At 66.5% G+C, this 57671-nt stretch carries 47 protein-coding genes (2 of these 47 only partly in view); 24 read left to right on the forward strand and 23 right to left on the reverse strand.

Annotated elements, in window-relative coordinates:
- Positions 1 to 4634 carry the 5' end (the start) of a cadherin-like domain-containing protein gene (locus tag DOL89_RS21025; RefSeq protein WP_162937751.1) on the reverse strand. Its footprint begins 8869 nt before the window's first position, so 4634 of the gene's 13503 nt are visible here — the first part of the coding sequence; its start codon is at positions 4632 to 4634; the stop codon falls past the left edge of the window.
- 707 nt (positions 4635 to 5341) lie between these two features.
- Here DOL89_RS21025 and DOL89_RS25130 point away from each other — a divergent pair.
- The gene (locus tag DOL89_RS25130; protein ID WP_162937752.1) at positions 5342 to 5701 is read left to right on the forward strand and encodes a UrcA family protein; all 360 of its coding nucleotides are present in this window, start codon (positions 5342 to 5344) and stop codon (positions 5699 to 5701) included.
- A 365-nt stretch (positions 5702 to 6066) separates the two neighbouring features.
- The gene (locus DOL89_RS21035) at positions 6067 to 7020 is read left to right on the forward strand and encodes a homocysteine S-methyltransferase family protein (protein WP_119681280.1); all 954 of its coding nucleotides are present in this window, start codon (positions 6067 to 6069) and stop codon (positions 7018 to 7020) included.
- A 71-nt stretch (positions 7021 to 7091) separates the two neighbouring features.
- Here the strand turns inward: DOL89_RS21035 and DOL89_RS21040 are convergent, their stop codons facing one another.
- From DOL89_RS21040 to DOL89_RS21050, 3 genes are all read right to left on the reverse strand, one after another.
- On the reverse strand, positions 7092 to 9434 hold the full coding sequence (locus tag DOL89_RS21040) for a TonB-dependent receptor (protein ID WP_119681281.1): 2343 nt from the start codon (positions 9432 to 9434) through the stop codon (positions 7092 to 7094).
- Between the two features lie 224 nt (positions 9435 to 9658).
- Positions 9659 to 10792 (reverse strand): LacI family DNA-binding transcriptional regulator, encoded by a 1134-nt coding sequence (locus tag DOL89_RS21045; protein WP_119681282.1) that lies wholly within the window; start codon positions 10790 to 10792, stop codon positions 9659 to 9661.
- Between the two features lie 51 nt (positions 10793 to 10843).
- Complete coding sequence (locus DOL89_RS21050) at positions 10844 to 12178, reverse strand: GH1 family beta-glucosidase (protein ID WP_119681283.1); 1335 nt, start codon at positions 12176 to 12178, stop codon at positions 10844 to 10846.
- Positions 12179 to 12485: 307 nt separating this feature from the next.
- On the opposite strand from DOL89_RS21050, the gene DOL89_RS21055 reads away from it, so the two are divergent.
- The 6 genes from DOL89_RS21055 to DOL89_RS21080 all read left to right on the forward strand — a co-directional run bounded on the left by DOL89_RS21055 (position 12486) and on the right by DOL89_RS21080 (position 17404).
- A complete protein-coding gene (locus DOL89_RS21055; RefSeq protein ID WP_162937753.1) occupies positions 12486 to 13634 on the forward strand; it encodes an ABC transporter substrate-binding protein in 1149 nt (382 codons plus the stop codon).
- 56 nt (positions 13635 to 13690) lie between these two features.
- Positions 13691 to 14587 carry a carbohydrate ABC transporter permease gene (locus tag DOL89_RS21060; RefSeq protein WP_119681285.1) on the forward strand — a complete coding sequence of 299 codons (897 nt, stop codon included), beginning with the start codon at positions 13691 to 13693 and terminating at the stop codon, positions 14585 to 14587.
- Positions 14584 to 15432 (forward strand): carbohydrate ABC transporter permease, encoded by an 849-nt coding sequence (locus tag DOL89_RS21065; protein WP_119681286.1) that lies wholly within the window; start codon positions 14584 to 14586, stop codon positions 15430 to 15432. Before DOL89_RS21060 ends, DOL89_RS21065 begins: the two co-directional genes overlap by 4 nt.
- A gap of 6 nt (positions 15433 to 15438) precedes the next feature.
- On the forward strand, positions 15439 to 16524 hold the full coding sequence (locus tag DOL89_RS21070; RefSeq protein ID WP_119681287.1) for an ABC transporter ATP-binding protein: 1086 nt from the start codon (positions 15439 to 15441) through the stop codon (positions 16522 to 16524).
- A gap of 8 nt (positions 16525 to 16532) precedes the next feature.
- Positions 16533 to 17039, forward strand: a complete 507-nt coding sequence (locus DOL89_RS21075) for a gluconokinase (RefSeq protein WP_119681288.1) — start codon at positions 16533 to 16535, stop codon at positions 17037 to 17039.
- 80 nt (positions 17040 to 17119) lie between these two features.
- Positions 17120 to 17404, forward strand: a complete 285-nt coding sequence (locus DOL89_RS21080) for a hypothetical protein (RefSeq protein ID WP_162937601.1) — start codon at positions 17120 to 17122, stop codon at positions 17402 to 17404.
- Here the strand turns inward: DOL89_RS21080 and DOL89_RS21085 are convergent.
- The 6 genes from DOL89_RS21085 to betI form a co-directional block, all read right to left on the reverse strand.
- Positions 17401 to 19443 carry a sensor histidine kinase gene (locus DOL89_RS21085; RefSeq protein WP_119681290.1) on the reverse strand — a complete coding sequence of 681 codons (2043 nt, stop codon included), beginning with the start codon at positions 19441 to 19443 and terminating at the stop codon, positions 17401 to 17403. The genes DOL89_RS21080 and DOL89_RS21085 overlap by 4 nt on opposite strands.
- Positions 19444 to 19763: 320 nt before the next feature.
- Positions 19764 to 20027, reverse strand: coding sequence for a DUF1127 domain-containing protein (locus tag DOL89_RS21090; RefSeq protein ID WP_119681291.1), 264 nt, complete (start codon positions 20025 to 20027; stop codon positions 19764 to 19766).
- 303 nt (positions 20028 to 20330) lie between these two features.
- A complete protein-coding gene (locus tag DOL89_RS21095; RefSeq protein ID WP_119681396.1) occupies positions 20331 to 20660 on the reverse strand; it encodes a DMT family transporter in 330 nt (109 codons plus the stop codon).
- A 14-nt stretch (positions 20661 to 20674) separates the two neighbouring features.
- Positions 20675 to 22402 (reverse strand): choline dehydrogenase, encoded by a 1728-nt coding sequence (betA, locus tag DOL89_RS21100; RefSeq protein ID WP_119681292.1) that lies wholly within the window; start codon positions 22400 to 22402, stop codon positions 20675 to 20677.
- A gap of 54 nt (positions 22403 to 22456) precedes the next feature.
- Positions 22457 to 23914 carry a betaine-aldehyde dehydrogenase gene (gene betB, locus DOL89_RS21105; protein ID WP_404813508.1) on the reverse strand — a complete coding sequence of 486 codons (1458 nt, stop codon included), beginning with the start codon at positions 23912 to 23914 and terminating at the stop codon, positions 22457 to 22459.
- A 60-nt stretch (positions 23915 to 23974) separates the two neighbouring features.
- A complete protein-coding gene (gene betI / locus DOL89_RS25685) occupies positions 23975 to 24568 on the reverse strand; it encodes a choline-binding transcriptional repressor BetI (protein WP_225890005.1) in 594 nt (197 codons plus the stop codon).
- A gap of 237 nt (positions 24569 to 24805) precedes the next feature.
- On the opposite strand from betI, the gene DOL89_RS21110 reads away from it, so the two are divergent.
- From DOL89_RS21110 to choV, 3 genes are all read left to right on the forward strand, one after another.
- Complete coding sequence (locus DOL89_RS21110) at positions 24806 to 25765, forward strand: choline ABC transporter substrate-binding protein (protein WP_119681293.1); 960 nt, start codon at positions 24806 to 24808, stop codon at positions 25763 to 25765.
- A gap of 79 nt (positions 25766 to 25844) precedes the next feature.
- Positions 25845 to 26699 (forward strand): choline ABC transporter permease subunit, encoded by an 855-nt coding sequence (gene choW, locus DOL89_RS21115; RefSeq protein WP_119681294.1) that lies wholly within the window; start codon positions 25845 to 25847, stop codon positions 26697 to 26699.
- Complete coding sequence (choV, locus tag DOL89_RS21120; RefSeq protein ID WP_119681295.1) at positions 26696 to 27925, forward strand: choline ABC transporter ATP-binding protein; 1230 nt, start codon at positions 26696 to 26698, stop codon at positions 27923 to 27925. Before choW ends, choV begins: the two co-directional genes overlap by 4 nt.
- A 71-nt stretch (positions 27926 to 27996) precedes the next feature.
- On the opposite strand, the gene DOL89_RS21125 is transcribed toward choV, so the two are convergent.
- Positions 27997 to 28158, reverse strand: a complete 162-nt coding sequence (locus DOL89_RS21125; RefSeq protein WP_119681296.1) for a multicopper oxidase domain-containing protein — start codon at positions 28156 to 28158, stop codon at positions 27997 to 27999.
- A 221-nt stretch (positions 28159 to 28379) separates the two neighbouring features.
- Positions 28380 to 30566: a heavy metal translocating P-type ATPase gene (locus DOL89_RS21130; RefSeq protein WP_119681297.1), complete on the reverse strand. Its 2187-nt coding sequence runs from the start codon at positions 30564 to 30566 to the stop codon at positions 28380 to 28382.
- Positions 30567 to 30664: 98 nt separating this feature from the next.
- Between DOL89_RS21130 and DOL89_RS21135 the strand changes: the two genes are divergently transcribed.
- The 4 genes from DOL89_RS21135 (at position 30665) to DOL89_RS21150 (ending at position 33925) form a co-directional block, all read left to right on the forward strand.
- Positions 30665 to 31081 (forward strand): MerR family transcriptional regulator, encoded by a 417-nt coding sequence (locus DOL89_RS21135; RefSeq protein WP_119681298.1) that lies wholly within the window; start codon positions 30665 to 30667, stop codon positions 31079 to 31081.
- A 169-nt stretch (positions 31082 to 31250) separates the two neighbouring features.
- The gene (locus tag DOL89_RS21140) at positions 31251 to 32444 is read left to right on the forward strand and encodes a YbfB/YjiJ family MFS transporter (protein ID WP_162937754.1); all 1194 of its coding nucleotides are present in this window, start codon (positions 31251 to 31253) and stop codon (positions 32442 to 32444) included.
- A gap of 134 nt (positions 32445 to 32578) precedes the next feature.
- Positions 32579 to 33271 (forward strand): pyridoxamine 5'-phosphate oxidase family protein, encoded by a 693-nt coding sequence (locus DOL89_RS21145; RefSeq protein ID WP_119681300.1) that lies wholly within the window; start codon positions 32579 to 32581, stop codon positions 33269 to 33271.
- A 153-nt stretch (positions 33272 to 33424) separates the two neighbouring features.
- Complete coding sequence (locus DOL89_RS21150; protein WP_119681397.1) at positions 33425 to 33925, forward strand: HPP family protein; 501 nt, start codon at positions 33425 to 33427, stop codon at positions 33923 to 33925.
- A gap of 77 nt (positions 33926 to 34002) precedes the next feature.
- Here DOL89_RS21150 and DOL89_RS21155 read toward each other — a convergent pair whose 3' ends face one another.
- On the reverse strand, positions 34003 to 35181 hold the full coding sequence (locus tag DOL89_RS21155; protein WP_119681301.1) for an acetyl-CoA C-acyltransferase: 1179 nt from the start codon (positions 35179 to 35181) through the stop codon (positions 34003 to 34005).
- Positions 35182 to 35287: 106 nt separating this feature from the next.
- Positions 35288 to 37366, reverse strand: a complete 2079-nt coding sequence (locus tag DOL89_RS21160) for a 3-hydroxyacyl-CoA dehydrogenase NAD-binding domain-containing protein (RefSeq protein WP_119681302.1) — start codon at positions 37364 to 37366, stop codon at positions 35288 to 35290.
- Between the two features lie 124 nt (positions 37367 to 37490).
- Between DOL89_RS21160 and DOL89_RS21165 the strand changes: the two genes are divergently transcribed.
- From DOL89_RS21165 to DOL89_RS21190, 6 genes are all read left to right on the forward strand, one after another.
- Positions 37491 to 38348, forward strand: a complete 858-nt coding sequence (locus DOL89_RS21165; RefSeq protein WP_119681398.1) for an IclR family transcriptional regulator — start codon at positions 37491 to 37493, stop codon at positions 38346 to 38348.
- Between the two features lie 98 nt (positions 38349 to 38446).
- Positions 38447 to 39643, forward strand: a complete 1197-nt coding sequence (locus tag DOL89_RS21170) for an acyl-CoA dehydrogenase family protein (RefSeq protein ID WP_119681303.1) — start codon at positions 38447 to 38449, stop codon at positions 39641 to 39643.
- Between the two features lie 63 nt (positions 39644 to 39706).
- The gene (locus DOL89_RS21175; protein ID WP_119681304.1) at positions 39707 to 40849 is read left to right on the forward strand and encodes an acyl-CoA dehydrogenase family protein; all 1143 of its coding nucleotides are present in this window, start codon (positions 39707 to 39709) and stop codon (positions 40847 to 40849) included.
- A gap of 17 nt (positions 40850 to 40866) precedes the next feature.
- Entirely contained in the window at positions 40867 to 42003 is a 1137-nt protein-coding gene (locus tag DOL89_RS21180) for an iron-containing alcohol dehydrogenase (protein ID WP_119681305.1), read from the forward strand.
- A complete protein-coding gene (locus tag DOL89_RS21185; RefSeq protein WP_119681306.1) occupies positions 42003 to 42437 on the forward strand; it encodes an acyl-CoA thioesterase in 435 nt (144 codons plus the stop codon). The genes DOL89_RS21180 and DOL89_RS21185 overlap by 1 nt, the downstream gene beginning before the upstream one ends.
- Before the next feature lie 312 nt (positions 42438 to 42749).
- Positions 42750 to 45995 carry an autotransporter domain-containing protein gene (locus DOL89_RS21190; RefSeq protein ID WP_119681307.1) on the forward strand — a complete coding sequence of 1082 codons (3246 nt, stop codon included), beginning with the start codon at positions 42750 to 42752 and terminating at the stop codon, positions 45993 to 45995.
- 55 nt (positions 45996 to 46050) lie between these two features.
- Here the strand turns inward: DOL89_RS21190 and DOL89_RS21195 are convergent, their stop codons facing one another.
- Positions 46051 to 46821, reverse strand: a complete 771-nt coding sequence (locus DOL89_RS21195) for a class II aldolase/adducin family protein (protein WP_119681308.1) — start codon at positions 46819 to 46821, stop codon at positions 46051 to 46053.
- A 514-nt stretch (positions 46822 to 47335) separates the two neighbouring features.
- On the opposite strand from DOL89_RS21195, the gene DOL89_RS21200 reads away from it, so the two are divergent.
- A complete protein-coding gene (locus DOL89_RS21200) occupies positions 47336 to 48010 on the forward strand; it encodes a glutathione S-transferase family protein (protein ID WP_119681399.1) in 675 nt (224 codons plus the stop codon).
- Between the two features lie 50 nt (positions 48011 to 48060).
- Entirely contained in the window at positions 48061 to 48672 is a 612-nt protein-coding gene (locus tag DOL89_RS21205; protein WP_119681309.1) for a glutathione S-transferase family protein, read from the forward strand.
- Between the two features lie 21 nt (positions 48673 to 48693).
- On the opposite strand, the gene DOL89_RS21210 is transcribed toward DOL89_RS21205, so the two are convergent.
- The 8 genes from DOL89_RS21210 to DOL89_RS21245 all read right to left on the reverse strand — a co-directional run bounded on the left by DOL89_RS21210 (position 48694) and on the right by DOL89_RS21245 (position 56549).
- On the reverse strand, positions 48694 to 49530 hold the full coding sequence (locus tag DOL89_RS21210; RefSeq protein WP_119681310.1) for a substrate-binding periplasmic protein: 837 nt from the start codon (positions 49528 to 49530) through the stop codon (positions 48694 to 48696).
- Between the two features lie 114 nt (positions 49531 to 49644).
- Positions 49645 to 49854 carry a hypothetical protein gene (locus DOL89_RS21215; RefSeq protein ID WP_119681311.1) on the reverse strand — a complete coding sequence of 70 codons (210 nt, stop codon included), beginning with the start codon at positions 49852 to 49854 and terminating at the stop codon, positions 49645 to 49647.
- A gap of 90 nt (positions 49855 to 49944) precedes the next feature.
- Complete coding sequence (locus DOL89_RS21220) at positions 49945 to 52062, reverse strand: HlyD family efflux transporter periplasmic adaptor subunit (RefSeq protein WP_119681400.1); 2118 nt, start codon at positions 52060 to 52062, stop codon at positions 49945 to 49947.
- A gap of 32 nt (positions 52063 to 52094) precedes the next feature.
- Positions 52095 to 53441, reverse strand: a complete 1347-nt coding sequence (locus tag DOL89_RS21225) for an efflux RND transporter periplasmic adaptor subunit (protein ID WP_119681312.1) — start codon at positions 53439 to 53441, stop codon at positions 52095 to 52097.
- A complete protein-coding gene (locus DOL89_RS21230; RefSeq protein ID WP_119681313.1) occupies positions 53438 to 54307 on the reverse strand; it encodes an efflux RND transporter periplasmic adaptor subunit in 870 nt (289 codons plus the stop codon). Before DOL89_RS21230 ends, DOL89_RS21225 begins: the two co-directional genes overlap by 4 nt.
- A gap of 141 nt (positions 54308 to 54448) precedes the next feature.
- Positions 54449 to 54646: a hypothetical protein gene (locus DOL89_RS21235; protein ID WP_119681314.1), complete on the reverse strand. Its 198-nt coding sequence runs from the start codon at positions 54644 to 54646 to the stop codon at positions 54449 to 54451.
- Between the two features lie 119 nt (positions 54647 to 54765).
- Entirely contained in the window at positions 54766 to 55170 is a 405-nt protein-coding gene (locus tag DOL89_RS21240) for a hypothetical protein (protein ID WP_119681315.1), read from the reverse strand.
- A gap of 164 nt (positions 55171 to 55334) precedes the next feature.
- Positions 55335 to 56549, reverse strand: coding sequence for an outer membrane beta-barrel protein (locus DOL89_RS21245; protein WP_119681316.1), 1215 nt, complete (start codon positions 56547 to 56549; stop codon positions 55335 to 55337).
- Positions 56550 to 56913: 364 nt separating this feature from the next.
- On the opposite strand from DOL89_RS21245, the gene DOL89_RS21250 reads away from it, so the two are divergent.
- Positions 56914 to 57671: the 5' portion of an SMP-30/gluconolactonase/LRE family protein gene (locus tag DOL89_RS21250; RefSeq protein ID WP_225890006.1), read on the forward strand. The gene runs 118 nt beyond the window's last position; the window shows 758 of its 876 coding nt (coding positions 1–758); it begins with the start codon at positions 56914 to 56916; the stop codon falls past the right edge of the window.

The following is a 57671-nucleotide window of genomic DNA, read 5'->3' on the forward strand; positions in this document are numbered from 1 at the left end:
AGTAGCACAGCGCTGGCCGTCGGCGTGGTCACATTGGGCGCCTGCAGGGAGCCGGGCGGCGTGGAGCTGTCGGTGGTGCTGTCCTGTTCCAGCACATGGATCGTGCCGATGGTCGTCGTCAGCACCGGCACATCGTTCACCGGAGTGACGACGATGCTGAAGGTCTGGTCCTTCGTGACATTGCCGCTTCCGTCGGCAACGCGGAATACGAAACTCGCCGAAGTTACCTCCGACCCGTCATGGCCGACCGTCAGGCGGTTGGCGTCGATCTCGGCTTGGGTAAAGGTGGCGTTCGCTCCGAGCGCCACCCCGTCCCGGTAGAGGACGGCCCCGTTGGTCGGCGTGGACACCAGCGTATAGGTCACATCCGATGCCGCGGTGCCAACGTCGCTGGCGCGCAGGTAGGTGCTGGAGATTGTGTTGGCTGCGTCGGTCCGAAGCGATCCCTCGGCAATGATGAGCTGACGGTTCGTGTTGACCACGGGCTGCGCGCTGCCATGGCTGACGCCACCGTCGCCGCCCGTCTGCTCGGAGCTGACCAGGGTGATGGGAAGCTGCTGCGGAAGCGAGGTACTGGTGCCGTCAGTGACGGTGAAGCTGCCGCCATAAGTGCCGGCGTCATCATTGCCGCCGGTGTGGACGAACTGTACCTGGGATGCTGCGCCGGAGGGACCGTCCGCGGTCAGTTGCGCCAGCGTAAAGCTGGCCTGCGCAACCCAGGCGCTGCCGTTCCAGACCTGCAGTTCTGCATTGGGCACGGGTTCGGTAAGGGTGAAGACCACATTCCCGGCAGGCGTGTCCGGATCGCTGTAGTTCAGCAGCGCATTGGTCAGGAAATAGGTGCTGTTCACCGGCATGATCAGCCGGCCGACACCGGTGGTCACCGGCTCGCCATTGGGCTCCACAGTGATGTTGAAGGTACCGGTGCTGGCCCCGCCGTCGCCGTCCCGCAGCGTGTAATCGAAACTGTCGTCTGTGCCGTCGTCGCCCTCATGTCGGTATTGCAGCAGACCGATATCGATATCCGCCTGACTGAAGGTCGCGCCGATCCCGATCTGCACACCGTTCAGGAACAGCCCGCCATGTTGGGGCAGGCTTCGCAGCGTATAGACCGCCTTCGTCGGCTGGCTGTCCGGATCGGCAATGCCGAGATGGACATTCGCGGCGTCATTGAAGGTGCGCTGCCCCCCTTGGTCGACAATGAAGCCAGCCGCCGTTCCGGGTTGCAGCGGCAGGTCGTTCACCTGTGCGATGCTGATCGCGACGGTTCTGGTGTCCGTGCTGCCCCGTCCGTCGTCCACCGTCACGTTAAAGCTGGTGGCGGTTCCGGCTGGCGGTTCATCCGCGGTGCTGAACTGCACGAAGCGGAGCTGCAGGGCGGTGGCTTCCGCTCCGCTGAATGCGGTCGCATCCGCCAGCTTGGTCCAGGTATTTCCATCCAGGCTGTATTCCAGCCAGCCATAGCTTTCATCGGTGAGCACGTCGATGGTGACGGTCCGGATGCCGGCAGCGGCATCGGCGTCGCTGATGCCCAGCGCGATTGGCGTGAACTGCGCGCTGTTCGTGACGCCCGGAACGTATTCCGTGACCGACACGCCGGTTGTCGTCAGGGAGATGGGGGCGTTGACCTCCGTCAGATTGACGGCCAGCGTGCCAGCCGTCTCCCCGCCGGCGCCATCACGCACCGAAAGTCCGATCGCGAACGAGCTATCCGCCGTCAGGTCTGCGCCCGTATATTGGACGGAGACGCGGCCTGCTTGCACATCCGCCTGGGTGAAGCTCTGCCCCACGCTGAGGGTAACGGTCACCCCGGAGATTTTGGACAGGACCTGCATGCCGGCCGGAATGGATGTCAGCGTATAAACCAATGCGCCGGCGGGATTGTCCACATCGACGGCGGACAAGTGCCCGGCGGTGAGGGTGATGCCGCCGGCCGCTGCCGTCTCGGGAGCCGTCACCGTGCTGGCGGTCAGCGTCGGCGCGTCGTTGAGTGCGGTGATGGACAGAACGGCATTGCCGCTATCCGCCGACAATGCGGTTTCCCCGCCGCTGGGGATCAGGGCGGAGGCGGCGACTGCCGTGCCGGACACTGCCCCACTCGTTCCGGCCGAACCGTCCCAGGCCCGGAACGTCAGGATCGCTTCACCGGCCTGGTTGGCAGCGGGGACGAACCGAAGCTTGTCATTGGCCGCCAGCAGAAAGACCTGATCACCGACGATAGCGGGTAGGTCGGTCCATGTCGTGGAACCAGCAGCCTGATATTGCCATGCGCCAGCCATGCCGCCCGTGCCGCTGATGGCGACGCCCAGCATGTCGCCGGCATCGATATCGCGCACCTGATCATTGGTCAGGTCGATCCCGAGAAGGCTGCCGGCGGTAAAGCCGGTGTTGGCTGAATCCTCCGGGTCCTCGGTGATCGCGCCGAGCTGCTTGGTATAGCCGGGCGTCAGCAGTTCCGGTGAGTCGTTGGTGTTGGCGACGGCGATGCTGGCCGTGCGCTCATCGGTGCCGAAGGCGGTGCTTCCGCCGGTCGCGCTGGCATCCAGGGTATCTCCGTCCGCTTGCCCCGTCTGCGGCCCGTCCCAAGCGCGGAAGCTGAAGGTGGCGTCGCCGCTGAAGTCGGGGTCGGCCGGCACGAAACGGATGCGGTTATCGCTGTCGCCGAGCAGGGCCAGTGCTGTCGCAGCCGTCCGCGGGCCGATATTGCTCCAGGTCGCGCCGCCGTCCAGCGAATACTCCCAGGTGCCTTGGCTTCCATCCGTGCCGGTAATAATGATGCCCAGCGAACCGGCCGGCGTTCCGTCCGGATCACTGATCCCGGCACCCGCCAGCAGATTGCTGACCAGAGTCCCCGTGCTGTTCAGAACACCCTCGTTGATGCCAGCCAATGCCGCATTGCCGGTGCTGACCGGCGCATCGTTGACGGGGGTGACGGCGATGGTGCGGGCAGCGCTGACATCCGGCTGCTGAGCGCCGTTATCGCTGTAGGAGACCGTGAAGGTGACGGTCCGGCTGTCGCCGGGTGCGTTGCCTGTGTTCTGGAAGGTGACGCCGCGCAGTACGTCGCGCAGCTGATCGAAAGTGACATCCGAACCGATGGTGAAGCGCAGGCGGGTCGCACTGTCCTGCGTGACCGTAATTCCCGCAGGCAGCCCGCCGGGTGCGGTCAGCCTGTCACTGGCGACAGTGCCCGCCGTGATCTCCACCACTGCGCTTGTCGGCCTGTCGTCGCTGTCCGCCCCGCTGAAAGTCAGAGCGGGGTCGATGGCAATCGCTTCCTGTCCTTCCGTAAAGGAAAGCGGCGTGCCCGCGGTTGCCAAGGTCACAGGCGCCAGCAGATCCTGGAAGCCGGCGGCGGTGCGGTCGGTCAGCACGGCTGCCGCCTCCACCGCCCCGATGGTGTGCTCCAACGTCCAGTCGCCGCCCAGCGCCGCTGCACCCGTGCTATTGCTCGACGCGGCCAAGTCGGCGCCGGTCAGTGCCGCCAGCCGGGCAATGAATGACTGCCCGTCCGGTCCTGCGGCAACATCGCAGCCATAGAGCAGGATGTCCGCATCCGCTCCAAGGCTGCTCCCAATCGCCGCCAGCAGGTCGGACCGGGCTTCCAGCCCGGCCAGATCCGTAGCCTCGCCGCCCAGCAGCAGGCGACCGTCCGCGCCGTGGCTGAGGATATGAAGGGCGTCGATCCCGGTCCGGCCGGACAGCGTCTCGGCGATCTGCGCGATGCCATCCTGCTCCGGCGCCAGCAGAACGACTTCCACGCCGTCGCCAAGGCCGGCGACCAATTGCTCCCACCCGGCGATGCCGGTGCTGACGAAGACCACCTCCGTCCGGCCGGACTGCGCGCCTTCTGTTCTGTCGAGGATCAAGGCGGCCGCATCGGCCACGGGCACGCCCTGCACCGCCTTGTCGGACACGCTCGACAGCACGTCCTCACCCGGCCCGGACGCCAGAAGTTCCACCGACGCCACGGCCGGACGCCGCACCGGCTCCGCGGAGGCTGCCAATGGAACGAAGTCGGTTGCCGCCCGCTCCAGAATGGACGATGGTGCCCCACCCGCAACGGCGTCGCTTTGCGCCGCCGGCGGCTGGAGGACGATTCGGGCTCCGGTGAGGTTCCGCAGCTCATCGGCCATATATTGCGAAGCAGCTCCGTCCGCACCATGCACGATGATCGCCGGCGTTGCGGCAAAGGCGTCGCTCCAACCGGCGACCTGTTGGGCGGATGCCGTAATCTGGGCGGGACCGATCAGGCTGCCAGCCAGCTCCGGCCCCTCATCCTCCCCGTTCAGGATCAGATGCACCTGCTCCACGCCCTGCGCGCCAGCAAGCACCTCCGTGATCCGGGCCAGCGGGTCTCGCCCAGGCTCCAGCCCGATTACTGTTGCGCCCGCCGGCATTCCGGCGAGCATATCCAGGCGGCCGACATCATTGGCGGAGGCGAAAACGAGCACCGGTCCCGCGGACTGACCGATTGTTGGCGCATTGTCGTAGGTCGGCGTCGGGTCCGGCTGGGGCGCTGCGCTTTCAACTTCGGGGGGAGCCGCCTGGGCCGACGCAGCCTGATCCACCAGCCCGACGACGGACGCCACTGCCGCGGCATCGAACATGACCCGTGGTTCGAGCGGGATCATGGCGGAATGGAGCGACTCTATTCTTGGCTTGGAGGTCCCCGCATGCGCTCCGGCTTTCTTTCCCGACCGCCCACGACCCTTGAACGCCATGATGACCCCGAAATCGCTGGATTTGCTCAGATCGGAAGGCAGTTTCGGCTGTTGGATGCAATCTGGCCGTCAGGTGCCTCTTTCGATATGCTTAACTATATCATCGTGGGAGGTACCTAGCTAGCGTATAAAATTTTATGGAATTATTTCGGAGATCGTCGTTTGGTGTTTCTACCCGCCCGGTTTGAAGGCTCGGGCATTCGGGCGCGCCCCGCCCTTTGGCTTTTGTCCACGGAAAAAGCACATACTCGGCGTCCTAGTCGGAGGTATCTGCGCGCTGCCCTAGGGCCGGTATGTCAGCTGGAATGTATCCTCCTGCTGATCTGTCGCAGTGGCAGCCAGCGGCACTGCTGCGCAATCTAGTTGCGACTGTTAACCGTTTTTTGCAATCCAGTTACAATATGACGTTTGATGTCCGGCCATGTCGGGCGCTTAATCGATTTCGGGACGAGAGTGGAAACCCGCCTCTCCTGGCAGGTCTCTTTCACCTGCTTTGCTTCACCCTGGTGCGGAGTGGAGCTGCTTGGCTCCTCCGCGAGGACCAGACCATGACGATTCATGCAAACCAGTCCCGCCCGCCGCATGCGACCTGGCGAGCAATCGGTGCATGCGCGACAGTGGTTCTCCTGCTGGTACAAAGCAATGCCGCGATGTCCAAGCCGATGCGCGAGGTCATAATCATCGCGGATCAGGAATATGAGAATGCGGAAGGCTTCCGCCGGACTGTCCGTTTCAAGGACCTCGACCTTAACTCGCCTGACGGTATCCGCATGCTGAACAGGCGCGTTTGGGCAACCGCGCGCAGCGGCTGCAACCGTCTCTATCGGTCCGAAGGCACGATGAGTTCTTTCCATGAGCGTAATGCCTGTACCCGCATCGCCGTTGCGGACGCGAAGCCGCAGATCGAGCGGGTGACCCGGCTCGCCATGGCTGGGGACCCTGCTTCCACCCAGGTCGCTGTTGTCGGCAGCAGGTGATGCCCGGCTTTTCACGCCGTGAGCTGGATTGCACGGAATGCGGGCCGTGTCTCTAAATCAGGCGCAACGGGGGCTCCCTGACCGAGGCGAGCCCCCTAGACCGGTCGTTCCACTTTCGTAACAACTGAAACCCGGCGATTGCCGGACGTACATACGGCGAAAACATAAGGCGTGCATGGTCCTCTGAAGCGCGACGTGAGCCGTCGCCGGAGGAGACATACGCTGCCGCGGAAAGCCATGGGTTCGGCCCCGCTCCCGGCGCCAGTTCCCGACGTCCGCTCCTGTCCGCCAGTCCGGGGGCGCTGCAACCCCCGCCGGACACTTTGAGACGACCGGATAGAACCCAGTTCCCAGGAGGAACCCCCATGGCGAAGTACAGGAGCCGGCTTCCCCAGCTCGGCGACAAGCTTTTCCTTACGGATGCGGGCATCGAGACCACGCTGATCTTTCACGAGGGCTTTGATCTTCCCTACTTTGCAGCCTTCGACCTGCTCAACACCGGGCAGGGTCGCGAAGCGCTGCAGCGCTACTTCAGACAGCATGCTGGAATTGCGGTGCGGAACGGAGCCGGCTTTATCCTGGAAAGCGCGACTTGGCGGGCCAGCCCGGACTGGGGCCTCAAGCTTGGCTACACGCCGGAAAGGCTGGCGGAGATCAATCGGCAGGCGGTCAGGATGCTTATTGACCTCCGGCGCGAAATGGAAACGCCTGCCAGCCCCATGGTGGTCAGCGGCTGCGTCGGCCCGCGGGGCGACGGTTACGATCCCAAGGCCGTAATGACGGCGGAAGAGGCGGAGGCGTATCATGCCTTCCAGATCGGAATATTCGCTGACGCGAATGCCGATCAGGTCACGGCTATCACCATGACCAATGTCGGTGAGGCTGTTGGAGTGACGCGGGCGGCACAGGCGGCCGGCATGCCCGTCGCCATCTCCTTCACGCTGGAAACGGACGGCCGGCTACCGACCGGCCAGTCGCTGAAGGACGCGGTGGAGCAGGTCGATGCGGCGACCGGCGGCGCGCCGGTCTACTACATGATCAACTGCGCCCATCCCAGCCACTTCCAGGACGTGCTGGAGGCTGCTGCCTGGATGCGTCGGGTTCGCGGCCTTCGTGCCAATGCGTCCAAGCGAAGCCATGCCGAATTGGACTCGGCCCCTGACCTGGACGATGGCGACCCGGTGGAGCTGGGCGCCGATTATGCGCGCCTGCGTAGCGACTTTCCCTGGATCAATGTGCTGGGCGGCTGTTGCGGCACCGATCACCGCCACATCGAGCGGATCTGCGGCGCCTGCGTGGAAGAAGCCCGGGTGGCGTGACGGATTGGCAGGTGCCAGTACCCGCCCGCGGGCGGCTGGGTATTCCAGCCGCCCGCAAGGCCGGGTATCGGTCAGAAGCGGTAGGCCGCGCGCACGCCCCAGGTGCGCGGCGCGTCGTAGAAGGCCCGCGCCACGCCCGGGAAGCCCGGCACGGCCCCGGTCGATGCCGGCTGCTGTCCGCGGATATCGACGTTATTCTTCACGTCCTCATCCTCCACGTTGAGGACGAAGACTTCCACCGTCCAATCCTCGGGCGATTCATAGCGCAGCGAAAGGTCGGTGCGGGTGTAATCGTCCTGGCGGTCGCTCGGCCGGTTGAAGTCCGTCAGATACATGGCGGTCTGGTACTTGGACTGGATGCGCGGCACGATCTGGCCGCCATTGGGTAGCGTGAAATAATGCTCATAGACGGCGGTGATAGAGAATTCCGGCGCGAAGGGAAGTTTGTTGCCCTCGAGGTTCGTGACCCCGTTGGGATTTCCCGGCGTGAAGATATTGGTGTCGACAGTCAGGAACTCGTCATACTCGGCGTTCAGGTAGGCCGCGGCGATCTGCAGGCGGTCGGAGTCCGTGATCTGCCAGGAAGCCTCGCTTTCGATGCCGTAGATCGTGGCCTTGGTCGCGTTCTCGGTCACCAGCTGCTGGATGCCGTTGTCGCCGATCACCGTGCGGGCGCGCAGGATGTCGCTGTAATCGGAATAGAAGGCCACATTGTTCAGGGTCATGGCCCCGTCCAGAAGAGTAAACTTGGCGCCGACCTCATAGTTTGTCACGGTTTCCGGATCGGCGAAGGAGCCGCCATCCTGGATGACGCCGGATTTGAAGCCGGTGTTGGCCATGGCATAGAGCAGCACGTCGGGATTCAGATCGTGCTCGATACGGGCCATCCAGGTGAGCTTGGACCATTTCTTGTTGGCATCGTTCCGGGCCGTCACCACGCACAGGTTCGGAATTTCGCTGGTGGGAATGCCGATGACGTTGATGCCGCCCTGGGCCGGCGTAGAGTTGTTCTGGTTGCAGACATAGTTCCGGCCGCCGGTATCCTTCTTCCGGTCGCGGGTGTAGCGGAGACCGCCGGTCAGCCGCCATTCCTGCGTCACATGCCAAGTGTTCTGGGTGAAGAGGGCGTAGGAGGACAGGTCGCGGTCTGGCTGGATGAAGGTCTGGGCATCGCGCCGGTCGTTCGGGTCCAGCGCGCCGGGAACGGAGCCGGCATCGTCAAAGAAGTCGATATCGAACCGGATATCGTTCTCCTCCTCATAGTAGAAGGCCCCGATCAGCCAGTCGACCACCTCGGCATCGATGGACTTCAACTGAATTTCATGCTGGAAGCTGTCGAACACGCCGCGCTGGAAGCGGCGCTCCTCCCCGAAGGACGGAGTTACCGGCGGGTTCGGCAGGGCGCGCAGGCTGGGGTGCAGGGCATAGCCGACATCGTTGTCGTTGACGTTCTCCCGCGTCATGTGCGCGTAGCCGAACAGGTAGCTGAGGCCCACCCAGTCCGTCGGCTCGTAATCGGCCCGGAACCGGATGGAGTCATTGACCTGATCCAGGATGCCGGGGCTGTCGATGATGGCGGAGCGGAGATCATGGCCAGGGATGGGATCGACATTCACCGGCACGGTGCCGGCGCCCTGGTCGGAGAAGCGCTCACCCGCCAGATGCAGGGACAGATTTTCCATCGGCGTCCAGAGGACGCTGATGCGGGCGGAGTAGCGATCCGAGTTGTCGTACTTGTCCGCGCCCGGCGGCACCTGGGACCCCGGGGCGAAATCGATGAAGCCCTCCCGCTGCTCCATATAGCCGGCGGCGCGGATCGCCAGATTGTCCGTGATGGGCAGGTTCAGATGCCCCTTCATGCGGAAGAGATCGTAATTGCCGGCCGTGAGATCGATGGAGCCCGACTGATCGCTCGGATCGGGTTTGGCCGTGACGACATTGACCACACCGGCATTGGCGTTGCGCCCGAACAGGGTGCCCTGCGGGCCGCGCAGAACTTCCACCCGCTCCACATCGTACAGAAGGGCGGTGGCACCCTGCGGGCGGGGCGAGTAGACCCCGTCCACATGGAAGGCCACGGCGGGGTCGCCGACCTCCGACCGGTTGGTGGAGACTATGCCGCGGATCGCCACGTCCACCGCGGCCTGGTTGGAGCTCTGGCCGATCTGCAGGCCCGGCACCAGCGACACGATGCTGCGGAGATCGGTGACCTGCTGGCGGTCGAGGCCCTGCTGGCTGAAGGCGGTGACGGCGACCGGCGTGTCCTGGAGCGAGGCCGCGCGCTTCTCCGCCGTGACGATGATCTCCTCCATCATGGAGGGCGGACCCGGCGGGGCCGTCTGCGCCTGCGCGAGGCCGGCGAGGAGCGGCAGGGCGGTCGCGGCAAGCAGGCCGGTTCGGATATGCGTTCTCATTTGTTTCCTCCCTCTTTATTCGGTTCCTGCGGACATGCCGCGGGCCTTGCTGCGCGCCGGCGGGCCCGCAGATGTCGTAAAGCTGACCGCAGAGCGGCGTTCGGCGCCGGCTGGCGCCGACCCGTTGCCTTGCGTGCTATGCGCTTGGAGCCCTGGGACCGATATCCGGCCGCGGAGCCATTGGCGCCCCACCTCCAGGGCGCGGTTCGGTCAGGTGGTCACTGTCATCCGGTACCCTCCCCCTTGGTCCCGCCGTCGGCGCCGGGGGCAGCCGCAGAGGGAGCGGTGGCTGCGGCGAAGCTGGCCTTCGCCGCGGCCTGGGCCCTGAGGTCCAGGCGGAACTGTTGCAGATCCTCGATGCGCTGATAGGGCAGCACCGTCTGCAGCTCGGCTGCCGGGGTGCCCTTCAGTTGTGCAAGCAGGTGATGGGCCAGCACCTCGCCGTCCCGGCGCTGCGGCTGGTAGTAGTAGGTGACGCCGCGCTCCACCGGCATGCGGAAGGGCATGCCGCCGAAGCCGACGATGCGCAGCCCGTCGCGGCCGGGGTCGATGCCGCGTTCCAGCGCCGCCTCCATGGCGCCGAACATGGAAAGCTGGTTGGCGCAGACGATGGCCGTCACCGAACCGTCCCGCGCCAGCAGCTCGCCCACCGCACCCTGGCTGGCCCAGACCGACAGGTCGGAGCCGATCAGCAGCGACTTGTCCCAGGGAAGCCCGGCCTCCGCCAAGGCGCGCTGGTAGCCGCGCAGGCGCAGCCCGGTATAGGTCAGGCCGCCGGCAGGGTTGTAGAGCGCGATGCGCTTGTGCCCCTCCGCCGCCAGCCGGGTCACGGCGTCGAACACCCCGCCTTCGTCGTCATGGTCGACATAGGCGTGCGGCGTCTGCAGCTCGGTGCGGCCGAAGCTGACGAAGGGGAACTTGAACTCCAGGCAGAAGCGCACCCGGTCGTCCAGCGGCGTCGTGCGGGAGAAGACCAGCGCGTCGGCCAGGCGCTGCTGGAACACCCGGCGCACCGGGTCGAGCGGCGTCTGCCCCGCCGTCTGGGCCAGGACGATGAGGTTGTACATCTCCCCCTCCAGCCCGGCGGAGAGGCTTTCCACCTGGGCCAGGAAGCCGGCGTCGCCGTAATCGGCCACTTCGGGGGCGAAGAAGATCGAGCAGACCTTCATGGTGCGGCCGGTGCGCAGATAGACCCCGCCGGCATCGGGCAGATAGCCCAGCTCGGCCGCCGCCTCCTTCACCCGCTGCACCGTGTCCGGCTTGACCTCAGGCCCGTCCTTCAGCGCCCGGGACACTGTCGTCACCGACAGGCCGAGATGCTCCGCCAAGGTCTTGAGGTTGATCCGTTGCATGTGCATGGGAGGGGCCGCCTTCACATCTCCAGTCAGGACCCGGCAGTAAACCGGCAATCAGCCCGAGGGCAAGGCGTTGTTGGCGATGACCTGCTGCATGAAGCGGTAGGAGGCCTTGGGCGTGCGCTTCTGGGTCTGGAAATCCACATGGACCAACCCGAAGCGCTTGGCATAGCCGCGCGCCCACTCGAAATTGTCCAGCAGCGACCAGGGCATGAAGCTCCTCACATCGGCGCCGGCCGCGATGGCCCGTCCCATGCCGGTCAGGTAGTCGCGGTAATAGGCGATGCGGTCCTGGTCGTCCACGCGGCCGTCCGGGCCGGCGACATCGATGAAGGCGCCGCCATTCTCCGTCACATGGACCGGCGGGTTGCCGTATTCGTCCTTGAGGATCATCAGCACTTCGCGGAAGGCATCGCCGTCGATGGCCCAGCCCATTTCCGTCCGGCGCATGTATTTTGGCGGCTCGGCGAAGCGGAACGGCCAGGAGGCCGGTTCTTCGCTGGGCAGCAGATATGTCGGGAAATAATGGTTCACGCCCAGGAAATCGACCGGCCGGTTGATCTCCTCCATATCGCCGGGGCGGATATGTTCGGCCATGCGGTCGAGCACGGAATCCGGGTAGCGGCCTTTGTAGACCGGATCGAGGAAGACGCCGTTCCACTTGTCCTCGTAAAGCCGGATCAGGTGGGCGTCGCGCTCCTGGAACTGCGGCAGGGTCCGACCCTTGTGGACAGGCAGCACAAAGCCGATGCCCTTGCCGGGGCTGAGGTCGCGCAGCACGGCCACCGCCCTGCCATGGGAGAGGTTGATGTGGTGGGCGGCGCGGGCGGCCGCGCGGGGATCGGTCAGGCCGGGGGCGTGCCGCCCCTCCTCATGCCCGACCCAGGCGGACACGCTGGGCTCGTTGAAGGTCACCCAGTTCTCCACCCGGTCGGCAAGCCGGCCGGCCATCAGCGCCGCATAGTCGGCGAACCAGCCGGCACTGTCGCGGTTGGTCCAACCGCCACGATCCTGCAAGGCCTGCGGCAGATCCCAATGGTACAGGCAGGGCCAGGGCTTCAGCCCCCGCTCCAGCATCCCGTCCACGAGCCGGTCGTAGAAGTCCAGCCCCTTGGGATTGGTGGCGCCCACCCCCTCCGGCAGGACCCGGCCCCACATGATGGAGAAGCGGTAGATCCTGGCGCCCAGACCCGCGATCAGGTCCAGGTCCTCCGCCCAGCGGTGATAGTGGTCGCAGGCGACCCGGCCGGTGTCGCCATTGGCGACCTTTCCCGGCGCGGCGCAGTAGGTGTCCCAGATGCTAGCGCCGCGGCCATCATCGTCCGCCCCACCCTCGATCTGGAAGCTGGAGGTGGAAACCCCCCACTGGAAGCCATCCGGAAACCGCATCGCCCTTCTCACCCCCGCAAGGCACAGCCGATGCCCCCATCCGGAGCACCGATGCCAAAACCGTAACGTTACGATTTCTGCCTGTCGAGAGGTTTCTTTCGGAGATATCCGGCTGAATGCTGGTTGACAGCAATCGAGGAGGGCACATACTGGCTGCGAATCGTAACGTTTCGGATTGTGCACCGCAATGTACGCCCCGACCCTTCATCGGCGTCTCCGCGCAATTTCAGGGATGACAGCGCTGATTTGCTGCCTCCATGGGATTGCTGCAGCGCAACCGTCTGCGGAGCGGCCGCGGGTGGAGGTGATGCACTGGCTGACATCCGGCGGCGAATCCGCGGCCCTGGAAGTAGTCCGCGATGCCTTCACCGCCCGGGGCGGCGATTGGCGGGATGCGCCGGTCCCCGGCGGCTCGGCCGCCCGCTCCGCCGCCATCAACCGGATCCTGGGCGGCAAGCCGCCGGGCGTCTTCCTGTTCTCGCTGGGCTCCCAGCTTGACGAGTTGGCGGGGGAGGAGCTGGTGGCGCCGGTTCCAGGCGATGTGGCGGAATGGGAATCCGCCCTGCCCCCGATCATCGCCAAGGCGTCCCGCCACGACGGGCGGTTCGTGGCAGCACCCATGAACATCCACGGCGAGAACTGGATGTTCTACAACGCGGCCGTCCTGCGCAACGCCGGCGTGGAGGTGCCGCGCACCTGGCCGGAGTTCCTGGCCGCGGCGGAAAGGCTGAAAGCCATGGGAAAAATCCCCATCGCCCTGGGCGGCCAGCCCTGGCAGGAGCGGATCCTGTTCAACGCCGTGCTGCTCGGCATCGGCGGGCGCGACTTCTATACGCGCATCTACGGCCAGCTCGACCGTGAGGCGATGCGATCCGAAACGATGCTGGAAATCTTCCGCACCGTGGCGAAACTGCGCGACCATGTGGACGAGGGCAGCCCCGGCCGGCGCTGGAACCAGGCGACCTCGATGCTGATGCGCGGGGAGGCGGCGTTCCAGTTCATGGGCGACTGGGCCAAGGGCGACATCACCGCCGCCGGCTTCCAGCCGGGGGAGGAGATCGGCTGCGCCTTCGCCCCGGCGGAGGAGCTGGCCTATATCATGGTGGTGGATGCCTGGGCCTTCACGCGGAGCCGCGATCCCGCCGTCGATGCCGGACAGCGCCTGTTCGTGGAGGTCGCCATGGACAAGCAGGTGCAGGCGGAGCTGAACCGGCGCAAGGGCTCCATCCCCGTGCGCGCCGACATTCCGGTGGAGGGGTTCGATCCCTGCTCCCGCCATGCGATGGAGGTGATCCGCGACCCGGCCACCCATCTGGTCAGCACCGGCCTGTTCGGGCTTCCGGGCGGTGTCTCCGGGGCCATCGATGATGCCATCTCGCACTTCTGGAACGACCGCCGCCTGACGCCCGAGGAGGGCCAGGCCCTGTTCGAGAGCACCGTTCTGGCCTTCAACTGAACTCTTACCCACAACCAACAGGCCGGCGAACGGCCGACGCATGCAGGGAGGAAGATATGGGACACCCAAATGCGCCGCGATGGCGCCTGCCCCGCGGCGCGGCGCCGGCGCTGGCCCTGGTGCCCGCCACGGCCATCACCTTCGTCTGCTTCTACCTGTTCATCGGCTGGACCTTCGCCATCTCGCTCACCGGGTCGCGGCTGCTGCCGTCCTGGGACTTCGTGGGGCTGGAGCAGTACCGCCGCCTGTTCGCCAGCACCCGCTGGTGGGTGGCGATGGAGAACCTGGTGGTCTATGGCGGGCTGTTCGTCGGCGGCTGCATCCTGCTGGGCTATCTGCTGGCGATCCTGATCGACCGCGGCGTCCGGGCGGAAGGCGTGTTCCGCACCGTCTTCATGCTGCCGCTGTCCATGTCCTTCATCGTCACCGGCATCATCTGGCAATGGATGCTGAACCCCGGTCTCGGCATCCAGCAGGCGGTGCGCGGGCTGGGCTGGGAGGAGTTCGCCTTCAACTGGCTGGTCCGGGCCGACCGCTCCATCTACACCGTGGCCATCGCCGGCATCTGGCAGCAGGTCGGCCTCAGCATGGCCCTGTTCCTGGCCGGGCTGCGCGGCATCGATCCCAACATCTGGAAGGCCACGCGGGTCGACGGCATTCCGACCTGGCGGGTCTATTGGGACATCATCACCCCGATGCTGCGCGCCACCTTCTTCACCACCACCATCCTGCTCTTCTCCCTGGCGGTGAAGTCCTTCGATCTGGTGGTGGCCCTGACCGGCGGCGGGCCGGGCTTCTCCTCCGACCTGCCGGCGCGCTTCGTGATGGAGCACATCCTGACCAGGCAGGAGCTGGGGCTGGGCGCTGCCGGCGCCTTCATGATGCTGTGCACCATCGCGGCCGCCGTCGCTCCCTATCTCTATCTCCAGATCCGGCAGGGGAGGAACGCATGAACCGGATGCGCCGCGGCGCTCTCCATCTGCTGCTGGGCACGGCGGCGCTGACCGTTCTGTTCCCGCTGCTGGTGATGCTCTCCACCTCCCTGAAGCCGCTGGAGGAGATCAACAACGGCTCCCTCTTCGCCCTGCCGCGGGAGCCCACGCTGGCGGCTTGGCAGCGGGCCTGGGGCGAGGTCTGCATCAGCGGCGACTGCAGCGGCCTGTCCGTCTGGTTCGCCAATTCCTTCGCCATCGTGCTGCCGGCCCTGTTCGGCTCGCTGGCGCTGGGCGCCATCACCGGCTACGCGCTCAGCCTGCGCAGCTCGCGCTATGCCGACCTGCTGTTCGCGGCGCTGCTGATCGGGCTGTTCATCCCGCCGCAGGTGACGCTCTATCCCATGATCGTGCTGGTGCGCGAGCTGGGGCTGTTCGGCAGCCTGGGCGGGCTGATCTTCGTGCACATGGTCTGGGGTCTGGCCTTCGTGACCCTGCTGTTCCGCAATTTCTTCCTGTCGGTTCCGCGCGACCTGCTGAAGTCCGCCAGGATCGACGGGGCGGGCTTCCTACCCACCTTCTGGTACATCATGCTGCCCCTGTCGCTGCCGGTCTGCGCCGTGGCGCTGGTGCTGCAGTTCACCTACATCTGGAACGACTTCCTGCTGGGCCTGACCTTCGCCGGGCTGGGCCGCCAGCCGGTGACCGTGGCCCTGAACACCCTGGCCGGGTCGCAGTTCGGGCCGCAGGAATACAACGTCAACATGGCCGCCACCATGATCGCGGCCCTGCCCACCATCCTGGTCTATTTCCTGTCCGGACGGCTGTTCGTGCGCGGGATCGCGGCCGGCGCCGTGAAGGGATAAGAAGCCATGCAACAGGTCCGTCTGAACAACATCCGCAAGTGCTACGGCAGCGCCGCCATCCTGGAGAGCATCTCCCTGGACATCGAGCCGGGCGAGTTCCTGGTGCTGCTGGGGCCGTCCGGCTGCGGCAAGTCCACCTTGCTGAACATCGTGGCGGGGCTGGAGGCGGCCAGCGGCGGCACCATCCACTTCGGCGACCGCGACGTCACCGGCCTGGAACCGGATGAGCGGGACATCGCCATGGTGTTCCAGTCCTACGCGCTTTACCCCACCATGTCGGTGCGCCGGAACATCGGCTTCGGCCTGAAGATGCGTGGAGAGCCGGCCGCAATGGTGGAGCGGCGGGTGCAGGAGGTTGCCGGCCTGCTCCAGATCAGCCACCTGCTGGACCGCAAGCCGTCCCAGCTTTCCGGCGGGCAGCAGCAGCGCGTCGCCATCGGCCGCGCCCTGGTGCGCCAGCCGTCGGTGTTCCTGCTGGATGAGCCCTTGTCCAACCTGGACGCCAAGCTGCGCGCCGACATGCGGGTGGAGCTGAAGCGCCTACATGGCGAAAGCCGCCGCACGACCCTGTACGTGACCCACGACCAGGTGGAGGCGATGACCCTGGCCAGCCGCATCGTCGTACTGGAGAAGGGCCGCATCCAGCAATGCGACCGGCCGGAGGTGGTCTATGCCCGCCCGGCTAACCGCTTTGTGGCCTCCTTCGTCGGCGCGCCCACCATGAACTTCGTCGAGGGCAGGCTGGAAGCGGCGGGCGACGGCGCCGGCCTGCGGGTCGAGGATCTGCTGATCCCCCTGCCCGGCCTCAAGGCCGGGGCCGGGGTGCAGGCCGGGCACAGCGTGGTTCTGGGCTTCCGGCCGGAGCATGCCAGCATCGCAGCTGCCGGTGCGCCCGCCACGGTTCCCGGCCGGGTGCTGATGTCGGAGCCGACAGGGCCGGATCTCTATGTCCTGGTAGCGCTGGCGCAGCAGCAGATCACCATGCGCGTGGCCCCCGGCACAGACCTTTCCATGCACGGCCCCGTCCCGCTCCAGCTCGACGGAGCCGCGGTCAGCCTGTTCTGCCCGCGCGACGGGCATCGCCTGAACTGAGGTGCGGCATGAAGGGTCCAGCATCCATCCTGGTCATGGGCGTCTGCGGCTGCGGCAAGTCCAGTGTCGGCGCGGCCTTGTCGGAGGCACTCGGCATGCCGTTCCTGGAGGCCGACGGCCTGCACCCGCCGGAGAATGTCGCCCGCATGGCGGCCGGCATTCCCCTGACGGATGAGGACCGGCGCGGCTGGCTGGACAGCATCGCCCAGCGCCTCCAGGACGCCGGCGTGCGTGGCGCGGGGCTGGTGGTGGCCTGCTCCGCCCTGAAGCGCGCCTATCGCGACCGGCTGCGGATGGCAGCACCCGACCTGCGCATCGTGCATCTGGTCGGATCGGAAAGCCTGCTGCGATCGCGGATGTCCCTGCGCGAGGGGCACTTCATGCCGGTGACCCTGCTGGAAAGCCAGCTCGCCACGCTAGAGCCGCCGGACAGGGCCGAGAACGCCATCGCCTGCGACATCGGCCAGCCGGTGGACGCCATCGTCGACCACGCGCTTCGGCATCTGCTGGCCTGACATCTTCGAGCCTTGGGCGGATGCCGGCGGCACTGCCCGGAATGTCCCGAGAAACGGAGGGGTCTGGAATGGAATGGCGGATGATCATCGTGGAACGCACCCTGTTCCACCAGTTGAAGAGCCACCTTCCCGCGATCACCAAGGACTGCCTGCGGGAGACGTACGGCATCAGCGAATCCACTTGGCGCCGGCTGAGGGATGGCAGGCCGATCCGCCTTTCCACCTATGGCCGCCTGATGAAATCCTTCGAGCGCCGCCGGCAGGAGGTTCATGCCTGCGGATATCAGGCTGCGTCCGTCACTGCCCTGGCGCGTGTCCAGCCGCGTGCCGCCGGTCATTACAGCGACTGCGACCCGCGCCGCTAATTCCGATCCGGCGCTGGTTGGGGGGCTTGGGCGTTCGCTTCGCCCCACCAGGCGACCTGGTCCGCAGGCAGGCTCCAGATGCATTGCAGGCCGCCGGGCATCCAGTCGAAGGCGACTTCACCGCCGAGCTGGCGGGCGCTCGTGTGAAGCAGCGTCGTCCCGAAACCTTGGCGGGCGGGTGCGGCGGCAATGGCGGGGCCGCCTTGTTCCAGCCATGTGACTTCAAGTCGCCGGCTGCGGCTGTTCAAGATCCACGAAACCTGAAGCCGTCCACCGGCAACGGACATGGCGCCGTATTTCGCCGCATTGGTCGCGAGTTCGTGCGCCATCATGGAGATGGGCTGGGCCGCATCCGGCAGGACTATGACCGGTGGTCCGTCCAGAGCCACCCGATGGGAGCCGTCCCGCGGGTCCGCCAGATAGGGAGCGAACTCCTGCTCCAACAGCTCGCGCAGGCCGACACCGGTCCAGCGGCTGTTCGCCAGCAGCGTATGGGCGCGTGCGAGCGCCGAAATGCGGCTCTCGACGGCGGCGGCGAATTTTCCGGGATCGTCCGCCGGGGTCAGCCGGACCAGCGCCTGTACGACGGCCAGGACGTTCTTGGCGCGGTGATCCACCTCCCGGATCAGAAGCCGCTCACGCTCCTGCGCCTCCCGCCGATCCGTGACATCCATATCGATACCGATGAGCCGGACGGGCCGGCCCTCCCCATCGCGCACCACTTCAGCACGCGAGACGATCCAACGCGTCTTTCCATCTCCGCCCAGAAGGCGAACCTCGATGTCGAAGGGCTGCTCGCCCGCCAGCGCCGCTCGCCCCGCCTGCGCGGCGACGGCCAGGTCGTCGGGATGGATCATCGCCCGCACCTCATCGAGGCTGAGCCTCCCGTCCCGTGGCTCCAGGCCGCACAGCAGGTACATGCTGTCCGACCACCACATGCTCCCGCTGGCGAGGTCCAGGTCCCACTGCCCTACGCGCCCGGCCTGATGTGCAAGCCGCAGGCGGTCCTGGCTTTCGCGGAGTGCTGCGGCCGAGGTGGCCAGCGCCTTTCCGACATGCTCCACCTCCCGCGGGCCGGGCGGCGCTGGAGGAAGGGTCTCGCCACTGCCCATCGCCCGCGCCATTTCCGCAAGGCGCTCAATGGGGACTGTGATCCTCCGGGACACGCGTGATGCGGCGAAAGCCCCGATACCAGCGATCAGCATCCAGGTGGCGACAGCGCCTGCAAGCGACCATTGCAGGTCGCGCTGCAGGATGGCCCGCGGCACCGAGATCACCACGCTCCAGTTCGAGAGGTCCGACCGGCTGAAGACGGTGAAGGCCGGAACGCCGGCCAGGGTGACCGCCTCTCCGGCACCTTCCGATCCGGCCTCCATCAGGGCGCGCAGAGCGTCGCCAGGACCGGAGCCGAGGAAGCGTTCCGGTTCCGGTTGGCGCACGATATGCACCTTGTACTGGTCGAACACCGAAACGGTCCAGTTCTCCGGCAGCGCATGGCTGTGGATCAGGTCCTGGAAGAGTCGGAGCGGAAGGGAGAGCGTCAGGTCGTAGACCGGCTCGCCGTTCCGGAACACCGGAACCTCGACGCCCAGCGTCGGGCGGCCCGTTCCCGCCGCGATGAAAAGTCCCGACACATAGGGCTGTCCCGCCGAAAAAACATGCTCCACCGGGTCCATGCTGCCGCGCCGCGGCAACGGGCTCTCCGGTTCCAGATTGGTATTCAGCAGCTGCTGGCCGGAAGCATCGGACAGGATGATGGAACTGCCCTGCGGCTGGATGGTGAGAAAGCGCTCCGCCTGTTCGCGGAAGGACGACAGATCCCCCGCCTCAAGCGCGCGTGAGAAGGCGAGCGCCTGCACGCTCTTCATGCGCCCGTCCAGTTCGCGGTCGAGTGCGAAGCGCAGGGCGCGGGCGGTTTCGAGCGTCTGTTGCTGCGCCCGCTCCACCGCCCTGCCATAGGCCTGCACCTCGCGCGCGATGGTCAGCAGCAGGATCGGCACCGTGCAAGCGAGCACCAGCAGCCAGAGATATGTCCGCACGGCCGGACGTCCGCGGCGCTGTCCAGTAGAGGCAATTCGGAGCAAGAGGTCTCCCGGTCTGAGGCTGTGAGCGGCAAGGCGCTCATCAAGCGACCTTCATTACCGCCGCCTGCACCCGGGTCAATCCGCTATTGCATCATTTCGCCTGTGGAACCGCTTGCGCGCCGGCTTTTCCCCGCAATATCCACGCCCCGCCAGGACATCGTCGGCAGCAGCCATGCCGCCCGATGTGACCACCACTACGGAAGCACGGGTGCTCAACATGGCAGGCCGCAGGGCCGATCGGAGCTTACCGCCCCGAACCGGCCCGGCCCTTCAACTTATCTGGCGCTGCCATTGTCCTGGTCGACGAGGGCATAGCGGGGGATATCCCGCCGCTGAATGCCGAGACGGCTGAGTTGGACATCGCTCAGCTGGCTCAAAGCCCGGCAGCGCTGGTTGTATTCCCACCGCGCCGCAACGCGGCGGAGGTGCGCACCCAGCCGGGAGACAAGCGCGTGCAGCCGGTGGTTCTGCGTCGCGCTGCGGCCAGCACCGTTCAGGTTGCAGGCAATTCTACTGTTCGTCAGATCGATGTTCGTCATGGTACCGCTCTCATCAGCGTAAGGCGGCGTCTCTCTCCCGGTTCCATGGCCGCTTTGCTGCATTGCAGCATCTGGTTATGATGCCATGGCTCCTGCACTGATATATAGCGCGGGTGCCGGTTTTGACAAAGCCGCGAACTCTTTTGGAGCAGTGGGTTTTGCGCATGGTTGCTGCGCTGCAATGTAATGAGCGGGAGGCTATGCGCCTGCCGACCTGCGCTAGGCGGAACGCGGTTGATTGAGGGCAGTGCCTGCAATCGATGCAGGGGCGGAGCCGTAGGGGCTACCGCCGCCCGCTACGGTTCAGTGTCCGCCCGTCCTGGACAGGAAATTGAGCACCAGCATGCCCGTGATGATCAGCCCGATGCCGACCGCGCCCGCGGCATCGATCCTCTCGCCATACAGCACAATGCCAGCCAGAGCGGCCAGAACTATGCCCAACCCCGACCAGACGGCGTAGACGAAGCCGAGGCCCAATGTGCGCAGGCACAGGGCAAGCAGGTAGAAGGCGATGCCATAGCCGATCACCACGACGATGCTGGGCAGCGGCCGGGTGAAACCATCCGTCGCCTTCAAGGCGCTGGTGGCGATCACTTCGGCCAGTACCGCAAGGGCAAGAAGCACATAGGGCATGCTGGCGCGGCCGGTCACAGGGCGTCGGCGTGGACCGGAGCCGGCCGCCGCCGCCCCAGTTCTTCAGACGCCCCGCCGGGTCGCTGGGCCTGCCGCCAGTCATCCGGCACATGGTAGGGCGCCTGTGAGGGCGGCAAGGCGGCGCGGCCACGGATCATGTCCGCTGCCTTCTCGGCGATCATGATAGTGGGCGCGTTCAGATTGCCCGATACGATGGATGGCATGATGGAGCTGTCCACCACCCGCAGCCCTTCCAGCCCGATCACCCGGCACTCCCCATCCACGACGGACTGCGCGTCCGAGCCCATCTTGCAGGAGCAGGAGGGATGGTAGGCGCTTTCGCAATGCTGGGCGATCCAGGCGTCGATCTCCGCATCCGTACGCACCTCCGGCCCCGGCGCCAGTTCCGCGCCGCGGAAGGGATCGAAGGCAGGCTGTGCGAAAATCTCCCGCGTCAGCCGCACAGCGGCCCGCATCTCCTCCCAATCCTCCGGGTGGCTCATATAGCGGGGATCGATGATCGGATGCTGGCGCGGGTCGTTGTTCTTCAGCCGCAGGAACCCCGTGCTCCTGGACCGCATCGGCCCGACATGGGCCTGATAGCCGTGCCGATCGGACGGGTTGCGGCCGTCATAGCGCACCGCCATGGGCAGGAAGTGGTACTGCAGGTCGGGATGCTTGATCCCGGTCCGCGACCGGATGAAGCCCCCGGCTTCGAAATGGTTGGTGGCGCCCAGGCCGCGCTTCAGCAGGTACCATTCCAGCCCGATCCGGATCTTGGCCAGCGGGCTCAGCGCGCCGTAGAGCGTGATGGGCTGCAGGGATTCCTGCTGCACATAGATCTCCAGATGATCCTGGAGATTTTTGCCCACGCCGGGCAGATGATGGACGGGATCGACGCCTGCCGCCCGCAGTTCGTCGGCATCGCCGATGCCGGACAGCATCAGGAGTTGGGGCGAGTTGATCGGCCCGCCGGACAGGATCAGCTCACGCTCCGCACGAACCTTGGTCACCTGCCCGCGCCGGCCCACCCATTCCACGCTGCGGGCCTGTCGGCCCTCCAGCAGAATGCGGGTGGTCATGGCGCCCGTCTGGACAGTCAGGTTCGGCCGCTTCTGCGCCGGGCGCAGATAGGCCATGGCGGTGGACCAACGGCGGCCACCGGACACCGTCATATCCATGCTGCCGAAGCCTTCCTGCCGATATCCGTTCTGGTCCTCGGTCAGCGGATATCCCGCCTGGACCCCGGCTTCGATGAAGGCGCGGTAAAGCGGGTTCCGGCAGCGGCCGGTGGAGACATGCAGCGGCCCCTCTCCGCCATGATAGGCGTCCGCCCCCTTGTCGCGGCTCTCCGCTTTGCGGAAATAGGGCAGCACATGGGCATAGTCCCAGTGCGCCAGCGCCGGATCGGCGGCCCAGCGCTCATAATCCAGCGCATGTCCCCGCACATAGGCCATCCCGTTGATGGAGGAGGAGCCGCCAAGTACGCGGCCGCGCGGCCAGTGCATCCGGCGACCGCCGAGGGTCTCCTGCGGAACGGTGTGATAGTCCCAGTTGTAGGTGCGGGACTGCATCGGGTAGCTCAGCGCGCTGGGCATATGCAGGCGCCAGTCCCACCAGTGATCGCGCGGGCCGGCTTCCAGCAGGAGGACCTTCACCTCCGGGTCCTCGGTCAGGCGGTTGGCAAGCACGCAGCCGGCCGAGCCGGCGCCGACGATCACATAATCATATGTATCGGTCATCGTTCTCGATTCGTCATCTGCGGGTGGCCGGCCGGCGGGCCGGCCGGCATCGGCTCAGTACGGGCAGTCCACATCGCCAAGCGCGACATGGACGCTCTTGAGCTGGGTGTAGTGTTCGATGGCGGCGTGCCCGTTCTCCCGGCCCAGGCCGGACTGCTTGTAGCCGCCGAAGGGCATCTCAATGGGCGTCAGATTATAGCTGTTGATCCAGCAGGTGCCGGCCTCCAGCCGGGCAACGACGCGGTGGCCGCGGCTGAGATCGCGGGTGAAGACGCCGGCCGCCAGCCCGAAGGGCGTGTCGTTTGCGCGGGCGATCACCTCCTGCTCATCATCGAAGGGCAGCACGGTCATCACGGGTCCGAAAATCTCCTCCCGCACGATGCTCATCTCATCCGTGCAGTCAGCGAAGATGGTGGGGGCGACGAACCAGCCGCGGGCGCAGTCGCCATCGGTGACGCGGTGCCCGCCGGCCACCAGTCGGGCCCCTTCGGCGCGGCCCTTGGCGATGTAGCCCAGCACCTTCTCCATATGCTCCCTGGAGATCAGCGGGCCGACATGGGTGTCGGGGCGCAGCGGATCGCCGATCACCATGCGGGCGGTGCGGGTCGCGAGCTTCTCCAGGAAAGCATCCATCACGCTTCGATGCACGAAGACGCGGGTGCCGTTGGAGCAGACCTCGCCCTGGCTGTAGAAGTTGCCCAGCATGGCGCCGCCGACGGCATTATCCAGATTGGCGTCGTCGAAGACGATCAGCGGCGACTTGCCGCCCAGCTCCATGGTGACGTGCTTTAGCGTGGATGCCGCATCGGCCATCACCGCCTTGCCGGTGCCGACCTCCCCGGTCAGGGACACCTTGGCGATGCCGGGATGGCGGGTCAAAGCGCGGCCGGTCTCGGCGAAGCCCTGCACCACATTGAAGACGCCCGCCGGCAGCCCGGCTTCGGCATAGATCTCCGCCAGCTTCATGGCCGACAAGGGCGTCATCTCGGCCGGCTTGAAGATCATGGCGTTGCCGCAGGCCAGGGCCGGTGCCGATTTCCAGCAGGCGATCTGGATGGGATAGTTCCAGGCCCCGATGCCGGCGCAGATGCCCAACGGCTCCCGGCTTGTATAGGCGAAAGCCTTGGGGCCCAGCGGGATATGCTGGCCGGTCAGGGTAGCGGCCATGCCGCCGTAATATTCCAGGCAGTCCGCGCCGGAGGTGACATCGACCACGCTGGTTTCCTGGATCGGGCGGCCGGTATCCAGGGCTTCCAGCCGGGCCAGCTCCTCATTGCGCTCGCGCAAGAGCTGGGCTGCGCGCAGCAGGATGCGCCCGCGTTCGGCGCCGGTCATGGCCGACCAGACGGCAAATCCCTCGCGCGCCGCGGCGACGGCGCGCTCAATATCCTCTGCACCGGCGATCTGAATGCGGGCAAGAAGCTCACCCGTGGCGGGGTTGTGGGTGTCGAAGGTCGTGCCGGAGACAGCATCGACAGCCTGGCCGCCGATGAAGAGCTTCTGCGCGTCCATAATCATCCTGTACTTCGTTCCGATCCAGAAAGTTCAATGCCATCGGGCACGATGGCCCGGTCAGCCCACGCCCAGCGCCGCCAGATGCAGCCGCAGGCTTCCCAGCACGGTGCGGCGGGCGCGCACGGTGTCCAGCCCGGTTCCGGACAGGGCCGAACGCATCCAGATGCCGTCGATCAGTCCGCCGGTCAGCTCTGCCAACTCTTCCCGGCTCTCCGGCGGAAGCCCCAGCCGGCCCAACTCGCGCCGCAGGTTGGAATGCAACCGCAGCCGGTAGGTGCGTTGCAGCCGGGCCAGCCCGGGGTGGTGCGGCACCTGGGCCCAGAAGGCGAGCCAGGCCGCCACCACCTGCGGCGTGCACTGGGTTTCATCGAAACTGGCGGAGACGATGGCCGAGATGCGGTCCATCGGCTCCGTCCGCTCCTGCAAACCCTTGACGACCAGACGCTGAAAGTCGGTGAGCAGCGACCGCATGGTCGCTTCCAGCAACTCATCCTTTCCACCAAAATAATGCGTAATGATTCCAGGGGACAAGCCAGCCCTGGCCGCAATTCTGGCCATGGTCGTCTCATCATATCCATATGCGTGGATCGCCTCGATAGTCGCGCTGATCAACTGGCGTCTACGGATTGGCTGTAAGCCGACTTTGGGCATTCCGGCACTCTGCCACGAGTTGGGACATTTATGGTTGACAGCTCCAGCCTGTCTTTTTTTAATTGAACAGTCAATCAAGAAACGCCGCAGCAATGATCCCTTCCGGGCTCTGGCCTGTTTCGAGGGATGGACGGAGTTGTGGTGAACAGGACGGCGCCCCTTGCTGGGATGTGCCGCACGGTGGAATGTTGGCTCCCGGGGCCCTGTCCGCCGCGCTGTTGAAGGAGAAGAAGAACGATGAAGAATGCTGCAAGCCGACGCGCCCTCCTCGCCGGCTGTCTGGCCGCGGCTGCCGCCACTGGCGCGCTGCCGGCCGCTGCCGCCGACGACCAAGCCTGCCGGACGGTGACTTTCTCCGATATCGGCTGGACCGATATCACCGCCACAACGGCCGTCGCGTCCGTGGTGCTGGAGGCGCTGAACTATCAGCCGGAGACGGAGCTGCTGTCGGTTCCGGTGACCTATGCCAGCATGAAGAACGGCGATGTGGACGTCTTCCTTGGCAACTGGATGCCGACCATGGAAGGCGATGTCCGGCCCTATCTGGAGGACGGCTCGGTGGAAACGCTGGGCGCCAATCTGACCGGGGCCAAGTACACGTTGGCGGTTCCGCGCTATGTGGCGGAAGGCGGGCTCACTACCTTCCAGGACATCTCGAAGTTCGAGGATGAGCTGGACGGCAGGATTTACGGTATCGAGCCGGGGAACGACGGCAACCGCCTGATCCAGGAGATGATCCAGAAGGACATGTTCGGCCTGGGCGACTTCGAACTGGTGGAGAGCTCGGAACAGGGCATGCTGGCGCAGGTATCCCGCTCGGCCCGCCGCAAGCAATGGGTCGTCTTCCTGGGCTGGGCGCCGCATCCGATGAACGCCCGCCACGATCTGATGTATCTGGATGGCGGCGATGAGGTATTCGGCCCTGATTTCGGCGGGGCCGAAGTCCATACCAACGTGCGCAAGGGATTCCGCGAGGAATGCCCCAATGCGGGGCGCTTCGTGGACAATCTCGAATTCACGCTGGACATGGAGAACGAGATCATGGGCGCCATCCTCGACGACGGCGTCGAGCCCACCAAGGCTGCGGAGGCCTGGCTGAAGCGTCATCCCGAGGTGGCGTTGTCCTGGCTGGACGGCGTCACCACCTTCGAGGGTGGCGACGCGGCAGCGGCGGTGAAGCAGAAGTTGGGTGATTGATGCGTTTCTTGAATAATAGCCGCTTGGCGACGGCGCCTGCCCATGAGCGTTCCCCTCTTCCGGCTCCGGGAGCGGGCGCATGACAGATCCCATTGCCTGGCTCGCCGAGCACAAGATTCCGCTGGGCCGCTGGATGGGCGATGCGGTGGACTGGCTTAACGAGCACGCGGCCTTCGTCTTCTACGCCATCTCCGACGGGCTGGGCTTCGTCATCAACGGGCTGACGGACCTGCTGCTCTGGACCAATCCGCTGGCGGCCATCGCCATTTTAGCGGCGCTGGCCTGGTTGCTGCACCGGTCCTGGCGGCTGGTGGCGCTGATCGTGCCGGCCTGCCTGCTGATCGTAAATCTGGGCTACTGGGAGGCGACGATGGAAACGTTGTCCCTGGTACTGTTCGCGACCACAATCTGCATGCTGGTCGGGACTCCGCTTGGCATCGCGGCGGCGCACCGGCCATGGCTGTATCAGGTTCTCCGCCCCATGCTGGACCTGACACAGACTGTTCCAACCTTTGTGTACCTGATCCCCACCCTGATCCTGTTCGGGCTGGGGGTCGTGCCGGGGCTTATCTCCACGGTGATCTTCGCCATCGCGGCCCCCGTCCGCCTGACCTATCTGGGCGTGACCTCGACGCCCAAGGCCTTGCTGGAAGCGGGTGAGAGCTTCGGCGCGTCGCGCAGCCAGCTTCTGTGGAAGATCGAGCTGCCGCACGCCATGCCCACCATCATGGCCGGGCTGACCCAGTGCATCATGCTCTCCCTGTCGATGGTGGTGATCGCCGCACTGGTGGGCGCCGGCGGGCTGGGCAAGCCTGTGGTCCGGGCCTTGAACACGGTGAACATCAGCATGGGATTCGAAGCGGGACTGGCTATCGTGCTGCTGGCCATCATCATGGACCGCATCTGCAAGCAACCCGAACGGAGACGTCCATGACCAAGCCGTCCACCGCCTGCCCTGCCGAATCCGGCACGGCCGTTGCGTTTCGCAATGTCGATGTCCTGTTCGGGAACCACCCGGCCGAGGCGCTCCGCCTGCTCGATCAGGGGCTGGACCGCGCGGCGATCCAGGAGCGTACCGGTCAGGTGGTCGGCGTCGCGGGCGCCACGCTGGACATCCGGGAAGGCGAGATCTGCGTGCTGATGGGCCTGTCCGGCTCCGGCAAGTCCACGCTGCTGCGCTGCGTGAACGGGCTGAACCGCCCGAGCCGGGGCCAGGTGCTGGTTACCGCCAACGGGCGGACCACCGATGTGTCGTCCTGCCGGCCCGCGGAACTCAAGCAGCTCCGCAGCCACGGCATCGCCATGGTGTTCCAGCAGTTCGCCCTGCTGCCCTGGCGGACCGTGGCCGAAAATGTCGGCTTCGGCCTGGAGCTCCAGGGCATGCCCAAGCACAAGCGCGACATCATCGTTGCGGAGCGGCTGGCCATGGTCGGGCTGGAGGCCTGGAAGGACGCCTACGCCCATGAGCTGTCCGGCGGCATGCAGCAGCGGGTGGGTCTGGCCCGCGCCTTTGCAATGGATGCGCCCATCCTGCTGATGGATGAGCCCTTCTCCGCGCTTGACCCGCTGATCCGCAGCAAGTTGCAGGACGAGTTGCTGGACCTGCAGAAGCAACTCAAGAAGACCATCATCTTCGTCAGCCACGACCTGGATGAGGCGATGAAGATCGGCAGCCGCATCGCCATCATGGAAAGCGGCCGCATCGTCCAGACTGGCACGCCCGAGGAGATCGCGCTGAACCCGGTCAATGCCTATGTGCAGGAATTCGTCGCGCACATGAACCCGGTCAATGTGCTGCGCGGCGCCTCCATCATGACGCCGCTGGACGCGCTGAAGCAGTTGAAGAACGGCACGCTTGTGGCGGAGACCGAGACACGGACCACCGTGCAGCTTGATCCGGACGGAGCGCCGCACATCGCCTCCATGGAAGGCCGGGCACCGGTTCCGATTGTGGAATATGCCGGCCCGGAGCAGCTCGAAGACCTGCCGGAACGGGCCGTGGTGGCCGCCCCAGTGGACATCACCATGCGCGAGGCCATTCAGATCCGCAACCAGACCGGCGCACCCATCGTCATGCAGGAAGACGGCAAGGCCGTTGGCGTGATCGGTAACAAGGAGCTGTACGGCACCCTGCTCGGAAGCGCACCGGGCGAAAAATAACGCCACTCCGGCCGGCTTCAGGCGGACCCTCCCGCCCGGAAGGGTCACCTGTCGGGCGAACGTCCAGGGTCTTACTTGGCCGCCGACCGCTTAATCAGGGAGTTCTGCATCATGCCGGTGTCCTCGTGCGGCAGGATGTGGCAGTGTAGGACACTCTTGCCCACCCACCGCTTGAACTTGGCGCGGATCACGACGGTCGTGTCCACCGGGACCCAGATGGTGTTCTGCATCATGCCCGGTGGCTTTTCGCAAGCGGGTCGGTAATTCCGCCACTATTCCATAGCTTCTGGCATATCCGGATGAACAGGCTGGACCGTACTTGTCCGGACCTGTCGGACAGGGGCGGCCTGTTGGGAACAGCCTTGCCGGGCTGCTTCCAAATGAGAGAGTTGCTCAACCGGACCAGGCGGAGTTCAGCGACGGACTTTCCCATCCGGTCCCTCTCAGACCAGCGTCATCGGCCCGGCTGGTGCGAACCGGCGCGGAGCAGACGCAAGGCATTGAGCGTGACAATGACTGTAGCGCCGGTGTCGGCCAGGATGGCGAGCCAGAGATCGGTGATGCCGAAGAGCGTGGTGACCAGAAACACGGCCTTGAGGCCCAGCGCCATCGCCACGTTCTGGCGGATGTTCGCCAATGTCGCCCGGGAAAGAGCCACCAGATCCGCCACGCCTCCGACCCGGTTGCCCAGCAGGGCTGCGTCGGCGGTCTCCAGCGCCACATCCGTACCGCCGCCCATGGCAATGCCGACATCGGCAGCCGCCAGCGCCGGACCGTCATTGATTCCGTCCCCGACCATGGCGACGGGCGCAGCGGCCTTCAGAACGGCAACCTCCCGCAACTTGTCTTCGGGAAGGAGCCCGGCCTTCACCTCTATTCCCAAGGCGCGGCCGACGGCCCGGCCCGTGCGGGCGTTGTCGCCGGTCAGCATCACGCTGCGGATGCCGAGATTGCCCAAGGATGAGACCGCCTGCGCAGCGTCGGCCCGCGGCTCGTCGCGGATGCCGATCAACCCGATCGGCTTCCCATCGGTCATCACTACGGCAACTGACTTGCCAGCATCCTCCAGCGCGGCGACACGGTCGTCGGGGAGTATGTCGGGTCCGCACCTCTCGACCGCATGCCGGGGTGAGCCCACCTCCACCAATCGGCCGGTGACGACGGCCTGCGCAGCCCTGCCTGGAACAGTCCTCTGGTCACGGGCAGGGCGCAGCGGCACGCCGTCGGTCTCGGCCCGCGCCAGGATGGCCCGGGCGAGCGGATGGCTGGAGCCGTTCTCCACCGCTGCCGCCAGTGCGAGCAGGGTCCGCTCGGTCCCGGTTATCGGAACGAGGTCCGTGACCTGCGGCCGCCCCTCCGTCAGGGTTCCGGTCTTGTCGAAAGCCACGGCCCGGACCCTCCCGATCGCCTCCAGGGCGGCTCCGCCCTTGATGAGGAGCCCGCGCCGGGCGCCCGCCGCGATGCCGGAGGTGATGGCGGCCGGGGTGGACAGGACCAGCGCGCAGGGGCAGCCGATCAGCAGCAGGGCCAGGCCACGATAGATCCAGGTCTGCCAGTCCGCCCCAAAGGCGAGCGGCGGCAGCAGTATCGTGAGCAACGCTACGATGATGACGAAGGGCGTGTAGCGGGCGCTGAAGCGCTCGATGAAACGGGCCGTGGGCGCCTTGCTGGCCTGGGCCTCCTCGACCATGTGGATGATCCGGGCGATGGTGTTGTCCGCTGCGGACCGCGTCACCCGGACGCGAAGCACGCCGGTGGCGTTGATGCCGCCCGCGAAGACAGGCGAGCCGGGCTGCTTCGGCACCGGCACAGACTCGCCTGTCACCGGAGACTCGTCGATATCGGACATGCCGTCGACGACCTCGCCATCGGCAGGCACCCGGTCGCCGGGGCGAACCAGGACAACCTGCCCCACCTCCAACCGCGAAGCGGGAACCTCGCGCGCCACTGCGCCATCGACAAGCAGGGCGGTGCGAGGGACCAGGGCCGCCAGGGCCTTGATGCCGGACCTTGCTCTACCGGCCGCAACTCCTTCCAGGAGCTCGCCCACGGCGAACAGCAGGATGACGACTGATGCCTCTGCCGTCTCTCCAATCACGAGCGCCCCGGCAGCGGCAACGGACATCAGCATCTCGATGCTGAATGGCGTGCCCAGGCGGGCGAGCAGGAAGGCGCGGCGGCCAAAGACGGCGAGGCCGACCAGGGCGGCAGGCATGAGGGCAAGGTCCTCAATGGCCGGGACGAGCCAGGACATCAGGAAGCCGATCCCGACCAACAGCCCGATGAAACCGGTCAGTCTGGCCTTCGGGGTGGCCAACCACGCTTGCTCCGCCGCGGCAGCGGAGTCCAGCCCGGCATCCGCCTGCCCTTCCTGGACGATCCGCAGGTCCATGTCCTCGAAGCCGAAGCCGAGGCTCCGGATGGCGCCGTCGACCCTGTCCCTGGATGTCGCGGCTTCGTCCAGCCGGAACCGGAGCATCTGCGAGTGGTAGTTCAGGCTGATATCCTCGACGCCGCTGAGCCGCCCCAGAGCCGTCTCGACCTTAGCGACGCAACTGGGACAATCCATACCGGTCACGTGGTAGCGGAGGGTCCGGGAATCCCCGTCCGCTGCCCGTCCGATCCGTGTCTCATCCTGCATGGTGCGACTCCTGCCCTGGCGACGCGGCGCATGCGGCCGCCGCCCTCAATGTGCTAAACCTAGGACCTCCAGTCGCTGTAGGTTCAAGGGTAAAATCAATGCGGGGCGGTACATACGGCATTGGCGATCTGGCCATGCGCAGCGGCACCAAGGTGCAGACGGTGCGCTGGTATGAGCAGGTCGGCATACTGCCCGAACCGGCTCGCACCGCCGGGAACCAGCGCGTCTACACGCAGCGCGACCTGGACCGCCTGATCTTCATCCGGCGGGGCCGGGAGCTTGGCTTTTCGCTGGACGAAGTCCGGCGTCTCCTGAGCCTGGCCGACCGATCCGACATGTCGTGCGAGGAGGCTGACGTCATCGCCTCGGCCCACCTTGATGAAATCCGGGGGAAGATCGCCCGGCTGCGCTCCCTTCAAGCCGAACTGGAGCGCATGCTCAGCCAGTGCCGCCATGGCACGGTATCGGACTGCCGGGTCATCGAAGCCCTGTCCCACGGCAGGGAAAGCCAATGAGTGTCGGGGATTGCCGACAGAACGGGTGATGAGGCCCGCCGACGCAAACCGATCCCTGATGTGACGAGGTTTCGTTTTCCATGATGTCCATCGCGTGCCAACCTGACACGGGCGACGAAAAGGCGGGGGCTGTGGAGGAATGTGCGCGGATACGACCCGTCCCAGGACGATGGCCGGCACGTCCGACGGGAATTTCGCCCCAACGGCGCACTGGCTCACGCCGGCCCTTGCCGGACTGACCGCCACGCTGCTGGGGCTGGGCATCGCCCGCTTCGCCTATACCCCCATGCTTCCCGCCCTGGTGGGCCAAGGCTGGTTGAGCGGTGATGGGGCGGCCTATATCGGCGCCGTGAACCTGCTGGGCTATCTTGCCGGCGCCCTCTGCGCCGCGCCCTTGTCCCGGTTATGGCCGGCAGCCCGTGTCCTCCGCGCCGCCATGCTGCTGACCGTCGTGTCGCTTGCAGCCTGCGCCTGGAACGGCGGGTTCGCCTGGCTGGCTGGCTGGCGACTGCTGGCCGGGGCCACCGGCGCGGTCATAATCGTACTGGCGGGGCCGACGGTGCTGGCCGCGGTGCCCATGGCGGCAAAACCCAGGGCCATCGGAGTGGTCTTTTCGGGCATCGGTCTCGGCGTGGTGTTCGCCGGTTTCGGAGTGCCGGCTCTGGCCCCATTCGGGTTGGAGGTCGCGTGGCTGGCCCTGGCCGCGCTGGCCCTGGCGCTGACGGTGTTCTCCTGGTCGCGCTGGCCACGCGGGGCTGCCGCACCGCCCCGGCAGGCGGCGGATGCTGTCCGCGCCATGCCTTTGCCGCTGGTTCTCTTCACCCTTGCCTATGCCGGCGACGGGTTCGGCTATGTGCCGCACACGCTGTTCCTGTCCGACTTCATTGCCCGCGGCCTGGATCTTGGCGTAGCCGTCGGCGGGATCGTCTGGGCCGCTTTCGGCGCGGGAGCGGCGCTTGGCGCCGTCGTTGGAGGATGGCTGGCGGCCCGGATGGGCTTCGGCCCGGCCTTCGCCCTGGCGCTGGCGCTGAAGACCCTGGCGGTCGGTCTTCCCCTGCTGGCGACGGACCTGCCGGTCCTCATCCTGTCGGCCTTCGTCGTGGGGCTGCTGACGCCCGGCAGCGTTACCCTGGCTTCGGGCGTCGCCGCCAGCATGGCTGGTTCGGCCGGACATGTCCGCGCCTGGGGATGGATGACTGCGGCCTTCGCCCTGGCCCAGGCTATCGGCGGCTATGCCTTGTCCGCCTTGTTCGCCGTGACAGGCGCCTACTGGCCGCTGTTCGCCGCCGGCACGGCGGTGCTGTTCCTCGGAACCGTCTGCGGCCTGCTGGGCGTCCGCCTTTCCCGCAGGAGCGTACAGTGAACGCCCGGCCATCCAGTACGGGCAGGGTCAGATGCAGCCCAACCCTTCGGGCTACTGACCCCGCAGCCTTGTGACGGCATTCATTTCACGCAACCATGGACCCGGTCGGCACGTCACCTACGGGAAGAGTGGTCATGAGCAACCTCTATGGTCCGAGCCACCGCATGCTCCAGGACGCGCACGGAACGCGCCGGCTGGCCGACCGTCTCGAGGAGTTGGCGCACGCGGAGTTCACGCCGGACGACCGCGCCTTCATCGAGAGCCGCCCGCTGCTGTTCCTCAGCACGGTGGATGAGCATGGCCGACCGACCGTGTCCTACAAGGGGGGTGCACCGGGCTTCGTCCAGATCACCGAGGATGGGGAGATCGCGTTTCCCAGCTATGACGGCAACGGCATGTTCCTGTCGTTGGGAAACATCCAGGCCAGCCCGCAGGTCGGATTGCTGTTCATCGATTTCGAACGCCCCCGCCGCTTGCGTGTGCAGGGCACGGCCCGGATCGTGGAGGGAGACCCGCTTCTGGCCTCCTATCCCGGCGCGCATCTTCTGGTACGTATCCGTCCCAGTCAGATCTTTGTGAATTGCGGACGCTATATCCATCGTTTCGCCGCAGCCGGCCTGGAACTGTCGCCCCATGTTCCCGATGCGGCCGGATCGCAGCCTTTCCCGGCCTGGAAACGCATTGATCTGTTCCAGGATGCCCTTCCCCCAGGCGAAAAGCATGCGGTGGCACAAAACGGCGGACCTATTCCGATTGCCGACTATCCGGGTGAGGAACTGCCGGCCTCGCATCCCGTCGAGGCTGCCGGCAGACCTCCCCGCCGCTAAGCGCAGCGGGGAGGTCCGGCCTGCCCGTATGCATTCACCGCAGGCCCAATATTCCACATGCAGTTAACGTGAGATGTGAATTTCTATAGCGGCATCGCTGTGGAACCGCTATTCCCGAGCACCTGTCTTCTTCCGCAGCCCGCTGCCCTGCCGATGCCTCGCCGCTTCCGCTACCTGCTTGTACGCCATGAGGAACGCCCCTCTTCCTTCCTGGTCGGGGCGAAGCAGGCCGTCGGCGGTGGATTGGCGATCGCCACCATCGGCGGGCTCGCCGGCGCCACGGAACTGCCTCTCCTCCTTGCGCCGTTCGGGGCAACCAGCGTCATCCTCTTCAGCGCGCCCGCAAGCCCCTTCGCCCAGCCGATCAATGTTCTGGTCGCCTATGTTCTGGCCACGCTGACTTGCCTGCTGTTCGGCGCTTTTCTCCCGCCGCATTGGCTGGTCGCCGCGTCAGGCGTCGCGGTCGTAATGCTGCTCATGGCCTTGTTCCGCACGACGCATCCGCCCGCTGGAGCCATACCGATCCTGCTGCTCGGCGGAACGCCGCCGGAGATGCTGCTCAAGACCGTGCCGCCTGGCGCCCTCTGTCTTGTGCTGGTCGCGATCCTCTACCACGCCCTGCCGCCCTCACCCGTGCAGTATCCGCGACGTTGATCCAATGCGGGCGGACATGTCGGAAAGAAAAGGGGCATGCCGCCTCACGGCCGAACGCCCCTCGCCCGCAGTGAGGATCACACCACCTCGAACAGGCCGGCAGCCCCCATGCCGCCGCCGACGCACATGGTGACGACCACGTACTTGGCCCCGCGGCGCCTGCCCTCGATCAGGGCATGGCCGGTGAGGCGGGCGCCGGACATGCCGTAGGGGTGGCCGACAGAGATGGCGCCGCCGTTGACGTTCAGCCGGTCGTCGGGAATGCCCAGCTTGTCGCGGCAGTAGATCACCTGCACGGCGAAGGCCTCGTTCAGCTCCCAGAGCCCGATATCCTCGACCTTCAGCCCATGGGTCTTCAGCAGCTTGGGGATGGCGTAGACCGGGCCGATGCCCATCTCGTCCGGCTCCAGCCCGGCCACGGCCATGCCGCGATAGACGCCCAGCGGCTGCAAGCCGCGGCGGGCTGCCTCCCCCGCCTCCATCAGCACGGAGGCCGAGGCGCCGTCGGAGAGCTGGCTGGCATTGCCGGCCGTGATGAAGGCGTCGTCGCCCCGCACCGGCTTGAGGCTGGAGAGGCCTTCCAGCGTGGTATCGGGCCGGTTGCCCTCATCCTTGGAGATGGTCACCTCCTTGAAGGCGACTTCCTTGGTCTGTTTGTCCATCACCCCCATGGTGGTGCTCATCGGAACGATTTCGGCATCGAAACGGCCGGCGGCCTGCGCGGCGGCCGTACGCTGCTGGCTTTGCAGGGCATATTCGTCCTGGCGCTCCCGGCTGATGCCGTAGCGCTTGGCCACCATTTCCGCCGTGTCGATCATCGGCATGTAGATGGCCGGATGCATTTCCACCAGCGACGGGTCGCGGTCCACCCGGAACTTCTCGTTCTGGACCAGGCTGATGCTGTCCACGCCGCCGCCGACGGCAATGCCCATGCCGTCCACGATGATCTGCTTGGCGGCCGTGGCGATGGCCATCAGGCCGCTGGCGCACTGGCGGTCGATGGACATGCCGGCCACGGTGACCGGCAGGCCGGCGCGGAGTGCCGCCAGCCGGGCGATGTTCGGGGACTGCACGCCCTGCTGCAAGGCGGCGCCGAAGACAACATCATCCACCTCCGCCCCTTCGATGCCGGCGCGTTCCACCGCATGGCGGATGGCGTGCGCGGCCAGGGTCGGGGACGGGGTGGCGTTGAAGACGCCGCGATACGCCTTGCCGATCGGCGTGCGGGCGGTAGAGACGATGACGGCTTCACGCATGGGGTGGTTCCTCCCTGAAAGCGGCGGGCGCGGCTTCGGCGCCCGGTTCGTTGGCTTTCCCGCCCTTCCTCCGCCGAATGCGGAGGAAGGGCGGGCGCTGGCCGGCTCAGACGGCGTCCTTCAGGCTCCTGCCCTCGGCGACCAGCTTTTCCAGCAGCGGCGACGGCTTCCACCAGCGGTCGCCATAGGCGGCGGCGTAGCCGCGGATCTTGTCCAGCGCGTTGGCGAGGCCGATGCTGTTCTCCGCCCAGAACATCGGGCCGCCGCGATAGGCCGGGAAGCCGTAGCCGTAGAGATAGACGATGTCGATGTCGCCGGCGCGGTAGGCCATGCCCTCGCGCAGCACCTCGCAGCCGATGTTGAACAGGGCCAGGAAGCAGCGCTCGATGATCTCCTCATCGGTGAAGCTCCGCTGCGGCAGCCCGACCTCCTCAACCACCTCCCGGATGAATTTGGCGGTGATGTCGGAGGGCTTCGGCGTGCGGTCGCCAGGGGCGTAGTCGTAGACGCCGGCCTGGGTCTTCTGGCCCATCCGGCCGGCTTCTACCAGCATGTCCGACATGCGGTAGGCATAGGGGTGCAGGCTGGCGGGATCGCGGTCCTTGCGGGATTTGTAGCCGATGTCCAGACCGGCGAGATCCATCATCTGGAACAGGCCCATCGGCATGCCGAACTTCACCAGGGCGGTGTCGACCTGTTGCGGCGTTGCTCCCTCCAGCACCAGGACATTCGCCTCGCGGGCATAGCCCTCCAGCATGCGGTTGCCGATGAAGCCGTGGCAGTTGCCGGCGACCACGCCGACCTTCCGGATCTTCTTGGCGACGTCCAGCGCCGTGGCCAGCACGTCCGGCGCGGTCTGCGCCCCGCGCACGATCTCCAGCAGCTTCATCACATTGGCCGGGCTGAAGAAATGCATGCCCAGCACATCCGCGGGGCGCTTCGTATAGCCGGCAATGGTGTCGATGGAGAGGTAGGAGGTGTTGGAGGCCAGCACCGCGCCCGGCTTCGCCACGCGGTCGAGCTGCTCGAACACCTTGTGCTTGACCTCCAGCGTCTCGAACACAGCCTCGATGATCAGGTCGGCATCGCCGAGATCGTCATAGGACAGGGTGGGGGTGAGCAGGCCCATGCGCTGCTCCACCTGCTCCGCCGTCATGCGGCCCTTGGCGGCGGTGGCGTCGTAGTTCTTCCGGATCACGCCCAGGCCGCGGTCGACGGCCTCCTGGCTCATCTCCAGGATCGTGACCGGGATGCCGGCATTGGCGAAGTTCATGGCAATGCCGCCGCCCATGGTGCCGGCCCCGATCACCGCCACCTTCCGGACCTCCCGCGGCTTCACGTCCGCAGCCAGATTCGGAATCTTGGCGATCTGGCGCTCGGCGAAGAAGACATGCTGAAGGGCGCGGGCCTGGGGGTTGCGCAGGCAATCCATGAACAGCTCGCGCTCCCGCGCCATGCCCTCGTCGAAGGGCAGCGTGGCCGCCGCCTCCACCGCATCCACGATCCGCTGCGGGGAGTAGAGGTTGCGCTTCTGCTTGGCCGTGGCCTTGCGCGCCTCCTCGAAGAAGCCGGCGGGCACCGCCGGCATGGGCATGTCGCGCACCCGCCGGAGTTCCTGACCCACCAACTCACGGGCATAGGCGATGGCGGCGTCCAGCAGGTTGTCCTGCACCACCTTGTCCACCGCTCCCATCCCGGCCGCCTGCTCCGCCGAGATCGGATCGCCGGAGATCATCACCGGCAGGGCCGCTTCCGCCCCCGCCAGCCGCGGCAGGCGCTGCGTGCCGCCGGCCCCTGGCAGGATGCCCAGCTTCACCTCCGGCAGGCCGACCTTGGCGGTGGCCAGGGCGACGCGGGCGTGACAGCCCAGCGCCACCTCGAACCCGCCGCCAAGCGCGGTGCCGTGGATGGCGGCCACCAGCGGCTTGCCGAACCGGTCCATCTCCGCGATCACCTCCGGCAGGCCGGGCTCCTTCATGCCGCCGGCGAACTCGGTGATGTCGGCGCCGGCCATGGAGGTGCGGCCCTCGCAGGCGATCACCGCGGCCTTGACCGCATCGTTCCCCGCCGCCTGCTTCAGCCCGTCCACCAGCACCAGACGCACCGCGTGGCTGATGGCGTTGACGGGTGGGTTGTCGATCCAGATGATCCCGACATCGCCGCGCACCTCGAAACGACCGGCCATACGCTTCCTCCCCTATATGCTGAATTGACTTTGATTTCGCCATGCGAAACGATATTCCGCGTTTTGCAGGCACCTTAATCGGTGGCTATCGTCATTGCAAGCGGGCGACCGGCGGGGGATGGAGATGCGGAAACGGACGGGGACGGCAGGGCAGACCGGCGGCGGAGGCGCCGCGATCGCCGAGGACGAGTTGGACTTACACTTGGCCGGCGAGGGCGGCGGCGACCGGCAGTTCGTGGTGGCACTGGCCCGCGGCCTCGAGATTCTGCGGGCCTTCACCCCGGCAGAGCCGTTGCTGGGCAACCAGGAGATCGCAGCCTATACGGGCCTGCCGAAACCCACCGTTTCCCGCCTCACCTACACCCTGACCCAGTTGGGTTACCTCACCTACCTTGAGCGGCTGGGGAAATACCAGTTGGGCGCACCGGTGCTGTCGCTGGGCTATCACGTGCTGCACGGAATGAATGTCCGGCAGATCGCCCGCCCCTATATGCAGGAGCTGGCGGAATACGCCGACGCCTCCGTCTCGCTGGGCAGCCGCGACCGGCTGGACATGGTGTATGTGGAGCATTGCCGGTCCAGCGCGCCGATCACGCTGCACCTGGATACCGGCTCCCGCATTCCGCTGGCCACCACCGCCATGGGCCGCGCCCTGCTGGCCGGCCTGCCGGAGGAGGAGCGCGCCCCACTGATGGACCAGATCGCCGCCAAGGAGCCCAAGGACTGGCCCCGCATCCGCGCCGGGATCGAGCAGGCGGTGGAGGATTACCGGACCCGCGGCTTCACCGTATCCCTGGGCGACTGGCAGCGGGACGTGCATGCGGTGGGCGTGCCCTTCATCCCGGCAGACGGCTCCGGCATCATGGCCTTCAACTGCGGCGGCCCCTCCTACCTGCTGAGTCCGGAGCGGCTGGTGGAGAACCTGGGGCCGCGGCTGGCAGCGCTGGCCAAGACCATCTCCCTGGCCACCGGGGGTAAGTGATTTCGCACAGCGAAAGACATTTTCGCAGATATTGACGCGCCGCCGAACCCTGGCTAGGGTCGAGGAAAATCAAAGAGCGGCGCTACGGGAGGCAACGCATGGACCTGAACTACACCGCCGACGAGCTGGCCTTCGCCGAGGAGGTCCGCCAGTGGGTGCGGGCCAACCTGCCGCCGGAGACCAGGCACCGGGTGCTGCACCATATCCGGCTGGAAAAGCAGGATTTCGTGAACTGGCAGGCCAAGCTGGCGGAGCGCGGCTGGGGTGCTCCAGCCTGGCCGGAGCAGTATGGCGGAACCAGGTGGACGTCGGTGCAGAAGCACCTGTTCGAGGAAATCCTTGCTGAGGAGGGCGCGCCCCCGGCGATCCCCTTCGGCCTCGGCATGATCGGTCCCGTGCTGATCGCCTTCGGCAGCGAAGCGCAGAAGCAGCGCTATCTGCCCCGCATCCTGACCATGGAGGATTGGTGGTGCCAGGGCTTCTCCGAGCCCGGCTCCGGCTCCGACCTCGCCTCGCTGCGCACTAGGGCGGTGCTGGACGGGGATGAGTGGGTGATCACCGGGCAGAAGACCTGGACCACCATGGCCCAGCACGCGAACATGATCTTCGTGCTGGCCCGCACCGATCCGGCGGCGAAGCCCCAGAAGGGCATTTCCATGTTCCTGATGGACATGGCGACCCCCGGCGTCACCGTGCGCCCTATCATCACCATCGACGGGGAGCATGAGGTCAACGAGGTGTTCTTCGACGATGTGCGCATCCCGAAGGACGCCATTGTCGGTGAGCCGGGCAAGGGCTGGACCTATGCTAAGTTCCTGCTGAGCCATGAGCGCACCGGCATCGCCCGCATCGGCCGCTCCAAGGCGGAGCTGAAGCGGCTGAAGCACATCGCCTCGGAAGAGACCGTGGAGGGCGTGCCCTTGATCAGGACCCCCGGCTTCGCGGCGAAGATTGCCGCCCTGGAGATCGAGCTGACGGCGCTGGAACTGACCAATCTGCGCATGATCGCGGCCGAAAAGGCCGGCCAGGCACCGGGGGTGGAAGCCAACATGCTGAAGATCAAGGGCTCCGAAATCCAGCAGACCCTGACCGAGCTGATGATGGAGGCGGTCGGTCCTTACGCCCTGCCCTTCAATCCGGAAGCCCGGGAGCCGGGCTGGAACGGAGAACCCATCGGCCCGGACTACGCCGCCCCGCTGGCGCCGGACTATTTCAACTACCGCAAGGTCACGATCTACGGCGGCTCCAACGAAATCCAGCGCAACATCCTGGCGAAGGCGAAGCTGGGGCTTTAGCCCCCATGGCAACGCACGAAGAAAAAGCCGCAGCAGGCAAGGGACGAGGGAGCGCACACCACCATGGACTTCAACCTGACCGAAACGCAGCAGATGCTGCGCGATACCGCCGACCGGCTGATCCGCGAACGCTACGGCTTCGAGCAGCGGGCGAAGATCCTGAAGTCGCCGGACGGCTTCTCCCGCGGGATGTGGGCGACCTTCGCCGAGCTGGGACTGCTGGCCATCGAGGTGCCGGAGGAGTTTGGCGGCATCGGCGGCACCTTCCAGGATGTCGCCATCGTGCTGGAAGCCTTCGGCCGCGGCATGGTGGTGGAGCCCTTCATCCCCACCGCCGTGCTGGGCGCCGGGCTGATCAATGCCGCGGGCACCCAGGAGCAGAAGGCGGAGCTGCTGCCGCGCATCGCGGAAGGCGGGCTGTTCGTGGCCTTCGGTCATGGCGAGCCGAAGAGCCGCTATGCCCTGGCCTACATCGCCACGCGGGCGGTGGCGGAGGGCGACGGCTTCACCCTGACCGGCGAGAAGGCGGTGGTGCTGGGCGGCGACTGCGCCGACCTGTTCATCGTCTCCGCCCGCACGGCCGGCGCCGCCGGTGAGCGGGACGGGCTGTCCCTGTTCCTGGTGCCGCGGGAGGCGGACGGGCTTTCGGTGCGGGGCTATCCCACGGTGGACGGCACCCGCGCGGCCGAGGTCTCACTACAAGGCGTCAAGGTTTCCCGCTCCGCCCTGCTGGGGGCGGAGGGCGGCGCCCTGCCCTTGATCGAGCAGGCCGTGGACCGCGGCATCGCGGCACTCTGCGCGGAGGCGGTCGGGGCCATGGAGGCACTGAACGAGCAGACGCTGGACTATCTGAAGACCCGCACCCAGTTCGGCGTGCCCATCGGCAGCTTCCAGGTTTTGCAGCACCATATGGTGGACATGTACATTGCCCATGAGCAGGCCCGGTCCATGGCGATCCTGGCGGCCGACCGCGCCGACAGCCCTGACGCGCTGGCGCGGGCCAAGGCCATCTCCGCCGCCAAGGTGCAGATCGGCAAGTCCGCCCGCCATATCGGGCAGCAGGCGGTGCAGATGCATGGCGGCATCGGCATCACCATGGAGTACAGCGCCGGCCATCTGTTCAAGCGATTGACCACCATCGACCGCACCTTCGGCGACGCCGACTTCCATCTGGCCCGCTATGCCGAGCTGAGCGCCGCCGCCTGACCCGGAGGACCCGACCCATGCCGCTGGACCTGAGCTTCGCCACCACCCGCGGCCTGACGGCACGGCCGGGCGCCGCCCGCGATCTGGCCGCCATCCTGCGCCCGCTGGACACGCGTCATTTGCTGGTGGTCACCGACCGCGGGGTGGTGAAGGCCGGCCTGCTGAAGGAGCCGCTGGCGGCGCTGGAGCGGGCCAGCATCCGGACCACCGTGTATGACGCCGTGGTCGCCGACCCGCCCTTTCATGTGGTCCAGGCCGCGGCGGATGCTGCCCTGGCCGCCGGGGTGGATGGCGTGCTGGGCTTCGGCGGCGGCAGCCCCATGGATGTGGCGAAGCTGGTGGCGGTGCTGGCGGGCTCACCCCAGACGCTGGACACCATGTACGGGATGGGACAGGTCACCGGTCCCCGTCTGCCGCTGGTTCTGGTGCCCACCACGGCCGGCACCGGGTCGGAGGTGACGCCCATCGCCATCGTCACAACCGGCGAGTCGGAGAAGAAGGGCGTCGTCTCCCCCGTTCTGCTGCCCGATGCCGCCGTGCTGGACCCGGAGCTGCTGCTGGGCCTGCCGAAGCCGGTCACGGCCGCCACCGGCATCGACGCCATGGTGCATGCCATCGAGGCCTATACCAGCCGGCACAAGAAGAACCCGATCTCCGACGCGCTGGCGCGCGAGGCGCTGATCCTGCTGGCCCGCGGCCTGCCCCGTGCCTGGGCCGATGGATCGGACCTGGAGGCGCGCAGCGATACCGCGCTCGGCTCCTGCCTTGCCGGCATCGCCTTCGCGAACGCGCCGGTGGCGGCGGTGCATGCCCTGGCCTATCCGGTCGGGGCCCGGTTCCATGTTCCCCACGGTGTTTCGAACAGCCTGGTGCTGCCGCATGTGCTGCGCTTCAACATGGAGGGGGCGGCCGGGCTCTATGCGGAGCTGGCTCCGCTGATCGACGTCAAGCAGAGCGGCCAGCCGCTGCCGGAACTGATGGCTTCCCTGGCCCGCGAGCTGGAGGTGCCGCTACGCCTGCGCGATGTCGGCATCGGGGAGGAAGACCTGCCCCATCTGGCCCGCGATTCCATGAACCAGACCCGTCTGCTGGTGAACAACCCGCGGGAGGTGGCGGAGGCGGATGCCCTGGCCATCTACCGGGAGGCGTTCTGATGTCCAAGGCCCCGCCGCCGGGGCGGGAGACGTTCAGTGCGTTCATGCCCATCCACACCCGCTGGATGGACAATGACGTCTACGGCCATGTGAACAACGTGGTCTATTACGCCTATTTCGACACGGCGGTGAACGGGTACCTGATCCGGGAAGGCATGCTGGACATCCATGACGGCGCCGTCATCGGGCTGGTGGTGGAGACCGGCTGCCGCTACTTCGCCTCCGTCGCCTTTCCCGACGAGCTGGAGGCCGGCATCGCCGTGGCCCATATCGGCACCAGCAGCGTGCGCTACGAGGTCGGCATCTTCCGCAAGGGCGAGGCCACGGCCGCCGCAGCCGGCCACTTCATCCACGTCTATGTGGGCCGCGACACCCGCCGGCCCATCGCCCTGCCCGACCCGTTCCGGGCGGCGCTGGAGCGGCTTCAGCGCTGAACCCGGTTCTGCACAACGGGATGCCCGACCCGTCCCCTGGCCCTACGGGTTGTGGGCACCCGCGGCTGCAGTAGAAATGCGCCGCTTATTACTTCAAAAATCGGTGCAACTTTTCAAGTAAAGGCACATTCCGGTGTGACCTAAACGGGGTGGGTATTTCGGAATTGCTTCTCCGGATACCGATCTCGATGTTGGTGATTTGCCGCCTCGCAAATACTTTTTTGATTGTTACTGCGGGGGCGGCACGACAACCAAGAATATGCAGCCGCCCCGCAAGCAGAGCGCTACAACGTTTTCTGAGGGGGAGGCTCAATGTCCAGATCGATTTCCGTGGCCCAGCGGATCGAATGGTTGTCCGGCGTTTCGGCAACCGCGCTGGGTGTAGCGCTTATGGCCGCGCCGATGGCCGCGGCGGCCGCTCCGGATGCGGCCGTGAATGCCGGCTTCATCATCCCGCGGGCGGACCTAGACCCGGAAACGTCACCGCCCAACGGCGTGCGGGATTTGGGGATCACGGGCGTCGGTCAGGTCATCACGGATACCGGCGGTGGCTTCGTAGGCACCTGCACCGGCACGCTGGTCAATCCGCGCATGGTGATTTTCGCGGCCCACTGCGTGAACGACGTTGCGGCATCCAGCTATGGCGAGGGGGGCACCGGGATTGGCGTCTTCTTCAAGGACGATGCCCTTCCCGGCATCCGGCAGTGGCTGGGCGGCGCCGGCGGACCGGGACTATATGTGAGCAATCCGGAGCAAGCCTACTATAACGTCAACCAGGTCTGGTACGACGAGCGCTCGCTGGAACTTGGCGAGGGGCTGAATTTCCTACAGGCCGATCTGGCCATCGCTACTCTGGACAGGCATGCAACCGGCATTCCGACCTGGGCCATGCTCTTCTCCCCCCTCACGGCCCAGACCCATGTGACGCTGTCTGGATACGGCGCGGTGGGCGACGCGGAGAATGAGGTCACCAGCGGCAATTTCCGCCGGCGAGCGGTGGAGAACATGCTGTCGGTCCTTGGCTCCCTGGATGACCGTGACCAGGCCATCTTCGGCCTGGAATCGGAGTTCAAGCAGTCGCTCTACATGACCGACTTCGATGATCCGCGCCGCGGCTCGGGCCAGGAAAGCATCTACGACTTCGACATCTTCAACGGCGATGCCCTGAGGCGGGAGGGCACCACGGGTCCCGGCGATTCCGGCGGCCCGCTGATCGTGGACAGGCTGTTTCACCGGAAGGTCGTGGCCGGCGTACTGTCCGGCGGCTCCCGTTTCTTCGCGGAGCAGCCCTTCTCCACCTACGGCACCCACAACTTCTACCAGCCCCTGTTCCTGTTCTGGGACGAGGTCGTCCGGAACAATCCCTATGTCTATGCCGCGGCGAAATCGGGCAGCGGGGACTGGTTCGATCCCAAGCACTGGGTTCAGGAGATGGACCCCAATTATACGGTGGTCCGCAATGGGAAGCTGGTCACCGGCCTGCCGGACACGCCGGCCCTGGGCGTCAGCGGCGACACAGTGAAATTCGGCGAGATCTGCTACTACGACGACTGCGCCAATCTGGCCGAGGACAGCCCGCGCCCACCCAAGGGGTCCGGCAAGAGCCTGGTCATCTCCGGCGGACCGGGCAGCACCGGCTTCGTCCCGAACAATGTGGAGCCGAACCGGGCCAAGGGCACCAAGGCCCGCTACTACGACGTCACGCTGGACGCGCGCGGCACCACGCGCCTGTCCCGGTCGGCCACAATCGACCGGCTGACGCTGGACGGCCCGGCCGGGCTGGACATCCGTTCCAGCGGCCGCCTGCGCGTGCTGTCCGATTTCAACCAGCTCAGCGGCTGGACCAATGTGGACGGCAAGCTGCACACGGGCGAGGCGCTGGTGGTCAGCGGCGTCCTGAGCGGCAAAGGCACCTTCCGAGCACCCTGGCTGACCCTGGGCGCCGTAGCTGTGGCCCCGGCCGGGGACGATGTCGGCCGGTTGACGGTCCAGGGCAATCTGGTCATGTCCAATGCCAGCTCCTTGATCCTGGACGTGAAGCGCGGGGCGGCCGATCAGCTCAGGGTCCTGGCTGACGCCTCCGCCGGGTCGGCGGGCACGGCGGAACTGGATGGAACGCTGGTCTTCAACAAAGCCAAAGGTGCGGCGCCGCGCCATGGCGAGAGCTACAGGATACTCACCGCGGAAGGCGGGGTGGACGGCCGCTTCGACAACGTCCTGGCCATCACCGGCGTGCTGCGCCCGAAGGTGAGCTACACGGACGATGCGGTGGTGGCGGAGCTTCGCGCCGGATCGCTGGCCCAGATGCTGAAGTCGGGTTCGCCCCTCCAGCTCGCCTTCGCCAATATCCTGGACCGGTTGCGCGATGGCTCCTACGCCAACCTGCACGGCCTGTATGGGGAGATGGACTGGCTGGACGGAAATGCGCTGGGTGCGATGTTCAACAATCTGGCCCCGAGCGGCCTAACCGGGGCGCTGTCCCTGTTCGAAGCGCAGAACCGTGGCTTCACCGACCTGTTCAGCGGGCGGCTCGCCCTACTGGGCAGCCCCGGCGGAGCGCATGGGCTGCAGGTCCTGGGCGATGTGGGCCAGGTGCTGGCGCTTGGCGGCGATGCCGGGCTGCACCCGGCACAGCGGGCGCGCGGCATCGGCGGCATGGGTTTCAGCGGCTCCTACGGCGCTCCGCAGATGGTTCCCCTGCCCGACGGGATGAGCGGGTTCGTCTCCGGCGGATATCAGGAGCAGGGGCGTTCCGCCACCGTGGGTCAGGCGGCCATGACGGACGACCAGGGCGAGCGGAGCTGGCATCTTGCCATGGGGCTGGAGCGGCGGGCCGGCGAGCGGCTGACCCTGGGCTTCGCCACCGCCTATGCCAGCGGCGAGAGCGCCTATGGCATCCAGGCCTACAACACCGCCGAAACCCGCAGCATGCAGTCCGCCTTCTACGGCGCCTACCGCTTCGACGGCGGGGCCTATGTGGCGGCACTGGCCAGCGCCGGGGTGAACGATGCCGACAGCCGGCGGCAGTTCGGCGTCGGCGAGTTGCCATATGACGTGGCAGGCCGGTTCCAGGGCAGCACCGTTTCTACCATGATGGAAACGGGCGTGAACCTGATCGTTCCCGGCGGCCTGACCCTGACGCCCAAGGCCGGGCTGCGGCACAGCTGGCTGCACACCGACGGCTTCGAGGAAGCGGGCGGCGATGCCGCGCTGCGCGTGGATGCCCGGACCCTGGCGCGGATGGAGGGGCGGCTCGGCTTCGGTCTCGGCGGGGTGGTCGAGACGGTCAGCGGCTGGACCTTGACCCCGCAGGTGGAGGCGGCCTTCGTCCGCAACCTGTCGGGCCAGGACCCGGCCTACCGTGTGCGCTTCGTGGCGGTGGAGATGGAGAGCTTCGCCCTTCCGGCCGCCTTGCGCGACACGGGCTGGGGCGAGGTCCGCGGCGGCCTGCGGATGGAGAGGGCGGGCTTGAGCTTCGGGCTCGACCTCTCCACCGACATCGGCCGGCAGGAGCTGCATGAGGACCGCGCCCGCGCCAGCGTGGGCTTCCGGTTCTGAACCGCGACCGGACCAGGAGGGGGCGGGCCCGAAAGCCCGCCCCTTTTCCGTGCCCTCAATCCTTGTAGCCGGGGCCGACCCGGTCCAGCTTGCGGATCAGTGCGGGCCAGACCAGAGCATCGGCCACCTGGCCCAGCCCCATCCTGCCGATCTGCATGTTCTTCTCGATCACCGGTTCCGCCGTGGGGTAGAGCCCGCCGCCCGCCGCCGCCTGCATGGCCAGGGTGCGGACCTGCATAGTGCAGGCGCGTTCCAGGAAATACATGCGGGTGAAGGCCTGGGCCACGGTCGGCCCCACCGTGAGGGTGCCGTGGTTGCGCAGCAGCATGGTGCCCTTGCTGCCGAGGTCCCGCTGCAGCCGCGGCCGCTCGTCATGGTCGAGCGCGACGCCTTCGTAATCATGGTAGGCGAGGTCCGCCATGGCGAGCTGGGCGGTCTGGTTCAGCGGCAGCAGCCCCTGCTCCAGCGTCGCCACCGCGGTGCCATCCGGCGTGTGCAGATGCATGACGCAGCCGGCATCCTCCCGCACCTCGTGCACGGCGGAATGGATGGTGAAGCCGGCGGGGTTCACCGGATAGGGGCTGTCCCCCACCTTCTGTCCGTCCAGGTCCACCTTGACCAAGCTGGAGGCGGTGATCTCCTCGAACAGCAGGCCGTAGGGGTTGATCAGGAAGTGATGCTCCGGCCCCGGCACCCGGGCGGAGATGTGGGTGAAGACCAGATCGTCCCAGCCGAACAGGGCCACCAGCCGGTAGGCCGCCGCCAGATCGACCCGGACCTTCCGTTCGGCATCGCTCATCGACACCTGTGCCGAAGCCTCCGACATCGCATTCCTCCCGTTAGAATTATTGGATTGGTTGGAAAGAACTGTAGCCGCGGCGGCACCCCGGCGGCAACGGGCGCGTATGTGGCGCGGACACTTCGGACGGATGCCGGCCGGGGCGGCTTAACGTACCAAAGGCCACGCTTAACGCACCTAACGCAACCCTTAACGCATCATCAGAAAGTCGATTTTCCCCATGGATGTCAGTGGCTTGCGTTCGTTAACGCACCAAACGCAACGCCTCCGCCATGGCGTGCGCCCCTGGACCACACCCCGTTCACGAGACAGTGCCATCCCCACAAGCATGGATCGCCTGCCGGGCTGCCGACGCGCAATTCACGGAACCCAAGAGCCGCGGCCCGTCGGGGCCATGGGGGATCATCGCAGGAAAATAGGATTATTGTCACTAGTGCGAACGGCCGCCGCGGGTGTTGACGACAGCGGAGGGCCGGCTGCACCCTGGATGCGGCGGCTGACGCAGGATCGGAACAAGGCTGCCCAACGGAAGGATTCAGGATTGATCGAGCTGTTCACCGCCGCCACGCCGAACGGATACAAGGTCAGTTGCCTGCTGGAGGAGCTGGGGCTGGACTACCAGGCCCGCCGCCTGGACCTGACCAATTCCGAGCAGAAGGAGCCCTGGTTCCTGGCCATCAACCCCAATGGCCGCATCCCGACCATCATCGACCATGCGCCTGCCGACGGCGGCGAACCGCTGCCCATCTTCGAGTCCGGCGCCATCATGGTGTATCTGGCGGAGAAGACCGGGAAGCTGCTGCCCACGGATGTGCGAGGGCGGACGCTGGTGATGCAGTGGCTGATGTTCCAGATGGGCGGCGTCGGCCCGATGATGGGACAGGCCAACGTCTTCCACCGCTATTTCCCGGAGAAGATTCCGGCCGCCATTGAGCGGTACCAGAAGGAATCCAAGCGCCTTTTCACCGTGCTGGACGGGCGGCTGAAGGATCACGAGTATCTGGCCGGCGACTTCAGCATCGCTGACATCGCCAACTGGTGCTGGGTGCGGACCCACAACTGGTCGGGGGTGGAGATCGACGATCTGCCGAACCTGCGCCGCTGGATCGACGCCATCGCTGCCCGCCCCGCCTGCGCCAAGGGCATCACCATCCCGCCCCGCGCCGAGAATGCCGAGCAGGTGGTGAAGCTGGGCCAGAGCATGATCGTGCGGTAAGGCAGCCGGCCTGCCAGGACCGAACAAATCATAATAACGGGAGGAAATCCTTGCGCCTGTATGACGACCCCATTGCCCCCACGCCGCGCCGTGTCCGCATGTTCCTGGCCGAGAAGGGCATGGACATTCCAAAGGTGCCGATCATCATTGGCAAGGGGGAGCACAAGACGGAGACCTACCGGAAGCTGGCCCCGAACACCCGCGTTCCGGCGCTGGAGCTGGATGACGGCACGGTGATCCTGGAGAGCGTCGCCATCTGCCGCTACATCGAGGGCATCCAGCCGGAACCGCCCCTGATGGGCACCACGCCCAAGGAGCAGGCTCTGATCGAGATGTGGCAGCGGCGGATCGAGTTCGAGCTGCTGCTGCCCATGGCATCGGTGTTCCGCCATAGCCATCCCAAGATGGCGGCGCTGGAGCATCAGGTGCCCGAGTTCGCCGCCGCCCAGAAGCCGATCGCGGAGCAGCGGCTGGCCCTGTTGGACGAGGATCTGGCGCGGCACGAGTTCATCGCCGGCGACCGCTTCAGCATCGCCGACATCACCGCCTTCACCACGGTGGAGTTCTTCTGCAAGTACGGCGGCATTCCCCTGCCCGAGGGGCTGGACAATGTGCGCCGCTGGCGGGACCAGGTGGCCGCCCGGCCCAGCGCCCAGGCCTGATGCCGGAGCCGGCCGCCAGCCTTACCGGTTTGCGGCCGACTCCCCTCTTCCGCTCGCCATGAGCGCTTTCTCATAGGCGGCAAGACGCTCCTCCGCGAAGGGCGAATGGGCCACACGCGCCAGTTCGACCCAGAGCCTGGCCGCAAAGGCGGGCTCCTGCGCCGCCAGGGCATGGGAAAGCATCAGGTAATAGGGCTTCCGCTCCCAGGGCAGGTCCAGAGTCTGGAGAGCATCTGCCAGTTCCGGATGGCGGTGGAATACCGCCTTGCCGATCCGATCCAGGAGCAGCACGGCATCCAACCGGCTGGCGGCAGTCATTTCCATGGCGCGGAGGTTGTCGCCCACTTCGAAAACCGGATAGCCCCTGTCCGTCAGATCGTCGGCGACGGAGGTATTGCGAAGCACCCCGACCATTCCGTCCAACCCATCGATCTTGTCACCGTTCCAACCAAAGCGACGCTCGCCCCGCCGCACATAAAAGACGTAGGACTGGACGAACATGCTCCGGGACGCGTCTGGCTCCCCCTGTGCGGTCAGGGGATAGACGCCATATTCCTGCCGCTCCGGCCGGAAGCTGGCCTCGAACACGCCATCCACCTCCCCGCCCTTGAGCATGGCGAGGGCACGGCGGAAGGGAGCGCGGATGAAGCGGACATCCACATCCAGCCGCCGCGCGGCTTCACTTATATATTCGAGAGACAGTCCGGGCATGGCATCCGGCACCGTGTAGGTGCCCAGATGCCAGGGCCAGCTCTCATTCACATCGTAAGCGAGGGTGAGCACCCGGCGTTCCGCCGCCATGGCCTGGAACTGGGCCAGGACCAGAAACAGGATCGCCAGCAGGAATCCCAGACGCATCAATTTGACCCATAAGGGAAAATCACGGCTGAACGATAAGCCGCAGCCGCCGACAGGGTCAACTCCCGTGCCGTATGCACCGGGACGAAGTCTTGCGATGGCTGCCGGATTGCATCAATCGCCGCGGCGGTCGCGACGGTGCTGTCGCCGCATCAGAAGCAGGAACAATCCGATCATCACCAGGGCGCCCAGCGCCAGCGCCAGGATCGCCCCCTGCCCGCCGGCCGGCAACCCGCCCAGACCGGCCGTGAGATGGAAGCCCCAATAGCCGATCCCGGCGATGAAGACGACCAGAACCAGGATCAGGATGACCGCCGGCCGCATGATGTCCTGCTTCCCCCTTTGATCCGAGCGCCGTTTCCACCGCCAATAGCCAAGGCCGTGGCGGGGTTCCCCAAAGTTCGACGGAAGGGCTCAGAACCCGCTTTCGCGCACCAGCACGGCCATGAAGGACCGCCAGGCGGCAACGGCCAGACTTTGCCGCTCACCCTCCAGCGCCACCGTGCCCCGGACAGCCAGATCCGGCGCATTGTTCATCTCAACCGGGGTGAGGAGCACACGATAGACGGCCATCTCCGGCACCGGCATGCCGTCCTTGTCCGGAACGGCGGCCAGCCCGCCGCCATAGGTGGAGGAAAGCTCCTTGGCCGAACCAAGACGGCGGGTCGCGGTCTGGGCGATGTCGGTGACCCTCAGGCGGAGCGATGGCCGCGCCGCCTCTTCCGGATAGAAGACGGCTTCGCCGCCCACGGCCAAGCGGCGCAGATCGGCTTCCGGCACATAAGCCTCCACCATGGCGCTGTCGGGGGAGACCAGGGTGGCAAGCCATTCGCCCTGCGGCATCCAGGCGCCCGGCGCCAGCTCGGGCACCCTTTCCATCAGACGCCCGGCGAAGGGAGCCGCCACACTGAGCCTGTCGGCGTCCTGCCTGAGCCCGGCGCGCTTGGCGATCGCGGTTTCCAGCTCCTGCCAGGTCACCTGACGGTTGGCCGTGATCTCATTGACCATGGCGTGGAAGTTGCTCTGCCAGCGGAGCACGGCAATCTGCCGCTCCACCTGCGCCAGCTCGAAGGCGAGGTCGGGGGCGGCGAAGCGGAACAGCGGCTGGCCGGCCTCGACCCGGTCGCCCTGCTGCACCAGCACCTCGGCCAGTTGGGCGCCGGTGGGCACGAAAATCTGGGCCTGGTTCTCCGCCCGCAGCAAGGCCGGGGCGTGCACGCTGCCCTTCCAGGGGAACAGCCCCAGCCCCAGCAGCAGAACAGCGCCGGACAGGGTGAGCGTGGTGTTCAGGTTCAAGCGGTAGGCATCCCGCCGCTTGGCCCATTCCTTCATTTCGTTCCAGATCGGCATGCCGATGAACCAAGCCAGTTCCACAATCATCAGGAAGATGCCCAGCACCTTGAAGAACAGGTGATAGACAAGCAGGGCGATGCCCAGGAACAGGAAGAAGCGGTAGACCCAGGTGCCCAGCGCATAGCCGATCAGGATGCGCTCCATCTTCGGCTCGAACACTTCCGGCTTTGGCTCTCCGAAGCCGAACAGCTGCTCCCGCAGCCACCAGCGGCCCAGCCGGAAGGACCGCTCCTGCAGGTTGGCGACGTCCAGCGCATCCGTGGTCAGGAAATAACCGTCGAAGCGCATGAACGGGTTCAGGTTCACGGCCAGGGTCAGTATCCAGGTGGTGGTCGCCAGCAGGAAGGCGGCGCTCCGCACCGGACCGTCGGGCAGAAAGCTCCACAACAGCGTCATGTAGCAGGCCAGCGCCACCTCGGCCGCCATGCCGGCGGCCCCGATGGCCAGGCGCTTGGTCCGGTCGGGCAGCGTCCAGGCGGCCGAGGTGTCGGTATAGAGCACCGGCCACATCACCATCAGCGCCACACCCATGGTGGGCACCCGGCAGCCGAAGCGCTTGGCCGTGTAGGCATGCCCGAGTTCATGCAGCACTTTGGCGGTGAGCAGCGCCAGCCCGGACAGGGCAGCCCCCTCCAGCGAGAAGAAATGCAGGAAGGTGTTCAGGAACACGTCCCACTGCCGGGCCACCAGGAAAAGGCCGGTCAGTCCGACCAGAAGCGTCAGCAGAAGAAAGTTCCGGCTGTAGAGCGGCTCCACATAGCGCATGGTTGCGTTCAGGAACCGCTCCGGCCGCACCAGCGGGATGCGCATGAAGAGATAATTCTTCAGCAGCCACTTGGCCGGTCCCATCCGCATGGCCTGGATCTGGGCGTAGAGCCGGCCATTGGCCTCCGCCCCGCGGACCTGGAGCAGGTTGGCCTGCATCAGGAAACGGGCGAACTCCTCCACATCCTCACCGGTGAGGTCCAGCGGAGTGGCGGCGCTCACCGCGCCGGCAATAGCGGCCGGATCGCCCTTCTCCCAGCGGGCCAGCATCTCCACCTCGGCCCAGCCGATGCGGAAGAAGCGGTTGCGGGCCGGGTCCTCCAGGGTCCAGGTGGGCGCTCCGTCGCGCCCGCGCGGCCCCTTGTGTAGCACGAGCTCGTCCCGCAACGGGGCCAGCCGCACCATCGGCGTCATGGGGCCGCCGCCGCGGCCCCCGTTGGCGACGGCTAGAGCCCCAGCCATAGCCGCATCGCTGCCAGAGGACGGCGCATCAGATAGAGGAACAGGATGGTGCGCTCGCCATAGACCTTGGCTGTGCCCTTGAGGCCGACGCGCAGCCGCTCATCCGCCCGCTCGAAACGGGCGCGCAGGCGATAGGCCATGATGCCGTCCGGCGTCTGCGCCGCCCGGTAGCCGGCCCGTTCCAGCACGGCCGGTACCGGCGCTGAGGCGTCGATGTTCAGGAACAGCAGGATCTCTGCCCCGGATTCCAAGGTGATGGCGTCCGCCACCGGCAAATGGATCTCCAGCTCCGCATCCTTGGGATCGGCCACCATCATGATCCGCTCGCCCAGCGAAACGGGGCGGCCGGCCCAGTCGCCGGGATCGTCGAAGATGGCGACGCCGTCGCGCGGGGCGGTCAGGCGGATGCGCTCCAGAAGCTGCTGGATATAGGCGACCTCGGCCGCATGCTGCTCCCGCCGCCCCTGGAGCACGGCCATCTGCGCCCGGCTCTTCTCATCGAACACGGCGGATTGCTGGGCCTGCCTCAGCTCGGCATCGGCGACGGCGAGCTGCTGGCGGGCCACGTCCAGGCGGCTGGACATCTCCCGCCCGTCCATCGTGGCCAGCAGCTCGCCGGCGGCGACGGACTGATTGGGGCGGACCTTGATCTCCTCCACCACGCCTTGGATGGGCGCTCTGATCAGAACGGGATCGCGCGCCACCACCTCCGCCGGGGCCAGGGCCGACTGGCGGACGGGAATGAGCATGGCCAGAACCACCGCGACGGCGGCCCCCGCCAGCAGGCGGCGCTTGCGCGTGAAGACGGAGCGGCGGGCCTGCCGGCGCACCAGCGCCGCCCAGGCATGGGCGTAGGCGTCGGCCACCAACTCAAGCAGGCTGCGCTCGTGATCCGCCCAGGGCTCATCCCGCGCCAGCAGCAGAACGCCCTGGAGCGTGCCGTCGGGCCGGGAGAGCGGCAGCCACAGGCCGTGGGGCGGCAGATGTTCCTTCCAGGTCTCGCCGTCCTCCTCCGTCTCCATCACGGCGGCGGAGAGGGGGTGGATGCGCCGGCCGGCCTCGCCGTCGGCGCGGGTCCGGAACAGGCGCGTGATCCAGTGGGTGAAGGGCGCGTCGCGATCCGGCACGGCGAGGCCGGACAGGGCCTGTAGCCGCTGCTCATCCGCCCGCCACAGGGCGGCCTGACGGTAGGCCACCATCATGTGGGTGTCGTTGACCATCAGGAAGGCCAGCTCGTCCGGCGTGGCCGCGGCGCGGACGCGCTTTTCGAGCTGGATCAGCGCGGACATTGCCATGAGCTGGCGGTCCCGCATCTGCATGGGCTGGTTCATCGGCCGGAGCCTCCGCCAGCGGAAGCGCCCGCCACGGCGGGAACGGGGACCGGCATTTCCACGCTGCCGCTCATCCCTGCCAGCAGCCCGTCCTGGTTGCCGGCGATGCGGCCGAAGACCTTGACCGACTGGCTGATCGGATCGATGCGGGCGCCGAGGCGCGTGACCTCCGCCGGGTAGGAGCGGCCGATCTCATCCACCCGCACCTGGAACGTCTGACCCGGCGCCAGCCAGGTGAGCCAGTGGGAGGGGACGATCATCTCCAGCTCAAGCTCGCCGTCGTCGATCAGCTCCAGCAGCTTCTCGCCCTCGCTGACGAACTGATAGCGCTGGACATGCTTGGCAGCGACGCGGCCGGCGAAAGGGGCGAGGATGGCGCAACGGCTGACATAGACCTGGTTCAGCGCCGTTTCCGCCTTGGACATGGCGAGCTGGGCCAGGGCGTCGTCCATCTCGATCCGGCTGACCGAGTTCAGCTTTTCCAGCCGACCGATGATCTCCAGCTTCTTGCCGGCCGCATCCTCCTGGGCGCGGGCGCGGTCGAGGCGGGCCTTGTGCTCGGCGCAGTCCAGCGCCACCAGCACCTGCCCGCTCTTGAACCGCTCACCTTCCTTCACCGGCAGCTCGACGATCTTGCCGGCCAGTTCGCTGGACAGGACGGTCTGGCGGTGGGGGCTGAGCTGGGCGCGGATTTCCGGTGCGCGCCCAGCGCCCGACTGCCACTCCGCAGGGTCCGGGGGCAGCGGCAGGGGCGCATGCTCCGGCAAGACGGTCTGGGCGGACGCGGACAGGGGGATGGCCAGCCAGCCAGCCCCCAACAGCGCGGCCGCAACGGTTAGGCGAAAGGCAACTGCAGGGCTGGACATCGACGCATCCTGGTCTGGAGTCCGGGCGCGCCCGAACAGAGTAGGTGACTACCACGCCAAGGCGGCATGCGTCGAGAGAGTGAACCCTTTCGTAGTAAACAAAGCCTTACGCCGCGCAATCGTTCCGGATCGGGAATGATCCTACATCCGGGTCGTGCCGACGACTGCCGCCAGCGCAAGGGCGGTCAGCAGCAGCGCCACCGGAACGATCCAGCCGGGATGGAACAGAATCACCGCGGCGAAAGCCAGTAGGCCCACCAGGCCGATCACGGAGAAGCCGAGGGTCTTGAAGATGTCGGCGGGGGTATCCGCGCCGGTGCGGTCGATGGGGGCGGCCATGGCTCGAAGCTCCTGGTCAGGATTGGACAGGCGCTCTTCCTAGCGGCCGCCGACCAGCAGGGCCTTGATGTCGGTCAATCCGGGGTGCGACCCACGCGCGCACCCCGGCAGCCCCTGGATCAACCGCCCGCATTCTTCATCAGATAGGTTGCGAAGTCGGCGACCTTGATCTTGATCGGCGTCCGCTCGCTCTCCCCGGCCAGGGCACGGCCCAGGAGGATATGGCGGGTCACATTGTCGGGCACCACCTTGAAGATGCCGGTGGCGCCTTTCAGGCGGGGATAATATCCGGGGTCGATCATCTTCTCCCGCCCGGCCAGACGCTGGATCGCCGCCTCTTCGTCCAGATCGACTCCGTCCTGCTTCTTGACCAGGGTCCAGTCGGTCTCCCCCGCCCAGCCGCGGGCGATGACGTCCGCCACCGGCTCCTCGGTAATGCCGACCTTGAAGACGTGTTTGCTGAGCCCGACGTCGGAGGCCCAGGCGCTGAGATTGGCGCTGCGGGCGACGAACAGGGTTGCCATGAACCACTCCGGAACTGGTTGGGGACTGCGGGTTGGAGATACCTACCAGATATGCATCGACCGCCGGCGCGCAACGGCGCAGCCCGCCGATATCCAGCATAGAAAAACCCCGGCCGTTGGTTCCGGCCGGGGTCTTGCTGCCGGGCGAGGCCGGGAGCGACGTATCAGAAGGAGCCGCGCAGGGACAAGGTCACCACGTTGCGGGTATAGTCCTCGTTGGCGGTGGTGGAGTCGCGCGTGATGTACCGGTATCCGACCCCGACCCGGAGATTGCGGTTCAGCAGGTAGTCCGCGGTGGCGCCGAGATTCCAGACATCCTCCATCCGCTCGATACCCCGGTAGTCGTTCTCGGTGTAGCCGACCAGACCGCCGATCAGAACATTCCGCAGCAGCTCATGGTCCACCTGGATCGAAGCGCCGGACGAGATGTAGGCCGAGGCGCCGGTCTCCGTGGACTCATTCACCTCGTTGATCAGCCGGAACTGCACCGAGGTCAGCGACGTCGGGTTCCAGAGGATATTGCCGCCGTAGGTGAAGCCGTCCTCGTTCTGGAACAGCGGATTGTCGTACTTCTGCTGGCGGTAGCCGGCGAACAGCTCACCCGTGGTCACGCCACCAAGGTCGAAGGAGAAACCGGCATCAAGCCGGTAACCGTCGGAATTCCGGACGTTGTTGTCGTATTCGCGCCAGTTCAGGGCGCCCTGAACAAAGATGCTTGTATCCGGGCGGAACTCGTACCCTACGCGGGAAGCGACGTTGTATTCGATACGGTCGCGGAAATCCTGGTCAACGATGGTGGTGCCGACGCCCGGCACGTCCTTGAAATCGTAGTCGTTGAAGCTGCCCTGGACTCGCAGCGTGACACGGCGGCCGGTGCGGGAATAACCCAGCAGGCCGTAGACCAGATCGTATTCCGTCGGCTCACGCCCGCCCACATCGTTGGGCGAACCGCGCTCATCATGTTCCCGCCGGTATTCCAGCGTGGAATTGATCGAGTCCCCGCGGGTGATGTCCAACCGGGAATCGGCGCCGATGTTGAAATCCTCGTAATCCTCGCTGGTGAAATCGGCATGGCGGCCGATCTCCGCGGCGGAGCGGAGGCGGAGGTAATGGCTGTTCCAGTCCGACTGTACGATCAGGCTCGGCAGGAAGACCGCGACGAGATCGTCCACGGTTTCCTCATCCTCGGCGAAGATGTTGTCGTCGTAAGCGCCGGTCAGGGTGAGCGACGGCTTCACCAGGAAGGCGCCGGCGCGGATGCCCAGCGCATCGAAGTCGGGCCGCGCGCGCTCGGTAACAGGGATACCGCGCACATCCTGCGCATGCGCCGCATTCATTCCGGCGAGCAGCGCGATGGCTGCGACCATTGTCCTTTTCATGACCGAACCTCTGGGCAACAGTGCTGGTGGGATTACTGCTTTTGTTCTTGGCACTCGGCCCAGACAGACCAAACGGTTGGTCGCACCGGGCTGAGCTTAGAGCGTACGAACGGCCGGCTGATTAGCAACCGATATTGCGGGTATCAGCACTGTCCAATGACAGGCGTGTTCTCATAGCCACAGCTACCGGTCTCCAGCGGAACTTTACGCCCCTCCTGGCGTTCACCGGAGTTTGTATTGCACCAATATTATCCATACCGCCGCCCGCCCTTTGCGAGCAACCGGCCAAGCTCCTGCTCGAATCGGCACGGAGGCAGCCAGAGGTCCGCCGCACCGCGGCAGCCCCCCGATCCGAGGAGGTCTCGTGGAAACGGTGACATGCGTCTGGGCGGCAGAAGCGCAGCTCGGCGAAGGCCCGGTGTGGGACGGGGCGACCGCAACGCTCTACTGGATCGACATCAAGGGCTGCCGCCTTTTCGCCCTCCAGCCTGACAGCGGCACCCGTCGGGAATGGCGTCTTTCCTCGGCCATCGGCTGCGTCGCGCCTGCAGGGCCGGGGCGTCTATTGGCGGCCTTACGGTCCGGTTTCCATCTGATCCGCATGAAGCAGGACATGCTTTCACTGGAGTTCCTGGGCCATCCGGAAGCAGACCGACCAGGTAACCGTTTCAACGATGGCAAGTGCGATCCCCTTGGCCGGCTCTGGACCGGCAGCATGGATGACGCCGAGAAGGAACCGACCGGCTCGTTCTGGCGGCTGGACCCGGATCGGCGCTGCTACCGGGTGGATACTGGATACGCGGTCGGCAACGGCCCTGCCTTCAGCGCCGACGGCCGCACTGTTTTCCTGACCGACTCGGCCCGACGAACCGTCTGGACTGCCCCTGTCCAGCCGGACGGCAGCATCGGAGCCAAGTCCGTCTTCCTTCAGTTCGCGGAGGAGGACGGTACACCGGACGGCATGACCGTAGATGCGGAGAACGGTCTGTGGATCGCACGGTGGGGTGCATCGCGTGTCAGCAGATACCGCGCCGACGGCACGCTGGACAGGTCCATTCCGTTGCCGGTGACACAGGTGACATCCTGCGCGTTCGGCGGACCGGATCTCGGCACCCTGTATAT

Source organism: Indioceanicola profundi (genome assembly GCF_003568845.1).
GTDB classification, from domain to species: Bacteria; Pseudomonadota; Alphaproteobacteria; order Azospirillales; family Azospirillaceae; genus Indioceanicola; species Indioceanicola profundi.

What these genes read in the sequence shown, in the direction of transcription:
- DOL89_RS21035 (WP_119681280.1), top strand. Translation starts at nt 6,067, where the DNA reads ATGGCGAAGTACAGGAGCCGGCTTCCCCAGCTCGGCGACAAGCTTTTC.
- DOL89_RS21040 (WP_119681281.1), bottom strand. Translation starts at nt 9,434, where the DNA reads ATGAGAACGCATATCCGAACCGGCCTGCTTGCCGCGACCGCCCTGCCG.
- DOL89_RS21045 (WP_119681282.1), bottom strand. Translation starts at nt 10,792, where the DNA reads ATGCACATGCAACGGATCAACCTCAAGACCTTGGCGGAGCATCTCGGC.
- DOL89_RS21050 (WP_119681283.1), bottom strand. Translation starts at nt 12,178, where the DNA reads ATGCGGTTTCCGGATGGCTTCCAGTGGGGGGTTTCCACCTCCAGCTTC.
- DOL89_RS21055 (WP_162937753.1), top strand. Translation starts at nt 12,486, where the DNA reads ATGCACTGGCTGACATCCGGCGGCGAATCCGCGGCCCTGGAAGTAGTC.
- DOL89_RS21060 (WP_119681285.1), top strand. Translation starts at nt 13,691, where the DNA reads ATGGGACACCCAAATGCGCCGCGATGGCGCCTGCCCCGCGGCGCGGCG.
- DOL89_RS21065 (WP_119681286.1), top strand. Translation starts at nt 14,584, where the DNA reads ATGAACCGGATGCGCCGCGGCGCTCTCCATCTGCTGCTGGGCACGGCG.
- DOL89_RS21070 (WP_119681287.1), top strand. Translation starts at nt 15,439, where the DNA reads ATGCAACAGGTCCGTCTGAACAACATCCGCAAGTGCTACGGCAGCGCC.
- DOL89_RS21075 (WP_119681288.1), top strand. Translation starts at nt 16,533, where the DNA reads ATGAAGGGTCCAGCATCCATCCTGGTCATGGGCGTCTGCGGCTGCGGC.
- DOL89_RS21080 (WP_162937601.1), top strand. Translation starts at nt 17,120, where the DNA reads ATGATCATCGTGGAACGCACCCTGTTCCACCAGTTGAAGAGCCACCTT.
- DOL89_RS21090 (WP_119681291.1), bottom strand. Translation starts at nt 20,027, where the DNA reads ATGACGAACATCGATCTGACGAACAGTAGAATTGCCTGCAACCTGAAC.
- DOL89_RS21095 (WP_119681396.1), bottom strand. Translation starts at nt 20,660, where the DNA reads ATGCCCTATGTGCTTCTTGCCCTTGCGGTACTGGCCGAAGTGATCGCC.
- betA (WP_119681292.1), bottom strand. Translation starts at nt 22,402, where the DNA reads ATGACCGATACATATGATTATGTGATCGTCGGCGCCGGCTCGGCCGGC.
- betB (WP_404813508.1), bottom strand. Translation starts at nt 23,914, where the DNA reads ATGGACGCGCAGAAGCTCTTCATCGGCGGCCAGGCTGTCGATGCTGTC.
- betI (WP_225890005.1), bottom strand. Translation starts at nt 24,568, where the DNA reads ATGCCCAAAGTCGGCTTACAGCCAATCCGTAGACGCCAGTTGATCAGC.
- DOL89_RS21110 (WP_119681293.1), top strand. Translation starts at nt 24,806, where the DNA reads ATGAAGAATGCTGCAAGCCGACGCGCCCTCCTCGCCGGCTGTCTGGCC.
- choW (WP_119681294.1), top strand. Translation starts at nt 25,845, where the DNA reads ATGACAGATCCCATTGCCTGGCTCGCCGAGCACAAGATTCCGCTGGGC.
- choV (WP_119681295.1), top strand. Translation starts at nt 26,696, where the DNA reads ATGACCAAGCCGTCCACCGCCTGCCCTGCCGAATCCGGCACGGCCGTT.
- DOL89_RS21125 (WP_119681296.1), bottom strand. Translation starts at nt 28,158, where the DNA reads ATGATGCAGAACACCATCTGGGTCCCGGTGGACACGACCGTCGTGATC.
- DOL89_RS21130 (WP_119681297.1), bottom strand. Translation starts at nt 30,566, where the DNA reads ATGCAGGATGAGACACGGATCGGACGGGCAGCGGACGGGGATTCCCGG.
- DOL89_RS21135 (WP_119681298.1), top strand. Translation starts at nt 30,665, where the DNA reads ATGCGGGGCGGTACATACGGCATTGGCGATCTGGCCATGCGCAGCGGC.
- DOL89_RS21140 (WP_162937754.1), top strand. Translation starts at nt 31,251, where the DNA reads ATGGCCGGCACGTCCGACGGGAATTTCGCCCCAACGGCGCACTGGCTC.
- DOL89_RS21145 (WP_119681300.1), top strand. Translation starts at nt 32,579, where the DNA reads ATGAGCAACCTCTATGGTCCGAGCCACCGCATGCTCCAGGACGCGCAC.
- DOL89_RS21150 (WP_119681397.1), top strand. Translation starts at nt 33,425, where the DNA reads ATGCCTCGCCGCTTCCGCTACCTGCTTGTACGCCATGAGGAACGCCCC.
- DOL89_RS21155 (WP_119681301.1), bottom strand. Translation starts at nt 35,181, where the DNA reads ATGCGTGAAGCCGTCATCGTCTCTACCGCCCGCACGCCGATCGGCAAG.
- DOL89_RS21160 (WP_119681302.1), bottom strand. Translation starts at nt 37,366, where the DNA reads ATGGCCGGTCGTTTCGAGGTGCGCGGCGATGTCGGGATCATCTGGATC.
- DOL89_RS21165 (WP_119681398.1), top strand. Translation starts at nt 37,491, where the DNA reads ATGCGGAAACGGACGGGGACGGCAGGGCAGACCGGCGGCGGAGGCGCC.
- DOL89_RS21170 (WP_119681303.1), top strand. Translation starts at nt 38,447, where the DNA reads ATGGACCTGAACTACACCGCCGACGAGCTGGCCTTCGCCGAGGAGGTC.
- DOL89_RS21175 (WP_119681304.1), top strand. Translation starts at nt 39,707, where the DNA reads ATGGACTTCAACCTGACCGAAACGCAGCAGATGCTGCGCGATACCGCC.
- DOL89_RS21180 (WP_119681305.1), top strand. Translation starts at nt 40,867, where the DNA reads ATGCCGCTGGACCTGAGCTTCGCCACCACCCGCGGCCTGACGGCACGG.
- DOL89_RS21185 (WP_119681306.1), top strand. Translation starts at nt 42,003, where the DNA reads ATGTCCAAGGCCCCGCCGCCGGGGCGGGAGACGTTCAGTGCGTTCATG.
- DOL89_RS21190 (WP_119681307.1), top strand. Translation starts at nt 42,750, where the DNA reads ATGTCCAGATCGATTTCCGTGGCCCAGCGGATCGAATGGTTGTCCGGC.
- DOL89_RS21195 (WP_119681308.1), bottom strand. Translation starts at nt 46,821, where the DNA reads ATGTCGGAGGCTTCGGCACAGGTGTCGATGAGCGATGCCGAACGGAAG.
- DOL89_RS21210 (WP_119681310.1), bottom strand. Translation starts at nt 49,530, where the DNA reads ATGCGTCTGGGATTCCTGCTGGCGATCCTGTTTCTGGTCCTGGCCCAG.
- DOL89_RS21215 (WP_119681311.1), bottom strand. Translation starts at nt 49,854, where the DNA reads ATGCGGCCGGCGGTCATCCTGATCCTGGTTCTGGTCGTCTTCATCGCC.
- DOL89_RS21220 (WP_119681400.1), bottom strand. Translation starts at nt 52,062, where the DNA reads ATGACGCCGATGGTGCGGCTGGCCCCGTTGCGGGACGAGCTCGTGCTA.
- DOL89_RS21225 (WP_119681312.1), bottom strand. Translation starts at nt 53,441, where the DNA reads ATGAACCAGCCCATGCAGATGCGGGACCGCCAGCTCATGGCAATGTCC.
- DOL89_RS21230 (WP_119681313.1), bottom strand. Translation starts at nt 54,307, where the DNA reads ATGTCCAGCCCTGCAGTTGCCTTTCGCCTAACCGTTGCGGCCGCGCTG.
- DOL89_RS21235 (WP_119681314.1), bottom strand. Translation starts at nt 54,646, where the DNA reads ATGGCCGCCCCCATCGACCGCACCGGCGCGGATACCCCCGCCGACATC.
- DOL89_RS21240 (WP_119681315.1), bottom strand. Translation starts at nt 55,170, where the DNA reads ATGGCAACCCTGTTCGTCGCCCGCAGCGCCAATCTCAGCGCCTGGGCC.
- DOL89_RS21245 (WP_119681316.1), bottom strand. Translation starts at nt 56,549, where the DNA reads ATGAAAAGGACAATGGTCGCAGCCATCGCGCTGCTCGCCGGAATGAAT.